Origin of the sequence: Paenimyroides ummariense, assembly GCF_900115115.1 — a bacterium.
Lineage (GTDB): Bacteria > Bacteroidota > Bacteroidia > Flavobacteriales > Flavobacteriaceae > Flavobacterium > Flavobacterium ummariense.
Map to the genome: position 1 here is coordinate 1 of NZ_FOVI01000015.1, position 57,671 is coordinate 57,671.

Here is a 57,671-nt window from a genome sequence, read left to right on the forward strand (position 1 = left end):
ACGGCATTGTTAGCGTGCATGGACAACCCTACGCCAACAACAACCTTTAATTTACACGATAAAGATGCACAAGCATTGGCAGGAGAAGATCCGGCAGATTTTATTGTAAGATATTTCCCAAGTGAACAAAATGCAATAAATAATACCAACCCGTTACCATATACATACATAAATGCTACAGAATGGGAGCAGGTTATCTGGGTTCGTGTAGAAAACAAAGATACAGGCTGTTTTAGTATTGATAGTTTCTCACTAAAAATAGAACAGGCAGTATATGCGTTTACACCGGCAAATACCGAATTCTGTGAAACAGATTATGTAAACGACGGTATTTCATTAATAGATCTAACAACTTTAGATGTTGATATTATTGATACACAGGTAATTCCTGCAGCAGATTTACGCGTTAGATACGAGCGTTGGGATGGAACACCAATACAAGACCCTGCAAATAGTGTACAAGTATTTAATGGTGAAGTAATCCGTGCGATAGTTTACAATGCAGATCGTACTCTTTTATGTAGTGATTCTGTAAACATCACGATTCGTTTAAAGAACGCACCTGAAGTAAAACCATTAATAGACGGGTTTGTATGTTACGAATACCGCGACCAATGGAACATAAGCAGTGGTCATTATCTTGATACAGGAGTAACAGGAACAGGATACACCTTTGTATGGACGATAGACGGACAACCTATACCACCGGGCGTAGCAGATATATTAGATGGCGGTAGCAGATTGTACGCAAAACGCGGCGGAACTTATACAGTTGTAGTAACAGGACCAAACGGATGTAGCACAACACGCACTGCACGCGTAGATGAGGCGCCAAGTATCACAATTGATGAGGTGAAGGTAACCGATAGTTTTGGCGATACCAATGCCATTGAAGTAATGGCTTACGCAGGTCCGGGAGTAGTGTTAGAATACAAGTTAGACGAAGGTTCATGGCAAGATTCTAACATTTTCTTAGATGTAACAGCGGGTGAGCATACCGTTTACGTACGTATAGAAGGTGAGCCTTGTATTGCAAGTAAAGTAATCACGGTAATGGACTACCCTAAATTCTTTACACCTAACAACGATGGTTACAACGATACATGGAACATTTGGTCGTTAAAGAACCAACCTGATGCCAAGATCTATATCTTTGACCGCTTTGGAAAACTGATCAAACAGTTAAGCCCGGCAGGCGAAGGATGGGACGGAACCTTTAACGGACAACCATTACCATCAACCGACTACTGGTTCAAGGCAGATTACATAGATCCAAAAACAGGATTAACCAAAGAAGTAAGAGGTCACTTCTCGTTAAAACGATAAACACCTGTTAAATAGAAACCAAACAAAAGAGGAAGCATTTGCTTCCTCTTTTGTTTGTAAATATTCAAATTTTGAGTGCATATTAATTTTAAAAGCTGTTTTATATAATCTGTAAAAGATGTATCTTGCGAAGTCGAAATAAAAACAAAATGGAACAAAAAATATACACTCCAAATAACAAAGTGCGTATCGTTACAGCTGCTGCTTTGTTTGATGGACACGATGCTGCAATCAACATTATGCGCCGAATTATACAGTCAACCGGATGTGAAGTAATTCATTTAGGACATGATAAATCGGTTGAGGATGTGGTAAATACCGCAATTCAAGAAGATGCAAATGCTATTGCAATGACATCGTATCAAGGTGGTCACAATGAATATTTTAAATATATGTACGATTTGCTTCAGGAAAAAGGAGCAGGTCATATAAAAATAGTTGGCGGCGGCGGCGGCGTAATTCTTCCTACAGAAATCAAGGAATTAATGGATTACGGTATTACGCGTATTTATTCTCCAGACGATGGTCGTGAATTGGGCTTACAAGGCATGATTAATGATATGGTGCAGAAAGCCGATTTTCCAACAGGAGCTTTAGAAATTCCTGACGGAAAAGATATCTATCAGTCGTTGAAAGATAAAGATATTACTACTATTTCCCGATTAATTTCATTGGCAGAAAACCGAGAAGAAGACTTTTTAAAGGTTTTTGATTTTAATAAAGTAGAAAATCAATCGGCACCCGTTTTAGGAATTACCGGAACAGGTGGTGCAGGTAAATCTTCTATGGTTGATGAAATTGTTCGTAGATTTTTAATCGATTTTCCAGAGAAAACCATTGCATTAGTTTCGGTAGATCCATCTAAAAAGAAAACCGGTGGTGCTTTGTTGGGCGATCGTATCCGTATGAACTCTATCAACAATCCACGTGTTTATATGCGTTCGTTGGCTACACGTCAGTCAAACTTGGCGTTGTCAAAATACGTAGAAGAAGCGCTTCAGGTTTTAAAAGCAGCACAGTATGATTTGATTATTTTAGAAACATCGGGAATCGGTCAGTCTGATACTGAGATTTTAGATCATTCAGACGCTTCGTTGTACATCATGACTCCTGAGTTCGGTGCTGCGACTCAATTGGAAAAAATTGATATGTTAGATTTTGCCGATATCGTTGCAATCAATAAATTCGATAAACGTGGCGCCTTAGATGCGTTGCGCGATGTAAAGAAGCAATACCAACGTAACCATAATTTATGGGATGTGAACCCAGACAAAATGCCGGTTTTTGGAACAATTGCTTCGCAGTTTAACGATCCGGGAACAAACCAGTTGTATCAGTCTATTATTGATAAAGTGGTTGAAAAAACAGGAGCTGATTTGAAATCGACTTTTGAAATTACAAAAGAGATGTCAGAGAAAATCTACGTTATTCCGCCATCTCGTATTCGTTATTTATCTGAAATCGCAGAAAATAATCGTGGTTACGACAGCAAAGCAGTTTCACAAAAAGATGTTGCTCAAAAACTATACGGAATCTTTAAAACTATTGAAACTATTTCGGGTAAATTACCTGCGTTAACACAGCATGGAATTGAAGTTACGGGAACTCAAAACGAAGAATTATCTAAGCTTTTATTAGCTGAATTCGATAAGTTAAAACGTGATTTAGATCCTTACAACTGGGAAGTGATTACGTCTTGGGATGAAAAAGTAAACAAGTACAAAAATCCGGTTTATTCGTTTAAAGTTCGTGACAAAGAAATTAAAATTCAAACACATACCGAATCGCTATCGCACTTGCAGATCCCTAAAATTGCTTTGCCAAAGTACGAAGCTTGGGGCGATGTGTTGCGTTGGGTTTTGCAAGAAAATGTTCCGGGAGAATTCCCTTTTACATCCGGCTTGTATCCGTTTAAACGCGAAGGCGAAGATCCAACGCGTATGTTTGCAGGTGAAGGTGGACCAGAGCGTACCAACCGTCGTTTTCATTATGTATCTAAAGGAATGCCGGCAAAACGTTTATCAACAGCGTTTGATTCGGTAACTTTATACGGAAACGATCCAGGGCATCGTCCGGATATTTATGGAAAAATTGGTAATGCCGGAGTTTCGATTTGTTGTTTAGATGATGCTAAAAAATTGTATTCAGGGTTTGATTTATCGCACCCGGCAACATCGGTTTCTATGACCATTAACGGCCCGGCACCTATGTTGTTAGGATTTTTTATGAACGCAGCGATCGATCAAAACTGTGAAAAATACATTAAAGAAAATGATTTAGAAGCAGACGTTGAAGCAAAAATAAAAGCAATTTACGAAGACAACGGTTTAGAACGCCCACGTTATAATGGTGATTTACCAGAAGGAAACGATGGGTTGGGACTGATGCTTTTAGGAGTGTCGGGCGACCAAGTTTTACCTCCAGATGTATATGCAGAAATTAAAAAGAATACCTTGGCACAGGTTCGTGGTACCGTTCAGGCAGATATTTTAAAAGAAGATCAAGCTCAAAATACCTGTATTTTCTCTACCGAATTTGCGTTGCGTTTAATGGGCGACGTGCAGGAATATTTCATTGAAAAGAACGTTCGTAACTTTTACTCGGTTTCTATTTCGGGCTATCACATTGCCGAAGCAGGTGCAAATCCGGTTACACAGTTGGCATTTACGCTGGCAAATGGTTTCACTTATGTGGAATACTATTTATCTCGTGGAATGGATATCAATGCGTTTGGACCAAACTTGTCGTTCTTTTTCTCGAATGGTATCGATCCGGAATATTCGGTAATTGGTCGTGTGGCTCGTAGAATCTGGGCAAAAGCTTTAAAGCAGAAATACGGAGCTAACGAACGTGCACAAATGTTGAAATACCACATTCAAACATCGGGTAGATCGTTACACGCGCAAGAAATTGACTTTAACGATATTCGTACCACATTACAGGCGTTGTATGCAATTTACGACAACTGTAACTCGTTACACACGAATGCTTACGATGAAGCGATTACAACTCCTACAGAAGAATCGGTACGTAGAGCAATGGCAATTCAGTTGATTATTAATAAGGAATTAGGATTAGCGAAAAACGAAAACCCAATACAAGGTTCATTTATTATTGAAGAGTTGACTGATTTGGTTGAAGAAGCTGTTTTGGCAGAATTTGATCGAATTACAGAACGTGGCGGTGTGTTAGGTGCAATGGAAACCATGTACCAACGTTCTAAGATTCAGGAAGAATCATTGTATTACGAAACGTTGAAACATAATGGCGATTTCCCAATTATTGGTGTAAATACGTTTTTAAGTTCAACGGGATCTAAAACGGTGGTTCCGGCAGAAGTTATTCGTGCAACCGAAGAAGAGAAATTGTTTCAGATTAAAACGAAAGAAAGTTTAAATAAAATTAACGAAGCAAAGGCATTAAAAGCTTTAGAAGAAGCACAAACCGCAGCAGTTAATAACCAAAATATCTTTGAGGTGTTAATGGAAGCTGCCAAAGTGTGTTCGTTAGGACAAATAACATCGGCTTTGTTTGAAGTAGGCGGACAGTACCGCAGAAATATGTAAAAGTTGATTATGACAATAGAAAGCCTCTCAAAATTTTGAGAGGCTTTTGTTTTTATCAATCAATTTGTATGGTTACATTGCTAATGTTGTGTTGGGTAAAAACGGTTTGTAGGTGCTTTTTAATTTCTTGTAAATTATTGGTGGTTGTTTGTACTGTTATGGTGGCTATGTGTTGTTGCCCGTCTATTGTCCAAATGTTTAAAGCGGTAATTTTTTGTATGGTGTTTAATTGTAAAAGATCGCTTTTTATTTTTTCAATATTAATTCCTTCAGGAACAGCTTGCAGTAAAACAGTAAAAGTTCCGTACATATTTTTTAAGGCATTGTATGCAATAAACAAAGCAATGGCAATGGTTAGTGCACTATCAATCCAAAACCAATTGGTAAAATACATTACGGCTGCACCTATTAAAACGGCAATCCAGCCCAAAACATCTTCTAATAAATGCAGCATAATTGCTTTGCTGTTGGCATCGTGCGACTGATGAGCATGCGAATGTGAATGTGAATGTGAATGCGAATGTGAATGATGTTCGTGTGCGTCTCCTTTCTTTATTCGTAAAAAAGCAAAACCGTTTACTGCAATGCCTAACACAGCAAAACCTAGCATACCTATACTGTTAACTTCTTTGGGGGTGTTTATAGTAACAATGCCATTATATGTCATAAATACAGTGCCAACCAATAAAATTACCGACATGATAATTGCCGATAACAATGCAAACCGACGATAACCATAGGTAAACGTTAACGATGCCGGTTTCTTTGAAAATTTAGCCATATACACGGCGATTCCAATAGCAACGGCATCCATAAAATCATGAAAAGCGTCGGCAATGATAGCGGTAGAATTGGTTAAAATACCGCCTATTAATTCAATAACCGCAAAAAACAAGTTTAAAAAGAAAGCTAACGAAAGTTGTGTGTTGCTGCTGTGTTTGGTGCTCATAACTACTAAGTTTTTATGAAGTATGTATTTAAAAAACGCAGTGATGGTATTCACTGCGTTTTGTAATTATAACCTTTTTTGCGCCACACCGGGTGCGTTTTTATCGTATTTATTGCGGTTTCCACCAAAAAACAAGGCGATAACAGCTGTTAGTAAAAATGCGCCAACGGCTAATAAACCAATGGTAGTGTAAGTTTTGGTAAGATATTGTGCTTCAAACAACTCAATATCCCATGTTTGTAGTACAAAGTACGTTAATGTAACCAATATTAAAAGGGTTACTATAAATGCTACAACATATTTCATAAGGCTACAGTTTAAAGTTACTTAGAATTTGCTTTTTAAGATCGTTGAATTCTTCTTGAGTGATGATTTGCTCATCGACCAAAATTTTTAGTTTCTGCAATTTTTCAAAAGCATCGCTATTTTCTTCGGTGATTTTTTGAGTGAATTGATCTTTCTCTGTCGTGAATAATTTTCCTATTTCCATACCCACACCTAATTGTGCACCCATTCCGGCTAAACCGCCTTCGTTTCGGGCGGCATCTCTTAATGCACGTAGTTTTTCCATTTCGGTGTACGATAAACCTGCTTGTGCGGCAGCTGTGGTATCGGTTGTAATATCGGCAATTCTGCCAATACGTTCAACAGTAGCTTCATCGAACACGGTGCCTGTAATGTTGAAATCGGTAATTTGGAGTCCAAGACTTTCAAAATCGGACGAAATTTTGGTAACAACTTCATCTTCAATAGCCGTAAGCTGCGAATCTATTTCATTATACGCATATTTGTTTTGTGCGAATAGAGTGCGCAACTGGTTAATTATTCGCTCTAGAATAACTTGTTTCATGGCAGATATTGTGAAAACATCTTGCGAACCAATGATATCGGTAAATAAAAACAGCGGCTGACTGATCTTGTATGAGAAGTTTCCGTTTAAGCCCAGTTCCACAGGCAGGTTATACGAAGCATCAACGTATTTTATAGGCGATGCCGTTCCCCAATATTGATTAACGATTTCTGCCGTGCGAAAAAAGTAGATTTTCAGTTTGTGTTCGCTTTCAAAATTTTGTCTTATTTTAAGTAGCGATGTGATAAACGGATGATTGTCTGTAGCCAGATTGTAAATGTCGGGTTGTGTAAGTACATCGGTAATTCTTCCTTCGTAAACTAAAACACACGCTTGTCCGGGAGCAACGATTAATTTGCTGGCATCTTTAATTTCGTTGTGTGTAGATGGAAATTTGTACAGCAAGGTATTCACATCGGGATTGTTCCACTCTATAACGCTTGCTAATTGTTTATTAAAAAATTTCTTAAACATAGTTTTCTTTTTTATTGGTTAATCTAAATCGAATGATAATTCATCTAGTTCTAATTTCTTTACTAATTTTCCTTGGTTGCTGTAAAGGAAATATTCTTCACGGCTGCCAAATACCAATCCGTTATTTTTGCTTATAGCACCGCTGAAATCGTATAAATGCGAAACTTCCGATGGGGCAGACCACAACAGTTTTCCGTTATAATCTTGCCATTGAATTTTAAAATTCTCCGATGATATATTGGTGGTTTTTACACCCAATGCTACAATACCATCGCGGAAATCAAGCACGGTCATATCATACACTATGTTATCTGTATTCAGCACTTCCATATCAATCAAATGCGAAGCAGCAACCCAGTAACTACTGAACGATGCGCTTTTAAAGTTTTCGTCTTCATCAAATACCGATTCTATATGCGGATTAAAGCAAAACGGATAGCCCATGCTGTACATAGCATTGTATCGAACCAAATACGAAGGCTGGTTGTTTGTTTGAAAAAAGAAGGTAGTTGGCTTTTCATTCGGATACGATCGTGGCTCAACAGTCTGTCTAAAATTATCGGCATAATACACTTTAGAAATAGGATAGTACATAACTTCTTTTCCGCTGTTTGACTTTATTTCGAAGGCAGAATATTTGTGTGTCGCATCATCGATACCCGCAATACCGCTTTGCATTTCTTTTACGTTTGCAATAACTTCGTTGTTTAAGAAGTGCATGCTTTTGGTAACGACATCGTACTTGTACAGCAGGTTGTTGGCTGCAATAATGTAAATATTTCCATCGTCGAACTTAAAGCATTCGGTTCCATGAAAACTTATATTGTTAGGTGTGTTAAGTTCTAAAGGTTCTATTTGGTCGTATGCTCCTTTAACGGCATCATAAACCGCCCAAAAAACTTTGTCTTTATATTTGTTGTTGTTATAGTCTGACGATCTTATGCTGCCCATCATGAATATTTTCAGGTTTTTACTTTGATCTGTAAAAGCTGCCGAACTGCTAATATTAAAAGTGTAATCTTTTCTTTTGGTACTTTCTGATGTGCTGAAACTTGATGATGAGCTATTGTTGGTTGTAAAAAACAGGATAGGAATAATAAGTGCAAAACCAAGAAAAATGATTCCAAGAAAAATCCATAAAGCTCGTTTTGAATTGAAATTTATCGGTGCAGCAGTTGGTCTGTTTGTATAGGTGTGTTTGTGGTTTACCGATGTTTGGTTGGTATCCACATAAAATGATGTTTGGCAGTTTAAACACTCAAACATATTATCGTCTAAATACTTTACTTTTTTTGATCCGCAATTGGGACACTGAATTGTTTTTAAATTACCCATGTTTATTCTTTTGGTTCTAAAGTTATTTCTTCTAAATTAATCGTTTTTGTTATTTTTCCGTCGGTACCAATTAGGTAAAAAGTTTTGTTTGCTGTTACAAACAACTCGTTTTTAGTAGATAGTGTGTTGTTGGTATGATCAATTAAACCAAAATTGGTTTTTAAATTCCATTTAACAGATCCTTTATTATCTAAAAGCTCAATGATGTACTTTTCACCTTCACTGATATTTTCCTTGTATGCAACAGCCACATTATCGTTATTGTTCCCTAAAACAATAAGCTTGTGCATGCGGTTTTTTATAGGAAGGATCGAATGATTTTTAACGAAAGCCCTTTCAGCGTCTTGGTTTGAAATGGTTGCGTTTACCTGTTCTTCTTTCTCATTAAATGTAATATTAAAAACAGGATTGGTAAAAACAGGATACCCCGATTGCTGCATTGCCTGATATTGAATCAGATAATTTGGGTTTGAATTTGATACTGCATATTTTGTCTGTAAAACTGCATTAGGCATTGTAGTTCCTTTATCAGGATATTGCATTTGGATTTTTGTCGATGGAAAATAACTGATCTTTGCCCCGGTGTTCGATACAATATCCAAACAGTTGTAACTTTGGTTTATTTCTATACTGGCAATACCGGTTTTTAACTTGTCTATCGTTTGTTCCAAATCATTGTTCATGTACACAAACGAGTTTTCTGAAATATCGTATCTGTAAACTTTTGTTTTCTTAAACACAAAATAAATACTGCCGTCGTTTAGCGGTTTTAAGGTAATATCGCCCAAAGATATTGTTTCAGAAATATCGGTAAATACGTTTAACTGCTCTGTTTTTCCTGAGGCAACATTATAAACCGACCAATATAATTTTTTATTTTCTTTATCATTGTAACTGCGTGTGTTCGATCCGATGTTTCCAACAATAAAAAGTTTAATCACATTATTCTTATCCGTAAAAACCTGCGAAACCGTTTCGTTCTGCCATGTTATTTTATTTGTAAAAGCAGTAGCAATCGAATCTTTTTTAGAAAACATTCCTGATACCATCAGCCAAACAAATCCAAAAAACAAAATTGCAATAAAAATACCCACCGCTTTTTTGTTTACAGGTGCAGCCGGTATCTTTGGCGTGTTATAGTTGTAATTATGGTTAATGGTAATATCGTCTGTATCTAAAAGATACCCCGAACCACAGTTTAAACATTCAAAATGCTCTTCGTCAATTCTTTTTTGTTTGGTGCTTCCACATTGTGGGCACTTAATAGCTTTTATTTTCTTTGCCATTTAAAGCGTCAATTTTTTAATTAAACTTACAAAAAAAGATTAAAAATGTAAACATTCATACGATAATTCCTTTGCCATGTGAAAGATATTTTTACTTTTACAATAAAAAAGCGAATGAATAAACATATACAGCGTGTACAGGAAGCCGTGCACTTTTTTGATAATAAGGATACTTTTCTAGGTTTTAGAAAGCTGTTGGACTGTGCGATGGATACGCAGAACATGCAGATTTACAGAGAAGCAATTAATCTGACCGACTGGAAAGAAAAAAATCCCGAGCAGACTGATGCTTTAATTACAAAGGCAAAAGAACTGTTACAAAAAATAGCTTTAGTTGATGTACCGGAAAACAAGGCAGAAGAATTTGTTTTGAAGGCGGATCAGATAACAAAAAGTTACGGATCGCAAAAATTTTCGTTAGGACCTATTTCGCTTACGTTGACTAAAGGTCAGGTTTTTGGATTGGTGGGTGAAAACGGTAATGGTAAAACTACATTGTTGCGCATTCTGGCTAAAGAAATTGCTCAGACACAAGGATCGCTTCACTATCAGTTTACAAACGAAATACAAAACGATTACGATTTACGTACCAAATTAATCTACATTCCGCAACGTACCGATAAATGGTATGGCAGTTTGTTGGATAATTTACGTTTTGTATTGGCGAATTACGGCGAAAAACCGGATGAGATTGAAACCCGAGTTTTATTGATGGTTGCGCGTTTGGGATTATGGAATTACCGACATTTAAAATGGAGCGAACTATCATCGGGCTACAAAATGCGTTTTGAACTGGCACGTACCTTATTGCGCAAACCCGAAATTTTGTTGTTAGATGAACCTTTGGCAAACCTGGATGTGTTGGCACAGCAGATTATTCTGGAAGATTTAAAGGCGATAGCGAATTCGGTTAATAACCCAATTGCGCTAATTTTAAGTTCGCAACAGTTGTATGAAGTTGAGAAGATATCAGACAAGGTAATTTTTCTGAAAAACGGCAAATACAACGAAAGTACAAACGAAGCCGTTAACGACGAAAAACCGTTAATTATAGAAATTGATACCAATGCAAACCGTGAAGAATTATTAAAGGTTTTTGAGCCATTTTCATTGGAAAAGCTAACCTTTAACGGCGGAATTTACACGGTGTATTTCAACACAACTACCCGTTTCTCCGAAGTAATTGTAGCATTAGGATCAGCTGATATACAACTAATTTATATCCGTGATATTTCTGCATCAACCCGTAGATTTTTTGTAAACTAGAAAAACATTGTTATGAATTTTATCAATAAAATAAACAATTACCTTATACAGCGGTACCCAACAATATGGAACACCCGCATTGTGTGGATGCTTGCCATAAGCCTGTTGGCGCACATCGTTTTTTACTTTATAGGTTTTATATCGCACAGTAGTCCGCTTTCGTTACAAAACAGCCGGGTTATAGACGATTATTTTTCAAGCGGCGTAATAATGGTACACATCATTGTTTCTATGCTTATGCTGGTAGGCTGGCTGGTTTACATGTTTAAAAACAACGGCTTTAAAAACTTTTATCCTACAAGCAACCTTAAACTTTTTGGTCAGTTTATGTGTTATTTGGTCATTGTTTTTGCATCAATAAGTTTTTATTTTCCATATATGTTCGGGTTTAGAACTTACATAAACGTAACGTATCCAAACAACGAATTAGTAAAAAATGTAAATATTATTAATAAAGCGTTTCCGTTTTTAACCTTTTCATACCAAGATTATGAACTAGATAGAAAAGCGTCGCCTAAAATATTTAACGAATTATACTGCGAAAAAGACCCCAATTTAATAGATTATAATAAAAAATATTTCAGCACACTTGGCAACGATTATCAGTTTTACAGCATTTACCAAGTTGCCATTACAGAGCGCGATGAAAACTATCAATTTAAGTACCCAGCCGCCGAATATAAAAATAATGTTTCATTAGCGTATCAAACCGTAGAGAACGATACTTGTTATTACTTTTTTAAGAAAGAGGTAGTTGATGTTTCGGCACAAATAAAAACTGCAGATTTATCATTCTACAATTTTTCAAGAAAATTTTATGAGTTAGATTTTAGTGAAATTGATTATTATGACAGATATTCTAACGGCTATTATACCGAACCGGTTCCGTATGATGTAGATCCTAAAGAGGGTAAAAACTACCAAATAAATAAAGATTTAACAGCGCTTTTAGACAGAAACAATCCGGTAGAAATTAAAAAAGGTTTAAACGATTTTTTAGAAGTATCTAAGAAATATCAAATAAAAACCAATTTAACTACCGATAAATGGTTTGATTTGATTTATTTCCCTGGAAATTTCCCTATAAAGAACTTTATTGCAGAGCACGAAAGCGAATATTACTATCCAACAGATTCTGTAGCCTTAGCAGTTCCCGAAGTTGATACATTAACAACCGATATTGCATCGCAAAATGTTCATGAAGCAACCCAAGCTGCCGTAGTAGCAGTGGCTGAAGCTGCCGGTGTAAATTCAACAAACAAAATGGTTGATTTTTACAATAAAAATAGATCTAGAAACTATTATGAAATAAGAAATTTAAACGAATTTCTTCGAAACGTAGAATTAGTTAAAAGCGATGATTTTGTATCGCGAAACATTCATGTATATATTTGGATTGCCTTTTTCTTCTCTACATTAATTTTCAGTTTCAGAGTAACAAATTTACGTTCTGTAATTTTTACAGGAATTACAACAGGCGTATTGAGTTTGGTTATTGGGTTAATGGTTTTAATGTACAGCATGGGCATGGGTGGAGATGAAGAATATTTTGCAGCTTATTTGGTGTTTATTATAGCAACCATAATTATTCTGATTCCGTTTTTATTTCTCACATCAGCATCCAAACTGTTTACGTCGATCTTTATGAACATCACCATTAATGGTTTTGTTTTGTATGTGCTGTTGATTTTAGGCATTATAAGTATGCACCAAAACGATGCTTGCCGTGCACAGCCAGGTTATTACAACAGTTACCCAAGTAAAACATGCACTACGCTTTTGGAATATTTAGATATGAACACGAGTTATTTGCTGCTGGCAGTAGGTTTACTGTTTATGTTTATATACACCGCAGTCATTAAAAAATGGCGTGCTGTACCGGAATAATTATTACAAAAAAAGAACGTATGTAAATACGTTCTTTTTTGTTTTAATGATGTTTGAAGTTACTCTAAAGGATTCACATTATCAGCAATAGGGAATTCCTGATCGGTATTTCCAATAAGTTTGTTTAACTCAAATTTAGCCGTATCGCTCATGTTGTTACCGCCGGCAAGTTTGGCTTTATCCAATAAATCAAGTGCCAGTTTTTCTTCTTCGCGTTGTTCGGCAACCAGCCATTGCATAAAATTCCAGGTAGCCCAATCTTCTTCGTCCATACTCATTTTTACCAGTTTGTAAACCGCAGTAGTATTTTCAATTTCCTGTTTTAAAACACTTTCAAAGCATTCTAAAACATTATTGGGTTTAGGTTGTGGTTTGGCAATAGCATCAATAACAACCGTTCCGCCTCGTTCCTGAATATATTCAATAATTTTAGCCATGTGCACGCGTTCTTCCTGCGAATGCTTCATCATAAAATTCTTAACACCGTCTAACTGGTTTTCGTCTGCCCAACAGGCAAGCATTAAATACATTTGTGCCGAATAAGCTTCTAAAGTAACCTGATCATTCAAGGCTTTTTGCAAGGTTTCTGATATTCTTATTGTATTCATAACATTAAATTTTTTTGTATTAGCAACCTAAAGTTACGCATCTTAAAACGGAATTTTGTAAAAATTATCAAAAAAAGAGGGTTATCAAAATCAATATAAAATCATTTTAAATTAAGAAATTTATTAAATTCGTTAAAAGCAAATTCAAATGGAAAAGTTAACTGCCAAGGCAAGTATTCAAATTCAAAAACCTGTGAACGAGGTTTTTAGTGCGATTGTTTCTGCCGATAAAATGAATCGATACTTTATAGAATCATCAACCGGAAATTTAGGAACAGACAAAACCGTTCAATGGAAGTTTCCCGAGTTTGACGATGTTTTTCCCGTAACCGGAAAAGAAATTAAAGAAAACGAATATGTTTCGTTCGACTGGAGTGGCGAACCAAATATGCTGGTAGAAATTTTTCTGCAGCCACAAAAAGATAACTCAACCGTTGTAAAAGTTGTGGAGCATGAAATGGAAAAAACCCATGCCGGAATTAAGCAAATGATGCAGCAAACCGAAGGCTGGGCAAACTTTTTAGCTTGTTTGAAAGCCAGTTTAGAATACAACATTAACTTACGAAATGGCGCTTTTGATTATATGCGCATTAAAAAATAGAAAAATGGGAAAAATAACGGTACAGGTTGCGGTAAATGCGCCTATTGAAAAAGTTTGGGATAAATTAAACAACCCAAGACATATTGAACAATGGAATCAGGCATCGCCGGATTGGCATTGTTTAAATGCATCGAATAATTTGGAAGTTGGTGGGAAATTAAAAAGTACAATGGCTGCTAAAGACGGTAGTTTTTCTTTTGATTTTGAGGGGATTTATGATGAAGTTATTCCGCAGAAATTCATAAAATATCACATGGAAGACGGCAGAGTGGTTGAAATTTCTTTTGAAGACAAAGGTAATCAGATACTTGTAACCGAAACATTTGATGCTGAAAATCAAAACCCGGAAGAAATGCAGAAAGAAGGTTGGCAGGCAATTTTAAACAGCTTTAAAAACCATGTGGAAACTACCTAATTGGTTAAATTATCATGAATACTTTTTTAAACATAGCAGAATATATTTCCGGTTTTTCTGATGATCGAAAGATAATCTTGGAAGATCTATATAAGATCATTAAAAAACATGTTCCAAAAGAAACGGTTGAAAAAATAAGTTATGGCATGCCAACGTTTTATTATAACGGAAATTTAATTCATTTTGCACTGTTTAAAAATCATTTGGGATTGTATCCAGGTCCCGATGCTATTGAGGTTTTTCAAGATCAGCTAACATCCTTCAAAACATCAAAAGGAGCCATTCAACTCCCTTTAGATCAAAAATTACCCAAGCAATTAATTGCTGATATTATTGCTTTCAATGTATCGAAATTGAAAGATAAAAAAGCTGCAAATTGGAGTGCCTATAATGATAAATGGACAGATGCCGAAGAATTTATGCAGCAGTTAATCGTGAAAACTAATCTAGACAAAGCAATTAAGTGGGATAAGGAAGTTTACACGTTTAACAATAAAAATGTGATAGGATGGGGTGGTTTTAAAGATTTTTTCTCGTTATGGTTTTACAATGGAGTGTTTTTATCAGATCCTGAAAAAGTGCTGGTAAATGCATCAGACGGAAAAACAAAAGCCATGCGTCAGTGGCGATTTACAAATGTTGCCGATATGGACGAGAAGAAGATTTTGGCGTACATAAACGAATCGATCCAAACCATAAAAGATGGTAAAGAAATAAGAACCGATGTTTTTGAAGAGAAGAAACCTGAAGGAATTTTTAAAGATTTTTTAGAAAGTAATATCGATGTTAAAATTGCTTTTGAAAAACTGACTAAAGGAAAACAGAAAGAATACGTGGTTTATATTGATGAAGCCAAACAGGAAAAAACAAAAGCTACACGCTTAGAAAAAATCAAAGAACTTATTTTACAGAATAAAGGTTTAAATGATAAATATAAAACCAAATAATTTTTGTATATTTATTTGATTTTTAAAAGTTTGTATTATGAAAAAGAATTTTTTACTATTATTAGCTTTAAGTAGTTTAACTTTTGTTTCGTGTAAAAAAGAAGTCACCGTTACACCTACAGCTACACAAACTGCCGATTCACTCAACCAAAATGCACAAAAAAACAATGTTAATTTCACTGATTTACCTGTAAAAGCATTAGAAACAATTAATAGTCATTACAGCCAAGACAACATTGCTTCGTATGAAGTAAAAACCATTCCGGTTATCGGAAAAAGTTTTGAAGTGAAGTTTAACGACGGTGCCGAAATTGATTTTGACAGCGATGGCATTTGGCACGAATGGAAAGATGCCAAAGGCTTACCAAAAGAAGTGCTGCCCGAAAGTATCAAAACGTATCTTTCTAAAAATTACGCATCAACTTTTGCCACTTCAATTGATAAAGAAAAAGATAAAATTAAGATTGATTTAGCATCAGATATTGATTTAGAATTTGATACTAACGGAAATTTTGTTCGTATTGATGACTAATTTTTATCTATAGAAATAAAAAAAGGTGTTTCATTAATTTGAAACACCTTTTTTCCTGTAAACTAACTATTACTTTTTAACTTTTATAGTACAACCAATTGCAACTGTTTCGGTTTGTTTTATAGGCTCATTTTTTAATAAAGCATCAACAGCAGCTTCTACGTATTTTTCGGTAACATCATTAGGGTTCTCGTGATTGTTATCAATAGCACCAATATATTTTACAATGTTTTTACCATTTTCTTTGTTAAGAACAAATACATGCGGTGTTTTAGTTGCACCGTATTGTGGATAAATTTTTTGTCCTTCATCAAACAAATAAGGAAAAGTAAATCCTTTTTCTTTTGCGCGGGTTTTCATCAAATCAAAACTATCTTCTGGTTGTGCAGTAGGATCGTTCGGATTAATCGCAATAACAGGATATCCTAACGATTTATATTTTGTATCTAATGCAACAATACGCTCTTCATAAGCTTTCGCATACGGACAATGGTTACAAGTAAAAATTACAATGTATCCTTTAGCATCAGTAAATTGAGATAAAGAGTACATTTTATCATCGGTTCCTTTTAACGAAAAATCAGTTGCTTCGTCGCCAATAGTATAGCCGGTTCTTTCAACAGCAGGCTCTTCGGTCTTGGTAATTGTGTCGTTTGTAACGGTTTCGGTGGTAGTTGTAGCTTCTTTCTTACAGCTTACAAAAGCAGCTGCAAATAAAGCTAATGCTAAAATTTTCTTCATTTTTTGTTTATTTAAATTTGTTAATGGTTTTTACTAAATCGTTGTAAGAAATTTGTCCTTCGGTAAAAAAAACTTGTTTGCCATTTTTGTAAATTGCTGTTGCAGGTATGGCGCCACTCCATGTTTTATTGATTTTCGGAATCCATTCGTTCATACGTTTGTTGTCTGTTAAAACATAAACATCGGGCGAAATATTGTTGGTTTTAATGTAGTTTTTTACTTTGGTTTCAAAATCGGCAGCTTTATCCAAACTCACTAAAATCATTTTAAATTTTTCTGATTTAAATTCGCTGTTAATTTTCATAAAATCAGGTAACTCTTCCACACAAGGCTGACACCACGTTGCCCAAAAGTTTACAATATAAAGCGTATCATTTTGTTTGGTGAATTGATTAAAAACCGAATTATAATCGGTACTTAACTCAAGAACCTGAGGTTTTTCAACAGCGGTTTCCGCTTTTTTATCACAAGAAGTAATAGTGAGTAAAAGCGTGCAAATTCCTATAAATTTCTTCATACAAAATTTTTTAAAGCTTAAATTTACAAAAAAGATGTATTTTAACAGCATCTTATTAGCAATAACCTTATGAAACACTTTTATTTACTGCTACTACTTGTTTTTACAACAACTATTCATGCACAAGATTTTTCTAAAGAATGGCAAAGAGTTTACGAATTAGAAAAAGAGGGGAGTTATAAAACACTGAAAAAAAACATTGATGATTTATATTCTAAAGCCAATAAAGCTAAGAATGAAACAGAAAAGGCAAAGGCTGTTCTTTTTAAAATGAAATTAGAAAACGTTTTGGAAGAAGTAAATTACCAAAAGAAAATTGATCGTTTGCAGCAAGAACTATCGAAAAGCAACGGAATTTACAAAGAGGTTTACCGCTGGTATTATATTAAAACCCTTATGGCAGCTTATGATTCTAAGCAATATTCTTGGAGCAGAAACTCTTTGGTAGAAAATACAACGGCTGAACTTCCTGTAAATATCGATTTATGGTCTAAAGATCATTTTAAAAACGTTGTGAACGAACAAGTAAATTTGCTTTTTAAGCAAGATCAGTTGTTAAAACAAACAAAGCTTTCAGGTATTAAAGATTTAGTTTTTTTTGATGAAATTGATTATAACTTAAACCAATCTGTTTACGAGTTTTTTGCAATTAATTTTATTAATGAATATTCTTATAGCTCGTCAATAATTCAACCTTTAAATGATGAATTATTTCGATTTGACTCCTCTTTTCATCAACAAAAAATAATCTTTCCTCCTAAAAATGACGATTTAAGAAACGAATTAGGAAAAAAAGCTGTTGAGTTGTTTCAAAAACTAGAAGCGTACTACATTTTAACAAATCAAAATAAGTCACTAGATAAAATAAGATATCTGCGTTTTGAAAAGTATGCAAAAGATAAATCGGCAGAAGGAGAAACTTTTCAAAACCTTGGAAAAAATCTATCAACCACTTTTTATAAAAATCGTTGGTATTCAGATTATGCTAATAAATTAAGTAAAGAAGCCAATAAAACCAATAAAAAAGATTACTACAACCGCTCGCTAAATGCAATTGCCGAAGTTAAAAAAAGCGCAGATGAAAACGATCAGCTAAATCATGTACAAAAATTAGAAAATAGTATAAAAGAAAAAGATTTTGCCGTATCGCTTAAAAAAGAAGTCTATGAAGGCGAACCTGTGAAATACTTAATTGATTATAAAAATATAGATACTTTGTATTTTGCGTATTACAATTTTTCTAATCATACGGTTTTAAACGATAGTATCTATCAATTAGTAGTTAAAAATCAGCAGCCAATTAAAACTACTTCGCGTGTTTTACCTAAAGATTTAATGTACTTTCAAACTTCAACAGAAGTTTTAGGAGAGCAGTTACCGTTGGGAAATTATCTGTTGGTAGCTTATTCTGATATAGATGATTTAAAAAAGTTTAGTCACCAGCATATTATTTCTTTTAAAACCACCAATGTATCGATAATTACAAAAAATAGTGGGGGAGATTCTTATACTATTTATGTTCTAAATCCAAAGACAGGAAATCCGTATAAAAATATATTAGTTAAATATCAAAATAAAAGCTATACAACCGATGACGCAGGAAAAGTAATTGTTTCGGACACCAGAGGGTACAATAAAGATAATATTGTAAAGGTTTTTATGCAAAATGAAACCTACCAAACAAACTTGTATTTAGATAGTTACAATGCTGAATACGTGAATAAAGAAAATACTAAACGAGAAGCGGAAATTAATTTGTTTACAGACAGATATATTTATCGACCTGGACAAGAAGTACATTTTAAAGGCATTTTGTACGTAGTACAAAAAGATGGAAACAACGTTTTGGAAAATAAATCTTTTAATGTGGTTTTAAAAGATGATAATTCTGATGAGGTTAATAAACTAACTGTTAAAACCAACGAATTAGGTGCTTTTAGCGGTACTTTTTTATTGCCTAAAAACATAGCAACAGGCGACTTTTATATTGAAGTTGATGAGCTAGATGAATATACTGATAAGACAGAAGAAGAATTTTGGGAGAATTTATATTTTCCAATGGCAAGTTTCAGGTATAAAGTAGAAGAATACAAACGCCCAACTTTTGATTTTGAAGTAGAAGAAATAAAACAAAACGTTTATTTTGATGAAAAAGTAACCATAAAAGGTAAAGCAAGTAGTTTGGCAGGTGGTGCAATTGCAAATGCTAAAGTAAAGCTAAACATTAATTCATCTTTTTACGATAGCGAAAAAAGAGGCTCAATAACTTTGGTAGATTCAAAAGAAGAACTATTTACCAACGATCAAGGTTTTTTTGAATATACCTTTACAGTTAAGTCTGATTCTATTAGTGAAAAAGCAAAAACAAACCCTATACAAACGCATGTTTATTATGAGATTGAAGTAATAGATCAAGCAGGTGAAGTTCATGAAACCGACGGGCAATTTACTGTTGCCAACACAAAATATAGATTAAATGCTTACAATTACAATGTATCGGTTACAAACAAACCTTTAAGTGTTACTGTTAATTCTACCAGTCATAACAACGATTTTTTACCTGTAACCGGTAAAGTGAAAATTTATCAAACCTTACCTGTTAATCATTTTTATAAAAGCAGACATTGGAATGTTCCCGAATTAGCATCTATAAATGAAAAAACATTTAGAGAGTTATTTCCTTACGAAACCTATTCGTTAAACGATGAAAAAGTAGCTGATAAAGTATTGGTTTACGAAGGAGCATACACCACACAAAAAGACAAAGATTTTGAATTAGATATTAAGAATTGGAAAACCGGGCGTTATAATTTTGAATTTGAAATTTCGGACGAAAAATCTGGTTTGCCAATTAAAGCTGAAACAACGTTTAATATAAAAAATGCCGATGAAAAACTGGCAACAAACGAAAATTTTACAGTAGTAAATCATTTAAAGTCAAATTCAAGTCAGTTGGTTTTAGAAACCAATAGCATATACGATCATGTTACGTTGTATGTAGAATATTTCGACCGAGATGCAAATATTAAAGCACTTAATTTCAACATAAAAAAAGGCACACAGCAAATTAAAATTCCTTTGGTTAATAGTACAGAAAACGAATCGGTTTCTTACAGTTGGTTTTTTGTATACAATCATCAGCTTTATTCAAACAGAGGAAATTATAACATAGAAAAAAGTAAAACAAATGAAGATTTTCTATGGAATGTTGAATGGCAGTCATGGAACGATAAATTAAATCCTGCCGAACAATATAAATGGAAACTACTGCTTAAAAATGCCAAAAATAATAAACCTTATCAAGGTGAGTTTTTAGCAAGTATGTACGATGCTTCTTTAGATTTATTGTTGAAAAATTCTTCGGAATATGGCACAGAATGGGCTACAAATGCACATAAAATAAACAATTATGTGTATGCATATTTTTCATTGCCTAGAAAAGCAGATATCGTTCAAAAGAACCATTTAAACACTTCTAACTACTATTATAACAACTCTTTTTATTGGAATACATGGAACTATTACGGTTGTACTTTTACTACACATAATTATTATAATCCTGCTTTTCAAAATCAACAAAGTAAAAATGTAGGGTTTCAGGTTGAAGTACGTGATGCTAAAACCAATAAATTTATTTCCAATGCTGTTGTAGTGAATCTTAAAAATTCAAACAAGACAATAACTAACGAAGACGGTTTTGCAAAAGTCTTGGGCAACAAAACGGCTTTAGTGGGTATTACAGCAGTAGGTTATAAAAACTTAAAAGTAGAATTAAAACAAGGTTTAACTGTTATTCATTTAGAACTTGTAGATGAACTTGTTTCAAAAATTTCGTACGATAGATTTAACGACGATATTAAAACATTCAACAAAATTTACAAGTACTATGTTGAACGTGTTGAAGGATTTTCTGATGTTTTAAACGAAGAACAACTGTTCACGCAAAAAGTTTTAAATAATGATGAAACACTGACCTATGATGTTATAGATGATAGCAATATTATTAAAGATGGCGTTTTAAAAACCATAAAAGGTATTGTAAAAACCCAAGATGGAGATCCAATTCCTGAGGCAACTGTTATGGTTCTTGATACTGATAAAAGTACCGAAACCGATGTAGAAGGAACTTATCAAATTAAAGCTTCAGCAGGCGATCGTATTCAAGTTAATTATGAAGGATTTACTACCGAAACATTGTATGTAAATCAAGCATCAATTCTAAACTTTGTTTTGTTAGAAGATCATTCTATAATTATGAATGATGTAGTCGTTGACACATATAGAACAGGTGGTGCAGAAAAAAGTAGTAAAGGGACAGGAAGTGGAGAAAGATTTATTGTAGCATCTAAAACAGTAGAAGGCAGACCAAATGCAAGTTTTATACAAACATTACAAGGTCAGGTTCCGGGGTTAAATATATCTACAGAAGCCCAAACTACTGTAAATTCTACAACAATTTATGGGAAAAATACACTTGAAGACACGCATAATAATATCACTTTACGCAAAAACTTACAAGAAACTGCGTTTTTCTTTCCGCATTTAAAAATTCAGAAAGATGGATTGGTAGAAATTGACTTTACCGCACCCGAAGCATTAACAAAATGGAAATTCCGTGGATTGGCACATAATAAAACCACCGATTTTGTTTATGTAGAAAGTTTAAGCAAAACTCAGAAAGATGTAATGATTCAGCCAAACATGCCACGTTTTGTTCGTGAAACCGATGTGGTTGTTTTAAAAGCGCGCGTAAGCAATACCACCAATGCACCGTTGCAGGCAACTGCTGTTTTGCGTTTGTTTAATACCGTTACCGGCAAGGATTTAACCGATAAAATTATTAAAACCGATAAGTTGGTTCTAACAACAATTAATGGTTTAAGTGCCAATACGGTTAGTTGGTCAGTTGAAATTCCTAAAGACATCGAAGGTTTGCAATACCGCATTTCTGTAAAAGCAGGCAATTTTACCGATGGTGAAGAAAGCGTAATTCCTGTTTTTAGCAATAGAACATTGATTACCGAAACCGCTGCTATTTGGCAATTGGGAAAACAAAATAAAGAATATAAACTTGATAATTTACTAAACAACAATTCACAAACGTTGAAAAATCATCAGTTTGTGGTGGAAATTTCGCACAACGCCACATGGTTAACTATGCAGTCGTTGCCTTATTTATATGATTTTCAGCATACGTGCAATGAACAAATTTTTGCCAAGTATTTTGCCGATGTTTTAGCGTTGCATGTGTTGGAAAAAAATCCTAAGATTAAAGATTTGATTTCTGAATGGAAGAATAATCCAAAATCGAAGTTAGAAGATAATGAAGAATTGAAACAATTGATGCTTCAGGAAACTCCGTGGATGAAAGATTTAGTTTCAGATCAAGAGAAAAAAGCACAGTTAGCAGCTTACTTTGATATGGATCGATTGGAAAAAGAAGCCGACGAAATTATAAAAACATTAGGCGAACGTCAAAATCCTTCGGGTGGTTTCGGGTGGTTTTCAGGCGGATATGAAAATACTTACATAACACAGCACATTTTGGTTACGGCGGCACAATTAGATAAATTGGGTATTTCGCATTTTAATGATACCGATGTTAAAAACATGGTAAACAAAGCGCACCGTTTCATTGATGTTGCTATTCAAAAAAATCTAAATACAACATATAAAAAAATATCAAATTATGCAGCAATCGATTATGCTTTTGTGAAGAGTTATTATTCGAAAGATTTTGCAATTCCTGCCGATGTTTCTAAACAATTAGATCAAAATTTTAGTGATTTAAAGAAAAATTGGGTAGAATTATCGCTTCAAAACAAAGCCAAACTCGCAATAGTTTTAAACAGAAAAGGCGATACAACTTGGGCAAAACAAATTCTAAATCAGTTAAATGAAAGCGCGGTGATCGATGAAACTTATGGAATGTATTGGAAAGAAAACAGCAACGAGTATTATTACTATCACAATGCAGCCGAAGTTCAGGCATTGATTATTGAGGCTTTTAAAGAGATTGATAACAACCAAACTACGCTTCAAAAATTAAATGCGTGGTTGTTAAGTCAGAAATTAAATAAAGATTGGGGCACCACAAAAGCAACCACATCGGCAATTTATGCGCTGTTGTTATCAAATTCAACCGAAATGGTAAAGGCAGATAAAGTGGTTGTGTCGGTAGCAAATCAAACCATAAAAAACAATGAAACTGCAGAAAATCAAACAGATGATTTGTTAGGGTATCAAACGTATCAATGGAAAGCAAATGAAATCACAAACGATTTTGGTAATGTATCGATAAAAAACAAAAGCGAAAAACCTGTTTTTGGTGGAATCTATTGGCAATATTTCGAAGATTTTAATGCGGTGAAAGATGCAACTAACGAAATCTTGAAAATTTCAAGAAAATTCTATATTGAAAATTCCGACAAAAAGCTGGAGGAAATTTCAAATAAAACCAAACTTAAATTAGGACAAAAAGTAATTATTCGTTTAGAAATTACAGCCGAAAAAGATATGGAATTCATTCATATTAAAGATATGCGTGCGGCAACTTTTGAACCTGTTGATGTGCTTTCGGGCTACAAATACAAAAACAATTTGCGTTATTACCAATCAACACGAGATGCTGCCACCAACTTTTTTATTGATTATTTGAATAAAGGTAGTTATGTGATTGATTATGAAGTGCGATTGAATAACGAAGGCAGTTTTACTAGCGGTATTTCAACCATTCAAAGTATGTACGCACCAGAGCACACCGCACACACCGCCGGTAAAACCATAAAAGTTGAGTAAGTTTACCAATTTAAGGCGAAGATTAGCTATCTTTGACAATTATTCTAAAATAGATTAGAACATTATTTAATGACAATAACAGGTACAATTAACCAGGTTTTTCCTAGGTTTTACTATAAAGAAGGCAAAAAAATTAACTATTATGAATTATTGGTTTCGTACAATTTTTATAATGGTGTGAACGAAATTTTATTGTTGGCAAAAGATTTTGATAAACGCGATTTAAACAATAAAGAACAGTTGTTTGTGTTTGAATTTGATATTGCAAGTAAGTTTGTAAACGATAAATTAATGACCGATTTTTACTTACAGTCGTACAAAAAAGTAAACAATCAAAACGAAAATCCGTTGATTGTAATTCGTACCTATTTTGAAAAATCTGGGTTTGAAGTTTTAAACAAACAAGAAGTTAAAAAACGCGTAAAAGTGTTTGGGAAGTTTACATCAATCCACAGAAACCAACCGCCTTTGTTTTGCTATTTCTGGGAAGATAACCACTTTTTGGTAGATATAAACAAGGTTTCTAAAATACAGTTAAACTGCCGCAGCCTGCCTTACAAAGACAAATACATAAGTAATGTTGAGGTTTGGCGAACTATGGAAAACGATAATTTTATAGGAAGTATTTTATAAAGAAAAGTGAAGTTAAGAAGCTTCACTTTTTTTGTTATCTTTATACTATCTGCAGAGTAAATTATGAAAAATATTTTATATTTAATAGGAGCATTTTTGCTTGCAGTAATAGTGGTATTACTTACAAATTCTTTTAAGAATGAATACGTTTCAATTATCATAGGTATTCTAATTATTAGTATATATACTTACTTTTTTAGAAAGTGGGAAATAAAAAGAAAATAGTATAAACTCTATAAAAAGATAAAGCCCTGAAATTTCAGGGCTCTTGTTTATTCTGTATCTAACAGCACATTTAAAATCGTAATGGCAGCGTCGGCAATTCTGGTTCCGGGACCAAAAACGGCTACTGCTCCTGAATCGAACAAATACTGATAATCTTGTGCAGGAATAACTCCGCCGACAATTACCATAATATCCTCACGACCGTATTTCTTTAGTTCTTCAATAACCTGCGGTACCAAAGTTTTATGACCAGCAGCTAATGACGAAACACCTAAAATATGTACATCGTTTTCAACGGCTTGCTTGGCTGCTTCGGCAGGTGTTTGAAACAACGGACCCATATCTACATCAAAACCAACATCGGCATAACCCGTAGCAACTACTTTTGCACCACGATCGTGCCCGTCTTGTCCCATTTTAGCAATCATGATACGTGGACGACGTCCTTCTTGTTTTGCAAAATCGTCGGCAAGTTGTTTTGCCTTGGCAAAATTTTCATCGGTTTTAATTTCTTTGTTGTACACGCCGCTAATGGTTTTAATTTGTGCTTTGTATCTGCCGTAAACTTCTTCCAATGCATCAGAAATTTCTCCTAATGTAACTCGGTTTTCAGCTGCTGTAACAGCCAATGCCAATAAATTGCCTTCGCCCGTTTTTGCTGCATTTGTTAAAGCTGTTAAACTTTGTTTTACTTTATTGTTATCACGAGTGGCTTTAATTTTATTTAAGCGTTCGATTTGCTGCTGACGAACAACTTGGTTATCAACTTCTAGAATCTGTAAAGGATCTTCTTTTTCCAATCGATATTTGTTCACTCCCACAATAATATCCTGACCAGAATCGATACGAGCTTGTTTACGAGCCGCTGCTTCTTCGATACGCATTTTAGGAATTCCAGCTTCAATAGCTTTGGTCATTCCACCATACGATTCTACTTCTTCAATCAATTTCCAAGCTTTTTCAGCAATCTCCGCCGTTAAACTTTCAACATAATAACTTCCTGCCCATGGATCAACCGTTTTACAAATTTTCGTTTCTTCTTGCAAGAAAATCTGCGTATTACGGGCAATTCGAGCAGAAAAATCTGTTGGTAAGGCAATAGCTTCGTCCAACGCGTTGGTGTGTAACGATTGTGTTCCGCCAAAAGCAGCAGCAGCAGCTTCAATAGCCGTACGAGCCACATTGTTAAAAGGATCTTGCTCGGTTAAACTCCAACCCGAAGTTTGACAATGTGTACGCAATGCCAATGATTTTTCTGAATTGGTGTTAAACTGTTTTATCAATTTAGCCCAAATCATTCTACCGGCGCGCATTTTGGCAATCTCCATAAAATGATTCATACCAATTGCCCAGAAAAACGAAAGGCGTGGTGCAAATTCATCAACTTTCATTCCGGCAGCCAATCCCGTGCGAATGTATTCTAAACCATCGGCTAAGGTATAAGCCAATTCAATATCAGCGGTAGCACCGGCTTCTTGCATGTGATAACCCGATATAGAAATTGAGTTGAATTTAGGCATGTTTTTGCTGGTATAATCAAAAATATCAGCAATAATTTTCATGGATGGGGTAGGTGGATAAATGTACGTATTACGCACCATGAACTCTTTTAAAATATCATTTTGAATGGTTCCTGAAAGTAATTTTTCATCTACGCCTTGCTCTTTTGCAGCAACAATATAAAATGCCAAAATAGGTAACACAGCACCGTTCATGGTCATAGAAACCGACATTTCATCTAATGGAATCTGATCGAACAAAATTTTCATATCTTCCACCGAATCAATCGCTACGCCGGCTTTACCAACATCGCCCACCACACGTTCGTGATCAGAATCGTAGCCGCGGTGCGTTGCCAAATCAAAAGCAACTGAAAGTCCTTTTTGCCCCGCAGCTAAATTTCTTCTATAAAAATCATTACTTTCTTCAGCAGTAGAAAAACCTGCATACTGACGAATAGTCCACGGGCGACGAACGTACATTGTTGCATAAGGTCCGCGTAAATTAGGTGCGAAACCGGCACCAAAACCAATATGTTCCAGTTCTTCAACATCGGCTAACGTATAGGTTTGTTTTACCTGAATACCTTCGGCTGTTTCAAAAGAATTTAGATTATCTGTTACGGTTTTCTTTTGATGTGGTAATTGTATATTTTGTATGTTTTTTCTCATGAATTTTTTAAATAATCTTCAAATTCATTAATAATTTTAATTTCTGAATATTTACTATTCTGGATATTTCTTGGTACTTCTTGATGTGTGAAAGCAAGAAAGTATTTTTATTATATGTTTATCCTCGTCAACATGATAGAAAATAAGAAATGGAAATTTATTTAAAGGTATTGCCCTAAATTCTTTATATCTATTTTGAAAATAAGGATTCGTCTCCAATTTTTTATAATTAGTCTCTACAGCATTATAAAACCTTTGAGCTAAAGACTTATTTATTTCATTATAATAAGCTATCGCATTTTCAATTTCTTGTTGAGCTCTTTTTGAAACAATTACCTTAAAAACCATATTTTTTTTTCAAAAGATCTAATGATTCTTGTGATGTAATATATTCTGTTTCAGGTTCGTTAAGGCGGTTTTCTAAAATGATTTTTTGCTCTTCAGAAAGATCACTGTCAATTGTTTTTAATACAATTACTTCAACTTCATCGGCATTAAAATCATCGGGTAAATTAATAATTACCTGTCGGTTTTTTACTTTCACTATTTCTCTGATTGCTTCCATGGTCTTCTTTTTCTGAAAGTTACAAAAATTATTCTTTAGCTAAACGTTCTTGTTCCAAAGCTTCTGCCAAACGTTTTTCAATGATCGGAGTAATTAATGTTTTACGCGGATTTTGCTTTACAAAAGGATACAACTCTAAATCGTGCGACATTTTATCTTGCGGATTCGGGTATTTGTTTGTTCCCAACAAAACTTCTTTGCCCGAATTGAACAATTCTTGTTCTTTTGTTGCTGCCTCGTTAATTTTTCGCTGAATAGTTCCTTCGATCAACTGTGAAATTAATCCGCCATTTTTTTCAATATCCTTAAAAAGCTCCAAACCTTTTTCTGCTAATTGCTGCGTTAAATTTTCAATGTAATACGCACCGTCTGCCGGATTGTTTACTTTATCAAAATAACTTTCTTCCTTTAAAATCAACAATTGATTTCTTGAAATACGGTCGCCAAATTCGTTTGTTTTATGGTAAAGTGCATCGTACGCAATATTTTCAACCGCATCGGCTCCACCCAAAACAGCACTCATACACTCGGTAGTTGTGCGCAGCATGTTTACGTTATAATCGTAAATGGTTTTGTTGCGATGGGTTGGTTTTGCAATAATGTGAAATGTAATGTTTGACGAATAAGCTTCTGCCAACGCATTCAAAGACAAACGTATAGCGCGTAGTTTGGCAATTTCAAAGAAATAATTTCCACCAACAGCAACTTCAACTGTAATGTTTTTATCGAAGTTTTCAATTAGGTTTAAATATTCGTTGGTGTGCGCCAAAGTGTAAGCAATTTGCTGCACCATATTAGCACCTGCGTTTTGGTACGTAGTTGTTTTTACGGTTAACCAGTTGATGTTGCTGGACTTTTTGTTGATTTTATTCAACGTTTCAAAATCTGAAGTTCCGTCTTTAAAGAAATTTCCATCGAAAGTTAATTGATGAATAGGATCGATCAAAACAAAAACTTCAAACTGTAATTTGGCAGCTTCGGTATTTACCTGTTCCACAACATCGGCATCTAAAAATAATAACTGCAAATAAACCGCTTTTGGCTGTTGCTGTAATTGATTGATAATGTTAACAACGTTTTTTTCTTTTGAAGGAATGATGAAACGAATGCTTTCTGCACCGCGTTTTAAAACTTCGTTTGCTTTTGCGATTGATTTTTCTGTATCGAAAACATAAATTTCCTGAACAATAGAAAAATTAGAGTTTTGTGTAGAAACGCCTGTGGTTACAGTATCTTCGTCGTTATGATAGAAAGGTTTAACTTTAATGCCTTCTAAACTTTCCCAAACCAATGTATCGTTATAATCGGCACCTTTTAATTCGTACTGAATTTGATTTTTCCATTGTTTTGATGTTACTTTTTCAAAATCGTTAAATAACATATTGTTGTATTGATTTGTTAGTTAGTTTCTTCTGTTGTGTATTCTTTGTCGCTGTCAATAATATAAATGTCTTCATTTTCGCGCTTCATGTAATATTTCTCTCGGGCGTATCGTTCAACTTCTTCCTTGCGGTATAGTTTTCTAATGTTTTTATCGTCGCTGTTAATTTCGGTTTGATAGTAATCTCGGTTTTCTTCCAGCTTGTTTATTTCCTTGTCAATAGTTCGGTGATCGTAAAAAGCGTAGGTATCAAAAAACAAAAGCCAAACAACAAAAAACAGGGTTGCTAAAATAAACCTGTTGGTAACCCATTTTAAAAACGGATATTTAATTAATAGGGCGGCGATTTTTTGTTTCATTCTTAATCGTTAATTTTTTTATTGATAACCGTTCGAACAATATCAATAGCTACGGTGTTGTATTTATCGTTAGGAATAATAATGTCTGCGTATGCTTTTGATGGTTCGATAAACTGCTCGTGCATTGGTTTCAATGTGGTTTGATATCGGTGTAAAACCTCGTCCATATCACGACCTCTTTCTACAATATCACGTTTTAACCTTCTGATTAATCGTTCGTCTGAATCGGCATGAACAAAAATTTTAATATCGAACAAATTGCGCAATTCCGGATTTGTCAATATCAAAATACCTTCAACAATCATTACTTTTCGCGGATGCGTTAAAATATAATCATCGGTTCTGTTGTGATGCACAAACGAATAAACCGGCTGGTTAATACTGTTGCCCGCTTTTAATTCTTTTAAATCAGAACAAAGCAGATCAAAATCAATCGCTCTTGGATGATCAAAATTAATCAGCGCACGTTCATCCATATTTAAATGATCGTTCGCTTTGTAGTAAGAATCCTGTGAGATGATACCCACTTCTGTTCCCGGTAATTCATTCATAATCTGGTGAACAACAGTTGTTTTACCGCTTCCCGTTCCGCCAGCTATACCAATTATAAGCATTCTATTATTGTTTTTACAAATGTACTTAATTATTGTAAAAACTTAAACCGACAACTGAAATTACTTTTAATTGTGTTTTTGTGAAAAATATCTACAATAAGTTGAGTATGTTTCTACAATAAGCAGAAATATATTTGTTTTTTGAACCAATAAATCAGGCTTTTTTAAATTGGTACGAGGTTTGTTTTATTATTATCAAATTAATTATGAAAAAGAAAAGTGTTAGTTATTAAGAGATGCTTTTTAGTATCTCTTACGCTAACAGATTTGAATTGATCTTTATTAGATATTAATAATAGATAGTAGTTTTTTGAATGTTTTTAGTTAAGTGTATGAGTTTTTCTTTTTAGAAAAATTCGTGTGATTATTAAAAAGAGCAATCTTTTTAAAGAAAATACCAGTCTTCTTTAGGGCTGGTATTTTTGTTTTGTTCTTTTTGAAATGATGATATATTTCTTTTTAGAGCGTAAAATAAAAAAAGTCTTCTTTGATATAAAGAAGACTTTGTCGGGGTGGCAGGATTCGAACCTGCGGCCTCCTGCTCCCAAAGCAGGCGCGATAACCGGGCTACGCTACACCCCGAGGTGGTTATCTGTTGCAATTAAAAATTTAGTCGGGGTGGCAGGATTCGAACCTGCGGCCTCCTGCTCCCAAAGCAGGCGCGATAACCGGGCTACGCTACACCCCGATAAAGCCTTAATTGCGAGTGCAAATGTAGAGAAAATTTTTATTTAATAAATGTTTTTATCTAAAAATTTCAAAAAAATATCTGCTATAACAACAATCAATTATACCATAGATATTTAAAAGGTAACTTTCTTTTATATCCATACATAAATATCTATTTTTGTACACGTAAAATTTGAATCTAACTAAAATATGTCAACAACTATAGAAACACTAAAATGCCTTATCATAGGCTCGGGACCTGCAGGTTATACAGCTGCAATTTATGCGGCGCGTGCTAATATGAATCCTGTTTTATATCAAGGAATGCAACCGGGCGGACAATTAACAACAACAAACGAGGTTGAGAATTTTCCGGGATATCCAGACGGTGTAACCGGACCTGAAATGATGATGCAATTGCAAGCACAGGCAAAACGTTTTGGTACCGATGTTCGCGATGGTTTTGCTACTAAAGTGGATTTATCGGGCGAAATTAAAAAAGTATGGATCAACGATACTATTGAAATTCATGCAAAAACGGTAATTATATCAACTGGTGCAACAGCAAAATATTTAGGAATTCCTTCTGAACAACATTACCTGCAAATGGGTGGTGGTGTATCGGCTTGTGCTGTTTGCGATGGTTTCTTCTACCGCAATCAAGAGGTAATCATTGTAGGTGCGGGCGATTCTGCTTGTGAAGAAGCTCATTATTTATCGCATTTATGTAAAAAAGTGACCATGTTGGTTCGATCTGAAAAATTCCGTGCATCAAAAATTATGGAAGATCGCGTTAAAAATACTCCGAACATTGAAATTTTGATGAGTACTGAAATTGATGAGGTTTTAGGTGACGGACAAATTGTAAATGGAGTTCGTGTGGTGAATAATGTTACCGGTGAGAAAAAAGAAATTGCTGTTACAGGTGTTTTCGTAGCAATTGGTCACAAACCAAATACCGATATTTTCGCAGGTCAGTTAACTATGGATGAAACCGGATATTTAATTACCGAAGGCAAAACATCTAAAACAAACGTTCCAGGTGTTTTTGCTTGTGGCGATGTGCAGGATAAAGATTACCGTCAGGCAATCACCGCAGCGGGATCGGGCTGTATCGCGGCTTTAGATGCCGAACGTTATATAGCAAGTTTATAATTTTATACAAATAGGCGGCTTCGGTCGCCTTTTTATTTTATGTTGCAGGTAAATCAACTTTCTTTTTCATACAACAATAGTCAGATTTTAAGCGATGTAAGTTTTCAGCTTAAAGCAGGAAATTCGTATGCATTGATAGGAGCAAGCGGTAGCGGAAAATCTACTTTGTTAAAACTGGTTTATGGTTTGTTGGATGCTGATTCTGGTTCGATTTTTTGGAACGAGAAGCAAATTTTAGGACCGGCTTATCATTTGGTTCCCGGAATGGATTATATGAAATATCTGGCACAAGATTTTGATTTGATGCCTTTTGTTTCGGTAGCCGAAAATGTGGGAAGGTTTTTATCGAATTTCTATCTGAAAGAGAAAAAGAATCGAGTTGATGAATTGTTGGAATTGGTCGATATGACGGAATTTGCCAACGTAAAAGCTAAGTTTTTAAGTGGAGGACAAATGCAGCGAACTGCTCTAGCACGAGTGTTAGCATTAGAACCCGAATTTTTGTTGTTAGATGAACCTTTTTCTCACATTGATCCTTTTCAAAAAAGAGAATTGGCAACACAGCTTTTTCAGTACTGCAAGCAAAAAGGAATTACCATTCTTTTTACATCGCACACGCCAGAAGAAGCCTTAATGTACGCCGATGAAATATTGGTTCTGCAAAATGGAATTTTAATAGAAAAAGATATACCACAAAATATTTACGAAAACCCCAAAAACGAATACATAGCTCGATTAACCGGCGATGTAAACATTATTCCTGCTAATTATTTTGATTTAAACATCAATGAAGTTTTGTATGTAAGACCACATGAGTTACAAATTTCTAATGATGGATCGGAAGTAAAAATTAAACATTCTTATTTTACCGGAAAGAATTATTTGATTTATGCTGTTTTAAATGATTTGGAAATTTGTTTTGTACATAAAACAGCTTTACAACCAAACGAACGTGTGTATGTTTCAGTTTTAAAATAAACTAAAGTCACTTTGATTAATAATTTCCTATCTTTAAATTATAAAACAAAGCAATGAAAAAGAGTGTGGTTTTTATGGGATTGGTTATGGCACTCATCATGGTGGTTATGGTGCCGCTGTTAGCCTATTTGTTTACCCATAAAAGTTGGTTGATTAGTTTAAGTGGAAAAAATGAATTGGGCGATGCCATTGGCGGAACCACTGCACCAATTATTGGAACCTGCGGTGTGGTTTTTACTTTCATGGCATTTTATATTCAGTATGAATTTAATAAAAGGCAAAGCGAAATTTTACAGTTGCAGGTTAAAATAAACATTCGACAGTCTTTGGAGCCATATTTTATTTACTTGATCGATAGTTTGAAGAAGTTCAAGCTGGAGAATAATTCTCAAAAGAAAATCAAATACAACGGCGAATATATCGAACCTGTAAATGCGGGCGATGCCATTAAATTAAAATATCAGGTATCAAACGTTTTTGTAAGTATTGTCGATTTTAAAGAAGATCATCATACCATAAAAAACCTGCAGTTAAGCGATTTATTTGCCTACGAAAAAGAAATTGCCTTTAGTGAAAATGTGATCGACGAATATGTTTTCCATGTAAATACAATCTTCAAGTTTTTGGGCTACAACATGGAAATTGATAATGGCGAAGACAAAAACGAAATCATAGAAGAGTTTTTGTTCAAGTATCTATCGAGTTTATCAATCAATGAAATTCATTTTAACCTATATTATCTGTTGATTTTTCATACCGATTTGGCTGTAAGCTGTAGAAATATCGTATTAAAATCAATAGAAAATTTACCTACAGATCGTAAAAAACAATTTTTGCTGAATATCTTTCAGTACAAAATAATCGGATAGATTTCAACTTTACTTAACGCTTAATTTTGTCGTTACGCATTAATAATGCTATTTTTGTGGGAAAAGAAAATCAATGACCCGTATTATTTTTGCCCTTGTATTATTATTGATACCCTGTACGTTTTTTGCCCAAACAAAGCCGTCTAAAGAATATACCACTCATTTAAATGCCGCTAAAAACCATAATGTTGGTTTGGTAAAAGACAAAGCACATTTAAATAAATTGGTAAAACAAGGCAAATTGGTGGCAATTAAACAACGCGGTTACGGCTACCGTATCGATAAATTAACCCACAGCCATGCGTATCTGGTTCCTAAAGGCAGAACCGTTTTAAATGCCATGGCACGAGATTTTGTGAAACTTGCCGGACAAAATTTCTTTGTGGTAACCTCGTTAACAAGAACCGAAGCAGACCAAAAGCGTTTGCGCCGTGTAAATTCCAACGCGTCTTCTAACGACAGTTCGCACAGTTATGGTGGTGCAATCGATATCTCTTACATTCGCTTTAATCATAAAAAACAAGTGAACGCAAAATTAGAGAAACATCTGGAAACAGTGCTGAAGCAATATCAGGCAAGCGGTAAAATTTATTTTGTAAAAGAACGTCAGTCGCGTTGTTTTCACATCATAATTAGGTAAATTTATTAACTTAAAAACAAGTTTATGGATTTGCATTCGGGCATGCCTTTTTGGGTGGTTTTAAACCCATTGTACAATTATTACAATCCGCTTAAAAAAAATATCGAAACGCACACTGTTATCATTGGTTCGGGCATTACCGGCGCTTTGGTGGCACATACGTTGTGCAGTTTGGGTATTGAATGTATTGTGGTTGATAAACGAACAATCGGTACCGGAAGCACCGCAGCTTCAACTGCGCAATTGCAGTATGAAATCGATGTTCCTTTGATGGATCTGATCGAAAAAGTCGGAGAAAAACAGGCGGTAGATGCTTACAAATGTTGTTTACAGTCGATTACCGATGTCGAAAACGTATTTAAATCAATCGGAAAAAATCCTGATTTCGAGCGTGTTCCTACTTATTTATTGGCTTCAGACAGATCCGGTAAAAAGTTGTTGCAAAAAGAATTCAATGCTCGAAAAGATGCCGGACTTCCTGTTGAATATTTAGAGCAAGATGTTGTAAAATCCGATTTAGGAATTGATGCAAAAGCAGCCTTGTATAACGATACTTCTGCCCAGCTTGATTGTTACAAGGGCGCAACCTATATTTTAGATCATTATCTGCAAAAAAAACAATTGCAGTTATTTTCACATACGTTGATTGAAGATTACGTTGAAACCGAATCGGGTTACGAATTGGTTACGGAACACGGCAGTAAAATCACCTGTAAAAATGTGGTAATTGCCGCAGGTTACGAAGCCGGCGAGTTTCTTCCTAAAAAAGTAATGGATCTGCTTTCTACTTTCGCCATAGTTTCGCATCCTGTCGATAAAAAATACATTTGGAAAAACAATGCTTTGATTTGGGAAACCAAAACTCCTTACTTGTATATGCGTACCACAAGTGATAATCGAATAATAGTTGGCGGAGAAGATGAAGATTTCAATAATCCCGATAAACGAGATAAATCGTTGCGTAAAAAAGCAGCGATTCTTGAAAAGAAATTCAAAAAAATGTTTCCCGAAATTCCTTTTGTAACCGATATGTCTTGGGCGGGAACGTTTAGCGCAACCGCAGACGGACTGCCGTATATTGGCATGTATCCCAACAAACCCAACATGTATTTTGCTTTGGGTTACGGCGGCAACGGCATCACTTTTAGCATGATTGCAGCGCAGGTTATCGGTAATTTAATTACAGGTAAGGCAGATCCTCGTGCCGAATTGTTTGGTTTTGATCGATCTAAACGTTAAGCAGATTACAAGATGGCAGCTCCAAAACCTAAAAAATATGTTCGCAAACGTGCACCTAAAAAGAAAAAGGTTGCCGTGTGGAAATGGCATATTTTGGCGTACACGATGCTTATTATTGCTTTTTTGATTTTTCATTACCGTGACGGAATCGGTTATTTTGTGACCGATTTATATGAACGAATTTTTAAGAAAGAAGACAGCAAAGAAGTAACTGTTCACGATTTCCGAGCAATGGAGATTTTAGACAAACACAACGATCATTTGTTTGGATTTGATGTGTCGCATTATCAGTACGATATCGATTGGAAAGAAATTGATTCGTTATACGGAAAGTTTGCTGTTGATTATGTTTTTTTACGATCTACCATGGGAACCGATGGGGTAGATGCCAAGTTTACGTACAATTGGAAAAAAGCCAAAAGCCGATTGTTGGTTCGCGGTGCGTATCATTATTACCGCCCAGACGAAAATAGTACGCAACAAGCACTCAACTTTATTAAAAATACTCCTTTAGAGCCTGGAGATTTTTTTCCGGTGTTGGATATTGAGGAACTTCCAAAAGAACAATCCAAAGAAAAAATGCGCGAAGGATTGAAAAACTGGCTACTTATCGTAGAAAAACATTACGGCGTAAAACCCATTATTTATTCGGGTGCCAATTTTTACGAACATCATTTAAAGGAACATTTTCCCGAATATAAAATCTGGATTGCCAAATACAGTTTGTTCAGCGAAAAAATGAACGACGACTGGCATTTTTGGCAGTTTACCGATAAAGGCACCGTAAACGGTATTGAAACAAAAGTAGATTTGAATATTTTTAAAGGCGACCGCTACGATTTAAAGCAGTTTGTTATTCAGTAGCTAATCGGATTGTGTTTTGTAACACCCAATTTCTATTTTGTACCACCCGATTTATATTTTGTAGCACCAGATTTACATTTTGTAACACTCGATTTGTATTTTGTAAGACCAGATTTGCGTTTTGTAGCATTCGATTTGTATTGCTACATTGTTTAACCGCACAGATTGAAAATCCGTGTTATCGGGTTTCTCTGAACGTTTTGGGGCTTTGCGATGGTGGGGCAATCGAAGCACAAATCTTCAATTCTGCACAAAAGTTGAACCGAAGAACAACCGTTGAACTTTGTAGTTTCGCCCCACTATCGCAAAACCCTTGTTGGTGGCAGTTTTTTTATTTACATTATGTTTTCAAATAAAGTTGCCTCTTCAAATGAAATTTCTTTTGTTATAAAAATATCTTCTATTCTCATAATTCCTTTTATTTTATCAATAACTTGTTCTGTTTTTTCGCTCAGTTTATTGTTTGGTAAAATTTCCTCATAATAATCAATCGTATTGTGCCATTCGTTCAGGAAGTGCAGGTCTTTCAAATTTTTAAGTTTGCTAAAAAGTTGGTGATAATTTTCACGAATTATGTGTGAAATCAATTTTTTAGTTCCGTCCATTTTTGCCGTTTCTATATCATTGTAAAGTTGTTTTATAGGTCCTGTCATTCCTGGACAAAGATTTGTAAAGTCCCAATCTGAATTTTTTATTGCAGATATTTCGCTGTCGCTCCAAAATGTATCGTTGAGTTCATTGATATAAAAATTGTCGTTAGATTTCTCAATAATTGAGTAAAAAGGAAAAGGGAAAAGGTTCGATAAATTAAGTACTTGTTTATCAGTTGCATTTGAAGGTAGCCAAGTTTCAGTTTTGAAGTCTAATTGAAATTCTTGTAGATAAAATACAGATATTTTCTCAAGTAATTCTATATCTTTTGTATAATCGTTATTTGAAAAAATAAAGTCCTTTATATTGGGATTGATATTTCTTAAAAAATCAATAGTCAGCTCATTAACTTCACTTTCAGCTTCTGAAACAGAGGAAAACTTGTCAATCAGTTGTCCAAAGCCACCATATTTGTATCCATCTCCTTCCCAAAATAAGTATGATTTTCGTATTATTATTTCCATAGTATAGTTGTTTAAGCGGTCGGTATAAAATTGCCACCAACAAGTAAATATACGCAATTACCTTTTTTTACAATAAAAACTTCATATAACCTTAAAAAAAACAGCATGTTAATGCGATGAATGTATTGTTATTTCGAATAACTTCGGTTTTTGTATAAATTTACGAATATTTCATATTCTACCCCTTCACATCCAAGGCATCACGCAACGCATTACCAATCATCATAAAAGCAACTACTACCAAACACATTGCCAAGCCGGGAATTAACGCCAAATGCGGTTTTCCTAAAATAATGTAGTTGTAGTGTTCTTTAATCATGCCGCCCCAGCTTGGTACAGGTACTTGTGCACCCAAACCTAAAAAGCTTAAACCACTTTCTACTAAAATTGCCGAAGCAAAATTGGCTGCCGAAATAACAATAACCGGAGCCATGATATTTGGTATAATATGTTTAAAAATAATGCGTAGATCCGAAAATCCTAAAGCACGTGCTGCGGTTACATACTGCATTTGTTTTACGCTTAACACCTGTCCGCGAACTACTCGAGCAACTTCAACCCACATGGTTAAACCAACGGCAATGAATACCTGCCAAAATCCTTTTCCTAATGCCAAGGTTATGGCAATCACAAGCAAAAGGGTAGGGATAGACCATATTACGTTTATCAGCCACAGAATAAAAGCATCGGTTTTTCCGCCAAAATAGCCGGCAAGTGCGCCCAGTGTAATACCAATGATTAATGAAATAAACACAGCTACAAAACCAATTGCCAGCGAAACGCGTGCGCCAACCAGTAATCGACTTAAATAATCGCGCCCCTGATTATCGGTTCCTAACAGATATTTTTTTGTTTTAATGTGGTTTTCTTCTATCGATTTTTCATCCGCTTCGGGAAATACATTAGTAAGCAGGTATTTGGTTTGTGAAGTAGATGGATCAACCGAAAATTCATTGTAATAAAGGGTGTCGCCTTTAAAAGTGTAAGATAAAATAGGAATAAACTGTTCTTTAATTTCTTTGCCCGTAAAATAATCAAAAACCGATGTTTTGTTTTTATTGCCCAACGGAATGTTTATTGTTTTAACGGTAAAACCTGGTTTTTGCGTACTTATAGAAACATCGCCGTTGTTTGCATTTACGGTATTGTCGGGCGCTAAAATATAGGCACCTAATGCAGACAAACTTAAAACCACGATAAAGACTAATGAAAAAACGCCCCAAGAATTTCTTTTAAATTTTTGGAGCGCCTTTTTATTTGCCGAAACAAATTTTTTAAACACTTTTTTATTTTTTAAATGACAATCATTAGTTATGTCTTATTAGTTCTCGATACTTCGGCGGGCTCAGCAACCACAAGCTCGAACAGATGCCCTAAATATTACTTTACTAAATTAGTTGTTGAACCAATTTTGAATTTACTTGCTTTTATATCTTGCAAAACATTTACGGCTTCTTCTACATAAACATCGTTGTTCAGGCTTTTAAACCAGCGTTTGCGTTTGTTTTGCAGCACGGTATCGTTTTTAATCAACGCTTCATCGTGCGGTAATGATGTAAATGCCAAACTGTTTTTATAATCTTTCAACACATTGAAACGTTTTGATTGTTCTTCTAACTGTTTCGATTTTGCCAAATACTCGTTATATTCCAACGGAAAGGTATTATCGTCTTGTTGTGATTTTACCCACTTCGCACTTTCGTCAATCAGTTTAAATTGAGCATTCGCAGCTACACGCTTTTTACTTTTGTCTTTTACCGGAGCAAAATTATAGTCGAAAACGTTGTACTTTGCTTTTGCGATTTTATCCCACTCCATTGCATTTTCGTTGTCGCGCTCGCCTGTATCAACATATAGGAAACGATCTGGTAGAACCAAATCACTTTCTACACCTTTTAATTGGGTTGACCCCCCGTTAACTCGGTAAAATTTCTGACTTGTGAATTTCATAGCTCCTAAATCGCCGATTTTTTTATTTCCGAAACGGTTTAAATCCAATAAATTTTGAACGGTTCCTTTTCCAAATGAATGTTTCGATCCTAAAATCAACCCACGGTTATAATCTTGAATGGCAGCTGCAAAAATTTCAGAAGCCGAAGCCGAATAATTGTTCACTAAAACCACCAACGGTCCTGTCCATTGCGTTTTGTTGTCGCGATCGTATAACACATCGCTTTCGCCCGATTTTGCTTTTACCTGTACAACTGGTCCTTGCGGAATAAACAAACCAACCATATCAACAACTGTTTGCAGTGATCCACCGCCGTTGTTACGTAAATCTACAATGATTCCTTCTACCTTTTGTTCTTTAAGATATTCCACTTCTTTGGCAACATCTTTAAAGGCATCGCGACCGTCACGGTTTTCAAAGCTAATGTAGAATTTAGGTAAATGAATAATTCCGAATTTCCCCTCAGGCGTATCGATAACCGATGATTTTGCAAAGGTTTCTTCAATTTCGAATTTATCACGAACAATAGCAATCACTTTTACATTTCCGTCAGCTTTTTTAACGGTCAATTTAACGGTAGTGCCTTTTTTACCTTTAATCATTTTAACCACCTTTTCTAATCGCATACCTGCAATATCAACCGGTTGTTCATCGCCTTGGGCTACTTTTAAAATAATATCGCCGTTTTCTAGTTCGCCTTGTTTCATGGCAGGTCCGCCCGGTATCACTTCTGTAATTTCTGTATTCTGATCTTTTTTACGAAGCTGTGCGCCAATTCCTTCCATAGAACCCGCCATGCTTTCGTCGAATTTCTGTTTATCGTCCGGAGCCAAATAGTTCGTATGTGGATCAAACTGCTCTAAAAGCGTGTTAATGTAAACCGATAACCATTCTTCACGAGAAATCTCTTCGAAAAATTCAAAAAACTCGTTCAATGATTTTAAAGTTATTTCGCGCGATTCTTTTTCCAATTCGGCAAAATCTTTTTTAGGTTCTTTACCAATAGAATCTTTTTCTTGAAGTTTTAGTTTATCTTCGATACCCGAAAGTACGTTCAACTTCAATTGTTTGCGCCAGCGTTCTTTAAGCTCTTCTTTGTTTTTAGCCCATGGTTGTTTTTCGTAATCGGTATCAATTGATTCCTTAACGGTAAAATCTATAGGCTTTGCCAAAATTTCCTTGTAATACGCTTTTGCCTCTTGAATTCTGGTTTGCAACATCGGATAACTTTCGTTAAAAAAGTTAATGCGTTGTTCTTTGAATTCCTCATCTATCAAGGTTTTGTATTTGTTCAACCCGTCAACGTCAGATTGCAATAAATAACGTTTGTTTCCGTCAATTACCTTTAAATAGTTGGTATATACTTTTTCCGAAAAAGCATCGTTAATATCGGCAGGTTTATAATGCGCATTGGTAAGCACAAAATTTAAAACCCCCATTAAAAACGCTTCTTTTTCAGGATCGGGATCAGCCGATTTTTTAAAAGGAATAAAACTCCATAATACTGCAGCAAGTGCCACAACAAGTATCAATACTTTATAATTTCTCTTCATAAATTGCCAAATAGCAGTCATCAAATAATTTTCAACTAAAGTAACTAAATTCTTATTACAAAAACTATTAAAGATTAAATAAAATTTTGTTAACTGTTTTAAGCAGCTACTCGTTTTAAAGGCTTTTTTAATTAAAATGATTACTTTTACGGGAACAAAAGTTTTTTTTATGAAAAAGCCATTGATTTTAGTAACGAACGACGACGGAATTACCGCTCCGGGGATTCGTACTTTAATTAGTATTATGAAAGAAATTGGTCAGGTGGTTGTAGTAGCACCAGATAGTCCGCAATCGGGCACGGGGCACGCCATTACCGTTAACAATACGTTGTTTTTAGAGCAGGTTTATATTGATAAAGACGAAATTAAAGAATTCGCTTGTTCAGGAACGCCTGTAGATTGTGTGAAAATTGCCATTGACCAGATCATTAAAGCAAAACCTGATATTTGTGTTTCGGGGATTAATCACGGATCTAATTCGGCTTCGAACGTAATCTATTCAGGAACTATGTCTGCGGCAGTAGAAGCTGGTATGAGTGGAATTCCCGCACTTGGTTTTTCTTTGGCAGATTTCAGTTGGAACGCCGATTTTGAACCAATCAAGAAATTCGTAAAGCAAATTACCGAAGAAACCCTTAAAAACGGTTTGCCCGAAGGTGTGGTGTTGAATGTGAATTTCCCTAAACTGGCAGAAAAAAACATTAAAGGAATTAAAATATGCCGACAGGCAAAAGCTACGTGGGTTGAAAAGTTCGATGAACGCACCAATCCGCACGGGAAAAAATATTATTGGCTAACCGGAACTTTTGTAAATCACGACAAAGGCGAAGATACCGATGAATGGGCACTTGCCAATGGATATATTTCTGTTGTGCCTGTGCAGTACGATTTAACTGCTTACCACGCAGTACAACAACTTAATACATGGGATTTGTAATGGATCGATTTTTAAAATTTTTATTAGGAACTTTTTGCGCATTGGCAATTTCGTTTGTATGCGGGTGCGTTTTGTTTTATCTGTTTACAAAGATGAATCCTTTAGATGGCGGTTTGATCTTTAAAATGACCGATGTATCAACCAAAGCCTTTTCATTGGGATCAATCCCTAATATCGGTTTGTTTTATCTGTTTTTAAACCGCGAAAATTATTTTAGCGCACGTGGCGTTATTTTCTCGTTTATACTAATTGCCTTCTACATTATTTTTAGTTAATGAAATATTACATTATAGCCGGCGAAGCTTCGGGCGATTTGCACGGAGCCAATTTAATGAAAGCGCTTTTCAAAGAAGAACCCAATGCTGAAGTACGTTTTTGGGGCGGCGAATTAATGCAGCAGGTTGGCGGTACGTTGGTAAAACACTATAAAGATCTGGCTTTTATGGGCTTTGCAGAAGTTGTAGCAAACCTTAGAACCATTTTTAAGAATATCGATTTTTGTAAGAAGGATATTAAAGCCTTTAACCCTGATATAATTATTTTTATTGATTATCCCGGTTTTAACATGCGCATTGCTAAATGGGCAAAGAACGAAGGTTTTGATACACATTATTATATTTCGCCACAAATTTGGGCTTGGAAAGAAGGTAGAATTAAAGCGATAAAACGCGATGTAAACCAAATGTACACTATTCTTCCTTTCGAAAAAGATTTTTACGAAAACAAACATAATTATCCTGTGCATTATGTTGGGCATCCGTTGCTGGATGCTATTGAAACCTTTAAGAAAAATCAGTCAATAGATTTTAAAGAGGTTTATGGTTTGGATGATCGACCAATAATTGCCTTGTTGCCTGGAAGCCGTAAACAGGAAATTTCAAAACTGCTTACCGAAATGTTGCGTATTGTTGATTCATATCCGCAGTTTCAATTTATTATTGCAGGCGCACCAAGTTTAAATGCCGATTTTTATCAGCCATTCATCAAACAAGAAAATGTGCAGTTAATCTTGAACGATACCTATAATTTGTTGAACAATGCATACGCTGCCATAGTAACATCGGGCACGGCAACACTGGAAACAGCCTTGTTTAATGTGCCGCAGGTGGTGGTTTATAAGGGAAATGAAATATCGTATCAAATAGCAAAACGAGTTATCAAATTAAAGTATATTTCGTTGGTAAATTTAATTATGGATGAACCAATTGTTACTGAATTGATCCAAAAAGAATGTAATACAGCGAACATTAAAAAAGAATTCGATAAAGTTATCAACAATTCCGATCGGTCTAAAATGCTTGCAAAGTACCATGAACTAAGTGAATTGTTAGGCGGTGGTGGTGCAAGTGAGCGAGTTATCAACATAATTAAGAAAACTTTAAGAACTTTTTAGGAAGTTTAAGAAAATTAAAAAACCTATATTTGTGTTATACCAAAGCAAAAGATTATAAATTCTATTTCAAAATATTAATTAATGAAAAATTTAGCTTTAACGTTAGTAACTTTGTTTACTGTATGTTTAAGCACAGAAGTTGTGGCGCAAAGCAAAAAAACTACTGTGACAACTACATCAAAGATTCAGAAAGCAAAGGAAGAGGCTACAATTGCCAGCATTAATAAACAAATGAACGCAATTGATGATCAGTTAGACAATAAAACGTCTAAAAAAGCTGAAAAAACCAACTACTGCTATTTAACCGAACAATTGCTTAACGTAGCAAACGATTATCAGGGAATACGTTACCAATGGGGTGGAATGTCTCGATCAGGCATGGATTGTTCAGGTTTTGTAAAAAATGCATTCAACCAGTTTAATATCGATTTACCAAGAACTTCAAAAGAAATGGCATCACGTGGTGAACGCGTTTCTTCTGCAGAAGCTAAACCGGGCGACTTGATTTTCTTTAAAAACGGTGGTTCTAGAGTAATAAATCACGTGGGAATTGTAATTGAAGTAAATGGAGACGATATTAAGTTTATCCACTCTGCAACATCTAAAGGTGTTTCAATCAATTCAACAAAAGAAGCGTATTATAGTAGAGGGTTTGTACAAATAAACCGCGTTTACGACAGACAAGTATTATAGTTAGTTATTTAATATTCAAATTTTCATATCTTTATTCTTATGAGTAAAGTAATGAAATATCCAATTTATCCCATTACATTTTCTTATGTTAGTGGGATTTTTTGTGGCTTTTATTTAAAGCTTCCAGATATTGCTGTGGTATCGGTTACAGTTTTATCTTTCGTGACGTTGTTTTCTCTTTACATTTTACAGCGAAATAAAGGTTTTAATAATAAGTTGAATCTGTTTACTATTCTGGCTGTTTTCGTTACTTTTTCTTCGTTGGGATTTCTTTCGTACATTTTTAATAATAAACCTATAATTATTGATGATTTAAACGCGAAGGAATTTACGATTAAAGTGACCGATGTTTTAAAATCAAACGCTTATTCGCACCGAATGTATGCCAATCTGTTGTCCCAGAAAGATCAACCTAAAGTTTTGGTTACTTTTTCTAATAAATTGGATATTCCTAAAGTTGGAACGGTTTACAAATTGGTGGGAACAATTAAGAAAGTAGCTGAACCACGAAACTTGTACGATTTTAATTACAGCGAATATTTACGACTGAGAAATATCCATTATCAGATCACATCTTACCACGAACCTTTTAAAATTAAAGAAGAAAAATCTTTTCAATCGATCATTATTAGTGGCAGAGATTATCTTACCGCACAATTCTCCAAATTAGGATATTCCGAAAAAACACAGGGTTTTATTCAGGCACTTTTGTTCGGTATTAAAACCAATTTAAACGATGAAATTCAGCAACAGTTTAAAGATTTCGGAATTTTACATGTACTCGCAGTATCGGGAATGCACGTAGTATTATTGTTCTCAACCATTTCATATGTTTTAAGAAAATTACGACTTTCAAAAAATGTAATAACCGTAATTTTGATTGTTTTTCTATTGATTTTCAGTTTAATGGCGGGTTTTTCAGGATCGGTAGTTCGTGCAGCTTTAATGTGTTTAATGACGATTGTTGGAACTTTAACGGGAAGAAGAATTCATACAATTAATCTTTTGGTGGGTAGTATGCTGTTAATTCTGCTTTTTGAACCAAATTATTTGTTCGATGTCGGTTTTCAGTTAAGTTATCTCGCGGTGTTTTCAATCGTGTTTTGTTATCGGGTTATTCAACATTATTTTACGTTTAAAAACTGGATTTTAAACTATTTTGGGCAGTTGATTGGTGTGTCATTAGTTGCGCAATTAGGCGTTTTACCATTGAGTATTTATTATTTTAAGCAGATTCCGCTGTTATTCTTGATAGGAAATATAATTGCTATTCCAATAACATCTTTTCTACTTTGCGCATGGTTTATACAAATGGTTTTAAGTTTGATTTCAGTTGAGGTATTGGCATTGATAACTCCGATTTTAAGTTGGATAAGTACTTTCTGTTTTGATAGTTTAAGCAGATTATCTGATTATTTTTCCATTAAAACGATCGACTTTCATTTCGGGATTTTACAGACCATATTGGCTTTGTTGATGGTTTTTACTATATTCTGGTTTTTCCAGAAAAAAAAATTGTATAAGGTTTATGTTTTTCTTTCGATAGTTATCTTGTTTCAATTGATAACCTTACAAAATGTAATCGAAAATAAAAGGAAAGAAGAAATTGTGGTAATGAGCGATGCTGACAATGTGGTTATTTTAAATAAAGTAGGATCGAAGATCAATCAAATTGGTAATGCAAATAAATATACATTGCAAAGCTTGAAAAATTATGAACTGCACACCAATTCTAAAGTCAAAACTATAGATTCGATACAAAATTCTTTTGTGTTGAAAGGTAAGACTTGGCTGGTAATTGATAGTTTAGAGGTATATCCGAAACAAAAGTTTGATTATGTGGTTTTATATCAGAACCCAAAAATAAATTTAGATCGATTGATGCACGATGTTCAACCCAAAATGATTTTACTGCACAACGCAAACTATCAATACTTAAACGAAGAATATTCGGCGTATTTTAAGAAAAGAAAAATCCCTTACCACGATATGCGTACTAAGGGAAGTTATGTTATTGATTATAATTCTGGTAATAATTGATCAGGTGTTTTGTAACCAACAATTCCTTTTGTTATTTTTCCATTCGAATCTATAACAGCCATTGTTGGATAGCCTGGAACTTGCAAGTAAGTTGTGAATTGATGTATTCCGTTTCTTGAGTTTTTTCGAGCTTCTTGATAATCTGGATTTTTATACAGAGTACCGCCAAATTGAAACTCGTCGTTACCTTCGGCATTAAATTTTACGGCATTGTATTTTTCGTTGATTTCTTTTACAATCTTTGCGTCAGAAAAGGTGTTTTTATCTAACGCTTTACAAGGTCCGCACCAAACGGTGTAAATATCAATAAAAATAGGTTTTTTGTTTTTTTTCTGTGCTGTAAGGGCATCTTTCATGCTCATCCACTTAATTTCTTGAGCCTGGCTAACAAAACAAGCCATAGTAAATAATACTAATAATATGCTTTTTTTCATTGTTTAAAAATTAAAACGTAAATATAAAAAAAATCCGATAGCAAAAACTATCGGATTTATTATTTTCAAAAAGCATGCCTATCTTACGCCATGCATTAATTTTAAAATAAATTTATTTAGAAGTACAAGTAAAGCACCACAAACAATTACAAAACCTGATATGTAAGTGAATACTTGCCCGGCACCCATTGTTTCAACACTTGAAGCTACAAAACCTCCTATAAAATTTGCTACAGATGAAGCAAGCATCCAAACTGCCATAAGTATAGAGGCTAATTTTGGTGGAGATAGTTTTGTAACTACAGAAAGTCCTACTGGTGACAAACATAATTCGCCAATTGTATGTAATAAATAGGTCATTATTAACCACATCATTGCAGCTTTATTAGCAACATCGGTAATATCTCCATTAGCATTACGCTCTGCAACTGCACCTAGCATAAACCAAAAACCAATACCTAAAATGATCATACCAACACCCATTTTAACTGGTGTAGTTAGTTTTTTTCCTAATTTAGAATTCCAAAATATTGCAAACACCGGAGCTAATAATACAATAAACAGAGGGTTTACAGATTGAAACCAAGAAGAAGGAACTTCGAAACCACCTATTCTTCTATCAATGAACGAATCCGTGTATAACGAAAGAGAAGATCCAGCTTGTTCAAATCCAGCCCAGAAAAATACTGCAAATAAGAATAAAATAAAGATGACAGACATTCTTTGTTTTTCTTCTGGCTGTGTTAATATTTGACCTGTTTGTGGATTTACAGAAACTGATGCTTCAACAGAATCATTTTCGTTTGTAGAACCTACAGGTTTTTTACCTAAATCGCCAAGGTATTTTTGTGCAAACATGTTAAATACAACTTGCCCTAAAAACATACCAATACCAGCAGCTAAGAAACCGTATTTATAGCCATAACTCATGATTTCGCCACCTTCTTTTACAGCAAAAAAATCATCTGTTAAATAACCAATTAAAAGTGGCGCAATTAATGCACCTAGGTTTATTCCCATATAGAAAATAGAAAAAGCAGAATCTCGTCGGTCATCACCTTCGGCATACAATCCGCCAACAAGGGTAGAAATATTTGGTTTAAAGAAACCATTTCCAATAATTAACAAAAACAAGCCAATATAAAGTCCGGTCATGTTGTTCATGCCAAACAACACAAATTGGCCAATCATCATTGTGATACCACCAATTGTAATTGCAGTTCGTTTACCTAAATATTTATCGGCAAGCCACCCACCTATAAGCGGTGTAAAATATACCAAACCTGTAAAATAACCATAAAGTAAAGTAGCTTCGGCTTTATCCATACCCAAACCACCTTGTAAATAGGTTTTTGTTAAGTAGTAGATAAGAATTGCACGCATTCCGTAGTATGAAAAGCGCTCCCACATTTCGGTGAAGAACAAAAGATATAATCCTTTAGGATGCCCTTTTTGTTGAACTTGAACTGTATCCATAGTTTTAGTTAAATTTTTTTAGTAATTAGCAAATATAGTTTTTTTATAAAATAAGCGGTGTTTTTTCATTGAAAAAACACCGCTTATTTTAAGTAATTATTAAGAAATAAATATTTCTACTTAATTCCGTGCATTAATTTTTTAATTAATGGATTTAACAGCATTACAAGTAAACCAGCTGCTGCCGGAATTGCTGTAAATAGTATAAAGAAATAACTTAGGGAATGTTCATTTTGTATAACTTTTATCTGACCTCCAAATAAAGCGGCTAGCTTTTGTGCTATTGCAATTGCTAAATACCACACCCCAAACATAAATGCTAACATACGCCCAGGTACTAACTTAGAAACATAAGATAAACCAACAGGTGATATAAATAATTCGCCTAACGTATGGAATAGATAAGTAGCAGCTAAGAAAAATAATGAAAGTTTTACTGTTTTGTCTTCGCCATACGTTCCTAAACCTAGAATTAAAAAGCCTATAGCTACTAAAATTAACCCAAAACCATATTTAAATGCAGCAGAAGGGTTAAAGCGAGATCCCCAAAGTCTTGATACCATTGACGCCAATGCAATAATAAAGAATGAGTTTAATGTAGAAAACCAAGAAACGGTAATTTCTACCTGGCTATCTTTAACTTGCGTAATTTGTGCTTCAATAATCTCAGATGGTCTATTATGTTTTGCATAATCGGCTTTTAGTTTTGTTTCAGCTTCTGGTGTAACTTCAACATATTTTTCACCTTCGTATAAAATTTTGATAGGTGTGTTTAACTGAAATTCTTTTTGTGATGCTAAATCAACCTTTTCAAGAACTTTAACAGATTCATTGTTCACAATATTAGCTTCAGTAATTGGAGTAACTTTGTAGGTTTTATTCCCTTTGTCATCTAGTACTTCTTCGCCCGTTTTTGGATCTGTTTTAATTGTTTTAGTGGCGTTGAAAGAAACTTCGTATGAGTGAGATTTCCAATTATAATTTAACATCCATAAAGCAGATGCCCAAATACCTATGAAGGTAACTATTAAGACAACGTTAGATAAGAATGCTTGTTTAATTGTTTTTTGTGCTAGTTTTATCAATACATATGATATAAATAGCATTGGAATTATGGTTAGTAATGTATTAAAGATATTGAAATATAAAGCATGATTACCGTAAAGAATTCTCTGTGTGTTTTCTTTAGCAAAAATTACTAATGATGTTGCACCTTGTTCAAAACTCATAAAAAAGAAAATCAAGAAAAATGCTAATAAAACAACGGCAAACATTCTATCACGTACCACCTTATCATATCTTAAAATACGAGAAACCAATAAGTAGATAAATAAAGCTAATGCAGAAAGAATCATGATATATTGCCCACGCAATACAGATGTATCCATAAAGCTGAATATATCGCTAATACCATTTTTAGATAAAGGGTCGTTAAAAGCGTATAAAAGACCAATTACACCTATTATGGTAATTAAAATATAATCAATTGTTTTAAAAGGGTTACGTTTATCAGTGTCTTCGTTGTTTTTTAATTCTTTACCTTCTGCAGATTTGTCTAAAATTCCCAAATTACCCATCATAGGTTTTGCAAAAGCAAACTGAAGTGTTCCTAATAACATGAAAATACCAGCTAAACCAAAGCCCCAATGCCAACCAATTTTTTCTGCTAAGAAACCACAAAGCATCATTCCAAAAAAGGCACCTGCATTTACCCCCATGTAGAAAATGCTATAAGCACCATCTTTCTTTTCAGGTAAATCTTTATACATTTCTCCTAATATTGACGGCATATTTGGTTTAAAAAAACCGGTTCCAATTACTAAACACCCCAAACCAATGAAGAACATTATAGGCGTATCAAATGCCATGGCAGCGTGCCCAATGGTCATAATTATCGCACCAATAATAACCGCCATGCGAGATCCGATGTATTTATCTGCAATGATACCACCAAAAATAGGTGTTAAGTAAAGCATCATAGCATAGGTTCCATATAGTGCACTGGCTTGTTCAACCGTCCATTCCCAACCAGGATTTAGTCCTATGACAGAAGCTGTTAAAAATTGCATTAATAATACACGCATTCCGTAGAACGAAAAGCGTTCCCACATTTCGGTAAAGAAAAGTACAAATAATCCCGATCGTTGTCCTAAAACATTCGATTTGTAAAACTCTGTAGGAGTAGTTTCCATATTGTTAAATTAGTTTTTAGTTGTTCTTTGTTTTTTTTCTAAAGGTTTGATTATTAATTTGTCGTAAATAGTTAAGGATACAATAGAAAATATACCGATTCCCACAATTACAAACCAAATTTTGTTTGGGTTGTACGTTTCCCATAGCATGTTGGTCATATCCCAATGACTCATGCCTAATTTTTGTTCTGCTAATGTAAAATATTCGTTTTTAGAAAAAGGAAAATGTACCTGACTGATATTTATACTTTTTGATGCTGCAAAATCGGTGAATGATTGTTTAACAACAGCCCAGTCAATTGTTTCGGCTTTTAGGTTGAATTGCTTTTCAAAAGCTGAAATAGACATGTTCAAAGCTTTTGATCCTTCTTCGATAAACTGTTCTTTGGTCACTACTTCGGGCATTTCAATATTTCTTCCTGCCATTTCTTTCTTTAATAACGATAATTTATCTGACCAAGATTGATACAAACCACCCGATATAAAACTAGTTACAAAATAACTTGCAGCTACGGGTAAAAAGTAGGTTCCCTGATATAATCCTTCTTTTCCTTTTGGTGTAATTAAAGCGATAAATGAAGATACTGTTGGGCTTGACATCATTTCTCCTATAGCAAAAATCATGGTTCCAATAATCGTAAACCAAACATTACCCGAGTAAAATGTTAAACCGATACCTATTGTTGCAATGACAGCTCCACGAATTACCGCATTGATATGACGCATTTTAATTACGAAGAATGAAATAGTAATTTGGAAAAGGATAATCATCAACGAATCGATGTTTGTAAACCATTCCGGTTTTACTTGTCCGTCTTGTGTTAACAAACCTCCTAATGCAGGCAGGTTTTCATTCAACCAATTACTTATTGCTGCAGAATTTACCCAGTCTTCTATAAAGTTCGGAAGGGTGTTGAACAACTGATTAAACATCGTCCAGAAACCAATCATTAGCAATAATAAAATACCTAAACGGATGTCTTTTAAAGCTTCAAAGATACCCAAAACAGATTCTTTAATTGCTTCACCTATTGAATTTTTAGGCTTTTCTATTTTTGGTTCTTTATAAAACAGCAATAAAACCACAAGATTAATAGCGATAACAACAGCTGCCTGAATAAAAATAATTTTCCAACCATAAGTAGTCCGTAAACCCGATGACATTGCAGGACCGATAAATCCACCAATATTAACCATCATATAAAAAATACCAAAACCCATTGTTCCAGTGGTTTCATTCGTATTTCTTGCAATAATTGCCGATGCGACCGGTTTAAAAAACGCAGCACCGACTGCAACCAATAGGAAAACCATATAAACACTCCAATACGTATTTACTTCACCCAACAGGTAATAACCAGAAATCATGATAATAAAGGCTATTGTTAACGAAACTTTATAACCAATACGGTCTGCAATAACTCCGAAAACTAAAGGAAGGAAATAAAGTATTCCCACAATATTTCCCATAATGTTTCCTTTCTGAACGTGATCGAAACCTAAACCGCCGGTATCGGTAGATCCAACTAAATAAAGTCCTAAAAGTGTATAGATTCCGTACCAAGCCCAGCGTTCCATTAATTCCATGAAGCTGGCTATCCAGAAATTTTTATTGAAAGATCCTACCGTTTTAAAAAATGACGGTTTTGTAGTGTCTGACATCTTTATGAAAGTTTAAAACTTACAAATAAAGTAAAATATTTAAGATTATGCACAAAAAAAAGCGACTAAAATAGTCGCTTTTGAATTTATCATTGATGTTTTTATTTTACCTCGTGCATTAATTTGCGAATAAGTGGCGATATAAGTACTAGAATTACCCCTGCAATTAATGAATAAATTGCCAATTGTTGGTAACCGTCTGTATATGCCATTAATTTATCTGTCAACGAAGCATCCGGGCTAGGATCACTCATACCTGCACCTAAAATTCCAGCTAAATATTGTCCGTATGCACTTGCCAAGAACCATAATCCCATCATCATTCCGGCTAAATGTTTAGGAGAAAGTTTTGTAACCATTGATAAACCAATTGGCGATAAACATAATTCTGCAATGGTAACCACAAAATAAGCTAAAGCAAAAATTTCTAAAGAAGTCATTCCTTGTGCGTTTGCAAAAAAGCGTAATGCGTAAAAAATGTAGTATGCACCGGCAAGTATCAAGAAAGCCAAACCAAATTTAATTACTGTATTAGGTTCAGTTTTCTTTTTAGCCATCCATAACCAAACAATTCCTAACAATGGAGCAAAAGCAATTACATATAACGAGTTAGCACTGTTGTTAACAATGTTAGGATCTAACGATAAACCAAATAAAGTAGGTGTAACATTACTGTTGGCAAATAATGCTAAGGATCCACCAGCCTGTTCAAAAATGGCAAAGAATAAAATTGAAAAAGCAATCATGATAAACGCTGCTATAAATTTTTGCTTGCCTGCAGATGACTCTATTTTAGTTAATTGAATAATATAATACAACACAGCTAGCGGACCAACAATGAACATAAACAAATCGGTATATTTTGTGTTGTTAATCATTATATAGATTAATGGGATACAAACTAATGCGCCAATGTAAACCATAATTTCTCTTGACTTTCTTTTAGGAGCTTGTAAATGATTAATAGGCGAATTACCAATTGGTCCTAATTCTTTTCTAATTGCTAAAAAGAAAAGTACACCAATAACCATAACAGCAGCAGCAGAAAGAAAAGCATAGTTCCAACCATAGTTTTTACCTAAGTAAACGCAAACAATACCGCCTAAAAGCGCCCCAATATTAATTCCTGAATAAAATAAGCTAAAACCGGCATCGCGTCTTGGGTCTCCTTCTGCATATAGTTCACCAACCATTGATGATATATTCGGTTTAAAAAATCCGGTTCCAATAATCGTTAATGTTATTCCGTAATAAAAAAACTGGTGTGGATCTATACCAATTAAAAGATTTCCGGCAATCATTACTAAACCTCCAAAAACCAAAGATTTTTTAAAGCCAAGAATTTTATCGGCAAAAATTCCACCAATGAATGTAAATGCATAAACAAATGCCTGAATTGCACCATATTTTAGGTTAGAATCTTTTTCAGACAAGCCTAATCCCATTAATTGATCTGCCATAAAAAGTGCTAAGACACCGCGCATTCCGTAGAAACAAAAACGTTCCCACATTTCAACCATAAACAAATGCCATAATTGTTTAGGATATTTTCCTTTAAAATTATGAATTTCTTCTAACTGTTTTTGATCAGTTGCTGTCATATTTTGAAATTGTTGTTTCTTAAAAAGTTGTTAAGAAGTCAAATGTAATAAAATATTACAATTTCTCTAAAATGTAATCGGTCATTTTTGTATATAATTGTTCACGGGTTTTGCCGCCGTAGATTCCGTGGTTTTTATCGGGATAAATTAACCAATCGAAATTTTTATTCAAATAAACCAGCTTGTTGATTAAAAGCATCGCGTTTTGCACATGCACATTATCATCAGCAGTACCGTGAATCAATAAAAAGTTTCCTTTTAACTTATCGGCATGTGTAATTGGTGAATTGTTATCGTAACCCGAAGCATTTTCTTGCGGAGTAGTCATAAAACGTTCTGTGTAAACCGAATCGTAAAAACGCCACGATGTTACAGGAGCCACCGCAATGGCAGTTTTGAAAACATCGTTTCCTTGGAAAAGCGCATTACTGCTCATAAATCCGCCGTAACTCCAACCCCAGATTCCTATTCTGTTTGCATCAACAAACGATTCTTTTGCTAATTCTTTTGCTACAAAAATTTGATCTTCAACTTCAAATTTTCCTAATTCTTTTTGAGTAACTTTTTTAAAATCGGCACCTTTAAAACCAGTTCCACGACCATCAACACAAACTATAATGTATCCTTTTTGAGATAACATCATGTGCCAGTAATCGTTTGAATCGTTCCAAGAATCGGAAACTTCCTGCGATCCCGGACCTGAATATTGATACAACAACACAGGATATTTCTTTTTAGCATCGAAATTTTTAGGCTTGATCATGTACCCGTTTAAATCATTTCCAACTTCGTTTTTAAAAGTGGTAAATTCTTTTTTAGGCAGATCAAACTTTTTAAGATTATTCTCTAATGCGGTATTATTTAAAATTTCTTTGACGTTTTTTCCGGTTGATGCATCAACAAGCGAATAAGAAGGTGCTTTGGTGCTTGATGAATGATTGTTTATGAAATACTTAAAATCCGGACTGAAAGTTGCGCTATTTGTTCCGCTTTGTGCTGATAATTGTTTTTTGCTTGATCCGTTTAACTGAATACTGTAAACATCGCGTTTTGTAGATCCGTTTTCAACCGATTGATAATAAATGGTTTCGTTGCTTTTGTTGTAACCGTAGTAGTTTGTAACCTCCCAATTTCCGGTAGTTACCTGTTTTTTTAACGATCCGTCGTTGTTGTAATGATAAATATGGTTGTAACCGTCTTTTTCGCTAGTCCAAATAAAACTGTTGTCGTTCAAAAAGGTCAAATTATCGGTAACATCAACATACGCTTTATCTTTTTCGGTAAGAATGGTCGATGTCTTGCCCGAATTTGCATCAACAAACAACAAATTCAACTGGTTTTGATGACGGTTTTGTGTTTGCACACTTAAAACATTGGCGTTGTTTGTGAATTTTATGCGCGGAATGTAATAAGCTGTTTCAGCATTTAAAGCTACGTCTTGAGTAGATACTTTTGAAACATCGTACAAATGCAAGCTCACTTTTGAATTGTTTTCGCCCGCTTTAGGATATTTAAAAACCTGTTGCTGCGGATATAAATCTTCGCCGTAAATATCCATTGAAAAAACAGGAACATCGCTTTCATCAAATTTAATATACGCCAGTTTTGTTCCATCGGCATTCCAGTCAAACGCTCGTACAAACGCAAATTCTTCCTCGTAAACCCAATCGGTAATGCCGTTTATAATGGCATTTTTCTTTCCGTCTTTGGTAATCTGCGTTGTTTTTTTGGTAGCCACATCAAAAACATACAAATTGTTTTCAAATGCGTAAGCTATTTTCGATCCGTTTTTGTTCAACAAAGGTTCCTGAATGGCATTCTCGCTAATTTTTATAAGCGATTTTGAAGCGATATCGAACAGATAATAAACCGATGTAAACGAATGACGGTAAATTGGATTACTGTTGGTGGCAATTAATATTTTATCGTCGGTTTTATTGATAGAATAATCAGAAATTTCTTTGATTTCGGGAAAATCGGCAGTAGAAAATAACGTTTGAACTTTTTCTAAGGTAGTAAAATCAAACGCATCAATAGTAAATGTTTTGGTGTTTCGGTTATAATCTAAAACGCTGTATTGGTTTTTGGTATGTAGCGTATTTAAAGCGTTTAGCTGGTTGGTTCTAAAAGTTCCGTTCCAAATTTGAGCAACTTCTATTTGTTGTTGCGCCTGTATAGTAGTGATTGGTGCTGCAATAAGTGTAAGCGGCAGTAAAATTTTCTTCATAAATAAAGCTGAAAATTAAAAAGGGGAAATTACTTCTTTTTTTTATTTTTTGAGTTGATTAGATTTGGAAATTGTTTTTTTTAATTATTTCAGGAACTATAAATCAATTAATTACTAGAAATATTTCGTTTTTGAATTTCGATCTTATCTTTCCAAATCTTTCTATTGTTTAAAACATATCTTTCAATGCTGCTACTTGTTGTTATGAAAAGTCCGTTTGGAACGATACCTAAAGTGTAACAAAATCCAATTTCTTTGATATCGTTTAGTAAGATGGTTTGACTATGATTTTGAATGTTGAAGTTATGAGATTTGAATTGAACACGATCTGTAAGTAAGTATAATTTACCTCCCACAGCTTCCTTGTTTACAAAATGATTTGCGCCTCCTGAATAAATTATTTTTTGTCCTTCAATATTTTCAATTTGTGTTTGGTTTTGAACCGCTTTAGACGTAATAAACAGATATATCGCAATTCCAAAAAGTAGACCTGAAGTTATTCCAGAAGCTATTCCATATTTACTATCATACATTAGAGTAAAAAAAACTCCCATTGAAACTCCAAAAAATATTCCTGCTAAAATTGAATTTTTAATTTCTGCCATTTTAATTTATCTGCTAAAATCAGTACTACAACTGCCAAATATACAAATCTATCCTTTCTAATTAAAATCATCCGTGCATCTGTGGTAAAAAATAATAGGTACATCTGTGGTAAATCAAACATAAAACCCAAAACCAAAAAAATGTATCTTTGCAAAAAAAATTCGCATGAATATTGTTAATGGTTTTTCTAAACTTACAAAACAACAAAAAATAAACTGGCTGGTTGAAACTTACTTTAAGAACGACCAAACGGTGGTTCAATTGTTAAAATTGTACTGGAACAGCAACGAAGAACTGCAAAAACTGCACGATGAGTTTATAGAAAACACCATTACCAATTTTTACCTGCCAATGGGTATTGCACCCAATTTTGTAATTAACGGTAAAACCTACACGGTACCAATGGTTATTGAAGAAAGCTCTGTAGTTGCGGCGGCATCGAACGCGGCAAAATTCTGGAGTAAACGCGGTGGTTTTAAGGCAACCGTTTTATCAACCGAAAAAATTGGCAACGTACATTTTATGTTTGGCGGATCTAAACACAATCTGGTGCAGTTTATTGAAAAATTGCAACCTGTTTTCAGATCGCGTACTGCAAACATTACCCGAAACATGGAAAAACGCGGCGGCGGAATTCTTTCTATTGTGTTGAAAGATAAAACTGCCGAACTCAAAAATTACTATCAACTGCACGCTACGTTTGATACAAAAGACAGCATGGGTGCTAATTTTATCAACTCGTGTTTAGAAGAATTTGCGAATGTTTTGCGTGAAGAAGTATCCAATTTTGATTTGTTTACTACCGAAGAAAAAGAATCGTTGCAGATTGTAATGTCGATCTTATCGAACTACGTTCCAAATTGTTTGGTTCGTGCCGAGGTTTCAAGTAAGATTTCTGATTTAAAATCAAAAGAAATAGAAAATCCGCAGGAATTTGCCGAGAAATTTGTGCAGGCGGTTCGCATTGCCGAAATTGAAACGTATCGTGCCGTAACGCATAACAAAGGAATTATGAATGGGGTAGATGCGGTGGTTTTAGCCACTGGAAACGATTTTAGAGCGATTGAAGCCGGTGTGCACGCTTTTGCTGCAAAAGATGGAAAATATACATCGCTTTCGCATGCTGAAATTGTGGGTGATGAATTCCGTTTTTGGATGGATCTTCCGTTGGCATTAGGAACTGTTGGCGGATTAACGAATTTACACCCAATGGTTAAATTCGCTATGAAGTTATTAGAAAAACCAAAAGCCGATGATTTAATGCAGATTATTGCAGTTGCCGGATTGGCACAGAATTTTGCAGCAATAAAATCATTGACAACAACAGGTAT

Annotated in this window: 46 protein-coding genes and 2 tRNA genes (1 of these 48 running past the window's edge); 22 read left to right on the forward strand and 26 right to left on the reverse strand. The window is 34.5% G+C overall.

What is annotated here, in order from left to right; translation table 11 throughout:
* On the forward strand, positions 1-1,326 hold a 1,326-nt coding region (locus BM253_RS11070), incomplete at its 5' end, for a T9SS type B sorting domain-containing protein (protein WP_143095630.1).
* 149 nt (positions 1,327-1,475) lie between these two features.
* A complete protein-coding gene (locus tag BM253_RS11075) occupies positions 1,476-4,892 on the forward strand; it encodes a methylmalonyl-CoA mutase family protein (RefSeq protein ID WP_091523937.1) in 3,417 nt (1,138 codons plus the stop codon).
* A gap of 55 nt (positions 4,893-4,947) precedes the next feature.
* Here the strand turns inward: BM253_RS11075 and BM253_RS11080 are convergent, their stop codons facing one another.
* The 5 genes from BM253_RS11080 to BM253_RS11100 form a co-directional block, all read right to left on the reverse strand.
* Positions 4,948-5,841, reverse strand: coding sequence for a cation diffusion facilitator family transporter (locus BM253_RS11080; protein WP_091523940.1), 894 nt, complete (start codon positions 5,839-5,841; stop codon positions 4,948-4,950).
* A gap of 66 nt (positions 5,842-5,907) precedes the next feature.
* Complete coding sequence (locus tag BM253_RS11085; protein WP_091523944.1) at positions 5,908-6,147, reverse strand: hypothetical protein; 240 nt, start codon at positions 6,145-6,147, stop codon at positions 5,908-5,910.
* Positions 6,148-6,151: 4 nt separating this feature from the next.
* Positions 6,152-7,165 (reverse strand): SPFH domain-containing protein, encoded by a 1,014-nt coding sequence (locus BM253_RS11090; RefSeq protein WP_091523947.1) that lies wholly within the window; start codon positions 7,163-7,165, stop codon positions 6,152-6,154.
* Positions 7,166-7,183: 18 nt separating this feature from the next.
* On the reverse strand, positions 7,184-8,500 hold the full coding sequence (locus tag BM253_RS11095; protein WP_091523950.1) for a hypothetical protein: 1,317 nt from the start codon (positions 8,498-8,500) through the stop codon (positions 7,184-7,186).
* Positions 8,501-8,502: 2 nt separating this feature from the next.
* Complete coding sequence (locus tag BM253_RS11100; RefSeq protein ID WP_091523954.1) at positions 8,503-9,786, reverse strand: hypothetical protein; 1,284 nt, start codon at positions 9,784-9,786, stop codon at positions 8,503-8,505.
* Positions 9,787-9,900: 114 nt separating this feature from the next.
* Between BM253_RS11100 and BM253_RS11105 the strand changes: the two genes are divergently transcribed.
* Together BM253_RS11105 and BM253_RS11110 are read left to right on the forward strand one after the other, a co-directional pair.
* The gene (locus tag BM253_RS11105; RefSeq protein ID WP_091524127.1) at positions 9,901-11,052 is read left to right on the forward strand and encodes an ABC transporter ATP-binding protein; all 1,152 of its coding nucleotides are present in this window, start codon (positions 9,901-9,903) and stop codon (positions 11,050-11,052) included.
* 12 nt (positions 11,053-11,064) lie between these two features.
* Positions 11,065-12,939, forward strand: coding sequence for a hypothetical protein (locus tag BM253_RS11110; protein ID WP_091523957.1), 1,875 nt, complete (start codon positions 11,065-11,067; stop codon positions 12,937-12,939).
* Positions 12,940-12,998: 59 nt separating this feature from the next.
* Here BM253_RS11110 and BM253_RS11115 read toward each other — a convergent pair whose 3' ends face one another.
* Positions 12,999-13,547, reverse strand: coding sequence for a ferritin (locus BM253_RS11115; RefSeq protein ID WP_091523961.1), 549 nt, complete (start codon positions 13,545-13,547; stop codon positions 12,999-13,001).
* A 148-nt stretch (positions 13,548-13,695) separates the two neighbouring features.
* Between BM253_RS11115 and BM253_RS11120 the strand changes: the two genes are divergently transcribed.
* The 4 genes from BM253_RS11120 to BM253_RS11140 are packed head-to-tail and all read left to right on the forward strand — an operon-like array spanning position 13,696 to position 16,042.
* Positions 13,696-14,148, forward strand: coding sequence for an SRPBCC domain-containing protein (locus tag BM253_RS11120; RefSeq protein WP_091523965.1), 453 nt, complete (start codon positions 13,696-13,698; stop codon positions 14,146-14,148).
* A gap of 4 nt (positions 14,149-14,152) precedes the next feature.
* Positions 14,153-14,563: an SRPBCC family protein gene (locus BM253_RS11125; protein ID WP_091523968.1), complete on the forward strand. Its 411-nt coding sequence runs from the start codon at positions 14,153-14,155 to the stop codon at positions 14,561-14,563.
* A gap of 14 nt (positions 14,564-14,577) precedes the next feature.
* A complete protein-coding gene (locus BM253_RS17430; protein ID WP_218154375.1) occupies positions 14,578-15,510 on the forward strand; it encodes a DUF1801 domain-containing protein in 933 nt (310 codons plus the stop codon).
* A 37-nt stretch (positions 15,511-15,547) separates the two neighbouring features.
* The gene (locus BM253_RS11140; RefSeq protein ID WP_091523971.1) at positions 15,548-16,042 is read left to right on the forward strand and encodes a PepSY-like domain-containing protein; all 495 of its coding nucleotides are present in this window, start codon (positions 15,548-15,550) and stop codon (positions 16,040-16,042) included.
* A gap of 69 nt (positions 16,043-16,111) precedes the next feature.
* On the opposite strand, the gene BM253_RS11145 is transcribed toward BM253_RS11140, so the two are convergent.
* The gene (locus BM253_RS11145) at positions 16,112-16,783 is read right to left on the reverse strand and encodes a thioredoxin family protein (RefSeq protein WP_091523975.1); all 672 of its coding nucleotides are present in this window, start codon (positions 16,781-16,783) and stop codon (positions 16,112-16,114) included.
* A gap of 7 nt (positions 16,784-16,790) precedes the next feature.
* Positions 16,791-17,300, reverse strand: a complete 510-nt coding sequence (locus BM253_RS11150) for a TlpA family protein disulfide reductase (protein ID WP_091523978.1) — start codon at positions 17,298-17,300, stop codon at positions 16,791-16,793.
* A 69-nt stretch (positions 17,301-17,369) separates the two neighbouring features.
* Here BM253_RS11150 and BM253_RS11155 point away from each other — a divergent pair, with 69 nt between their 5' ends.
* On the forward strand, positions 17,370-24,098 hold the full coding sequence (locus BM253_RS11155) for an alpha-2-macroglobulin family protein (RefSeq protein ID WP_091523982.1): 6,729 nt from the start codon (positions 17,370-17,372) through the stop codon (positions 24,096-24,098).
* A 69-nt stretch (positions 24,099-24,167) separates the two neighbouring features.
* Positions 24,168-24,731, forward strand: a complete 564-nt coding sequence (locus BM253_RS11160; protein ID WP_091523985.1) for a hypothetical protein — start codon at positions 24,168-24,170, stop codon at positions 24,729-24,731.
* A gap of 272 nt (positions 24,732-25,003) precedes the next feature.
* Here the strand turns inward: BM253_RS11160 and scpA are convergent, their stop codons facing one another.
* From scpA to BM253_RS11200, 8 genes are all read right to left on the reverse strand, one after another.
* Positions 25,004-27,127: a methylmalonyl-CoA mutase gene (scpA, locus tag BM253_RS11165; protein ID WP_091523988.1), complete on the reverse strand. Its 2,124-nt coding sequence runs from the start codon at positions 27,125-27,127 to the stop codon at positions 25,004-25,006.
* Positions 27,128-27,181: 54 nt separating this feature from the next.
* On the reverse strand, positions 27,182-27,475 hold the full coding sequence (locus BM253_RS11170; protein ID WP_091523992.1) for a type II toxin-antitoxin system RelE/ParE family toxin: 294 nt from the start codon (positions 27,473-27,475) through the stop codon (positions 27,182-27,184).
* Positions 27,465-27,692, reverse strand: coding sequence for a hypothetical protein (locus BM253_RS11175; protein ID WP_091523994.1), 228 nt, complete (start codon positions 27,690-27,692; stop codon positions 27,465-27,467). Before BM253_RS11175 ends, BM253_RS11170 begins: the two co-directional genes overlap by 11 nt.
* A 28-nt stretch (positions 27,693-27,720) precedes the next feature.
* Complete coding sequence (locus BM253_RS11180; RefSeq protein ID WP_091523998.1) at positions 27,721-29,073, reverse strand: methylmalonyl-CoA mutase subunit beta; 1,353 nt, start codon at positions 29,071-29,073, stop codon at positions 27,721-27,723.
* Between the two features lie 17 nt (positions 29,074-29,090).
* The gene (locus BM253_RS11185; protein WP_091524001.1) at positions 29,091-29,432 is read right to left on the reverse strand and encodes an FtsB family cell division protein; all 342 of its coding nucleotides are present in this window, start codon (positions 29,430-29,432) and stop codon (positions 29,091-29,093) included.
* A 2-nt stretch (positions 29,433-29,434) separates the two neighbouring features.
* Complete coding sequence (gene udk, locus BM253_RS11190; protein ID WP_091524004.1) at positions 29,435-30,046, reverse strand: uridine kinase; 612 nt, start codon at positions 30,044-30,046, stop codon at positions 29,435-29,437.
* A gap of 507 nt (positions 30,047-30,553) precedes the next feature.
* Positions 30,554-30,628, reverse strand: a tRNA-Pro gene (locus BM253_RS11195).
* A 31-nt stretch (positions 30,629-30,659) separates the two neighbouring features.
* Positions 30,660-30,734 (reverse strand) — tRNA-Pro (locus tag BM253_RS11200).
* A 191-nt stretch (positions 30,735-30,925) separates the two neighbouring features.
* Here BM253_RS11200 and trxB point away from each other — a divergent pair.
* The 6 genes from trxB (at position 30,926) to BM253_RS11230 (ending at position 36,460) form a co-directional block, all read left to right on the forward strand.
* On the forward strand, positions 30,926-31,870 hold the full coding sequence (trxB, locus tag BM253_RS11205; protein WP_091524008.1) for a thioredoxin-disulfide reductase: 945 nt from the start codon (positions 30,926-30,928) through the stop codon (positions 31,868-31,870).
* 39 nt (positions 31,871-31,909) lie between these two features.
* The gene (locus BM253_RS11210) at positions 31,910-32,848 is read left to right on the forward strand and encodes an ABC transporter ATP-binding protein (protein ID WP_091524012.1); all 939 of its coding nucleotides are present in this window, start codon (positions 31,910-31,912) and stop codon (positions 32,846-32,848) included.
* 53 nt (positions 32,849-32,901) lie between these two features.
* A complete protein-coding gene (locus tag BM253_RS11215; RefSeq protein ID WP_091524015.1) occupies positions 32,902-33,717 on the forward strand; it encodes a hypothetical protein in 816 nt (271 codons plus the stop codon).
* Between the two features lie 73 nt (positions 33,718-33,790).
* On the forward strand, positions 33,791-34,357 hold the full coding sequence (locus tag BM253_RS11220; protein WP_091524019.1) for a DUF5715 family protein: 567 nt from the start codon (positions 33,791-33,793) through the stop codon (positions 34,355-34,357).
* Positions 34,358-34,381: 24 nt separating this feature from the next.
* Positions 34,382-35,596: an NAD(P)/FAD-dependent oxidoreductase gene (locus BM253_RS11225; RefSeq protein ID WP_091524022.1), complete on the forward strand. Its 1,215-nt coding sequence runs from the start codon at positions 34,382-34,384 to the stop codon at positions 35,594-35,596.
* Between the two features lie 12 nt (positions 35,597-35,608).
* Positions 35,609-36,460 carry a glycoside hydrolase family 25 protein gene (locus tag BM253_RS11230; protein ID WP_091524026.1) on the forward strand — a complete coding sequence of 284 codons (852 nt, stop codon included), beginning with the start codon at positions 35,609-35,611 and terminating at the stop codon, positions 36,458-36,460.
* 335 nt (positions 36,461-36,795) lie between these two features.
* Here the strand turns inward: BM253_RS11230 and BM253_RS11240 are convergent, their stop codons facing one another.
* From BM253_RS11240 to BM253_RS11250, 3 genes are all read right to left on the reverse strand, one after another.
* On the reverse strand, positions 36,796-37,575 hold the full coding sequence (locus BM253_RS11240) for a hypothetical protein (protein WP_091524032.1): 780 nt from the start codon (positions 37,573-37,575) through the stop codon (positions 36,796-36,798).
* Between the two features lie 178 nt (positions 37,576-37,753).
* A complete protein-coding gene (locus tag BM253_RS11245) occupies positions 37,754-38,857 on the reverse strand; it encodes an ABC transporter permease (protein WP_091524035.1) in 1,104 nt (367 codons plus the stop codon).
* A gap of 98 nt (positions 38,858-38,955) precedes the next feature.
* Positions 38,956-41,079, reverse strand: coding sequence for a carboxy terminal-processing peptidase (locus tag BM253_RS11250; RefSeq protein ID WP_245758492.1), 2,124 nt, complete (start codon positions 41,077-41,079; stop codon positions 38,956-38,958).
* 169 nt (positions 41,080-41,248) lie between these two features.
* Between BM253_RS11250 and surE the strand changes: the two genes are divergently transcribed.
* The 5 genes from surE to BM253_RS11275 all read left to right on the forward strand — a co-directional run bounded on the left by surE (position 41,249) and on the right by BM253_RS11275 (position 46,142).
* Positions 41,249-42,016, forward strand: coding sequence for a 5'/3'-nucleotidase SurE (surE, locus tag BM253_RS11255; protein ID WP_091524134.1), 768 nt, complete (start codon positions 41,249-41,251; stop codon positions 42,014-42,016).
* A complete protein-coding gene (locus BM253_RS11260) occupies positions 42,004-42,291 on the forward strand; it encodes a hypothetical protein (protein WP_143095631.1) in 288 nt (95 codons plus the stop codon). Before surE ends, BM253_RS11260 begins: the two co-directional genes overlap by 13 nt.
* The gene (lpxB, locus tag BM253_RS11265; RefSeq protein ID WP_091524044.1) at positions 42,291-43,409 is read left to right on the forward strand and encodes a lipid-A-disaccharide synthase; all 1,119 of its coding nucleotides are present in this window, start codon (positions 42,291-42,293) and stop codon (positions 43,407-43,409) included. Before BM253_RS11260 ends, lpxB begins: the two co-directional genes overlap by 1 nt.
* Positions 43,410-43,490: 81 nt before the next feature.
* Positions 43,491-44,102 (forward strand): C40 family peptidase, encoded by a 612-nt coding sequence (locus BM253_RS11270; RefSeq protein WP_091524048.1) that lies wholly within the window; start codon positions 43,491-43,493, stop codon positions 44,100-44,102.
* Positions 44,103-44,153: 51 nt separating this feature from the next.
* Positions 44,154-46,142, forward strand: coding sequence for a ComEC/Rec2 family competence protein (locus BM253_RS11275; RefSeq protein ID WP_177205771.1), 1,989 nt, complete (start codon positions 44,154-44,156; stop codon positions 46,140-46,142).
* Here BM253_RS11275 and BM253_RS11280 read toward each other — a convergent pair.
* From BM253_RS11280 to BM253_RS11310, 7 genes are all read right to left on the reverse strand, one after another.
* Positions 46,121-46,576, reverse strand: coding sequence for a thioredoxin family protein (locus BM253_RS11280; RefSeq protein ID WP_091524054.1), 456 nt, complete (start codon positions 46,574-46,576; stop codon positions 46,121-46,123). The two genes, BM253_RS11275 and BM253_RS11280, sit on opposite strands and share 22 nt — an antisense overlap.
* A 78-nt stretch (positions 46,577-46,654) precedes the next feature.
* The gene (locus BM253_RS11285) at positions 46,655-48,052 is read right to left on the reverse strand and encodes a peptide MFS transporter (RefSeq protein WP_091524057.1); all 1,398 of its coding nucleotides are present in this window, start codon (positions 48,050-48,052) and stop codon (positions 46,655-46,657) included.
* A 116-nt stretch (positions 48,053-48,168) separates the two neighbouring features.
* Positions 48,169-50,244 (reverse strand): peptide MFS transporter, encoded by a 2,076-nt coding sequence (locus BM253_RS11290; protein ID WP_091524061.1) that lies wholly within the window; start codon positions 50,242-50,244, stop codon positions 48,169-48,171.
* 9 nt (positions 50,245-50,253) lie between these two features.
* Complete coding sequence (locus tag BM253_RS11295) at positions 50,254-51,906, reverse strand: MFS transporter (protein ID WP_091524064.1); 1,653 nt, start codon at positions 51,904-51,906, stop codon at positions 50,254-50,256.
* 101 nt (positions 51,907-52,007) lie between these two features.
* Positions 52,008-53,507, reverse strand: coding sequence for a peptide MFS transporter (locus tag BM253_RS11300; RefSeq protein WP_091524068.1), 1,500 nt, complete (start codon positions 53,505-53,507; stop codon positions 52,008-52,010).
* A 55-nt stretch (positions 53,508-53,562) separates the two neighbouring features.
* Positions 53,563-55,734, reverse strand: a complete 2,172-nt coding sequence (locus BM253_RS11305; protein ID WP_091524071.1) for a S9 family peptidase — start codon at positions 55,732-55,734, stop codon at positions 53,563-53,565.
* Positions 55,735-55,841: 107 nt separating this feature from the next.
* Positions 55,842-56,339, reverse strand: a complete 498-nt coding sequence (locus tag BM253_RS11310; RefSeq protein WP_091524075.1) for a hypothetical protein — start codon at positions 56,337-56,339, stop codon at positions 55,842-55,844.
* A gap of 166 nt (positions 56,340-56,505) precedes the next feature.
* On the opposite strand from BM253_RS11310, the gene BM253_RS11315 reads away from it, so the two are divergent.
* Positions 56,506-57,671, forward strand: partial view of a hydroxymethylglutaryl-CoA reductase, degradative gene (locus BM253_RS11315; RefSeq protein WP_091524078.1) — the 5' portion only. 151 nt of this gene lie beyond the right edge of the window; the window shows 1,166 of its 1,317 coding nt (coding positions 1-1,166); its start codon is at positions 56,506-56,508; its stop codon lies off the right edge, out of view.

Excerpts from the sequence above, each read along its gene's own strand:
- BM253_RS11260 (WP_143095631.1), top strand. The coding sequence starts at position 42,004 with ATGGGATTTGTAATGGATCGATTTTTAAAATTTTTATTAGGAACTTTT.
- BM253_RS11090 (WP_091523947.1), bottom strand. The coding sequence starts at position 7,165 with ATGTTTAAGAAATTTTTTAATAAACAATTAGCAAGCGTTATAGAGTGG.
- BM253_RS11155 (WP_091523982.1), top strand. The coding sequence starts at position 17,370 with ATGAAACACTTTTATTTACTGCTACTACTTGTTTTTACAACAACTATT.
- BM253_RS11285 (WP_091524057.1), bottom strand. The coding sequence starts at position 48,052 with ATGGATACAGTTCAAGTTCAACAAAAAGGGCATCCTAAAGGATTATAT.
- BM253_RS11145 (WP_091523975.1), bottom strand. The coding sequence starts at position 16,783 with ATGAAGAAAATTTTAGCATTAGCTTTATTTGCAGCTGCTTTTGTAAGC.
- BM253_RS11310 (WP_091524075.1), bottom strand. The coding sequence starts at position 56,339 with ATGGCAGAAATTAAAAATTCAATTTTAGCAGGAATATTTTTTGGAGTT.
- BM253_RS11275 (WP_177205771.1), top strand. The coding sequence starts at position 44,154 with ATGAAATATCCAATTTATCCCATTACATTTTCTTATGTTAGTGGGATT.
- BM253_RS11225 (WP_091524022.1), top strand. The coding sequence starts at position 34,382 with ATGGATTTGCATTCGGGCATGCCTTTTTGGGTGGTTTTAAACCCATTG.
- BM253_RS11175 (WP_091523994.1), bottom strand. The coding sequence starts at position 27,692 with ATGGAAGCAATCAGAGAAATAGTGAAAGTAAAAAACCGACAGGTAATT.
- BM253_RS11230 (WP_091524026.1), top strand. The coding sequence starts at position 35,609 with ATGGCAGCTCCAAAACCTAAAAAATATGTTCGCAAACGTGCACCTAAA.
- BM253_RS17430 (WP_218154375.1), top strand. The coding sequence starts at position 14,578 with ATGAATACTTTTTTAAACATAGCAGAATATATTTCCGGTTTTTCTGAT.
- BM253_RS11220 (WP_091524019.1), top strand. The coding sequence starts at position 33,791 with ATGACCCGTATTATTTTTGCCCTTGTATTATTATTGATACCCTGTACG.
- BM253_RS11210 (WP_091524012.1), top strand. The coding sequence starts at position 31,910 with ATGTTGCAGGTAAATCAACTTTCTTTTTCATACAACAATAGTCAGATT.
- BM253_RS11305 (WP_091524071.1), bottom strand. The coding sequence starts at position 55,734 with ATGAAGAAAATTTTACTGCCGCTTACACTTATTGCAGCACCAATCACT.
- BM253_RS11295 (WP_091524064.1), bottom strand. The coding sequence starts at position 51,906 with ATGTCAGACACTACAAAACCGTCATTTTTTAAAACGGTAGGATCTTTC.
- BM253_RS11150 (WP_091523978.1), bottom strand. The coding sequence starts at position 17,300 with ATGAAGAAATTTATAGGAATTTGCACGCTTTTACTCACTATTACTTCT.
- BM253_RS11280 (WP_091524054.1), bottom strand. The coding sequence starts at position 46,576 with ATGAAAAAAAGCATATTATTAGTATTATTTACTATGGCTTGTTTTGTT.
- BM253_RS11300 (WP_091524068.1), bottom strand. The coding sequence starts at position 53,507 with ATGACAGCAACTGATCAAAAACAGTTAGAAGAAATTCATAATTTTAAA.
- BM253_RS11170 (WP_091523992.1), bottom strand. The coding sequence starts at position 27,475 with ATGGTTTTTAAGGTAATTGTTTCAAAAAGAGCTCAACAAGAAATTGAA.
- BM253_RS11105 (WP_091524127.1), top strand. The coding sequence starts at position 9,901 with ATGAATAAACATATACAGCGTGTACAGGAAGCCGTGCACTTTTTTGAT.
- BM253_RS11100 (WP_091523954.1), bottom strand. The coding sequence starts at position 9,786 with ATGGCAAAGAAAATAAAAGCTATTAAGTGCCCACAATGTGGAAGCACC.
- BM253_RS11250 (WP_245758492.1), bottom strand. The coding sequence starts at position 41,079 with ATGAAGAGAAATTATAAAGTATTGATACTTGTTGTGGCACTTGCTGCA.
- BM253_RS11270 (WP_091524048.1), top strand. The coding sequence starts at position 43,491 with ATGAAAAATTTAGCTTTAACGTTAGTAACTTTGTTTACTGTATGTTTA.
- lpxB (WP_091524044.1), top strand. The coding sequence starts at position 42,291 with ATGAAATATTACATTATAGCCGGCGAAGCTTCGGGCGATTTGCACGGA.
- BM253_RS11160 (WP_091523985.1), top strand. The coding sequence starts at position 24,168 with ATGACAATAACAGGTACAATTAACCAGGTTTTTCCTAGGTTTTACTAT.
- BM253_RS11075 (WP_091523937.1), top strand. The coding sequence starts at position 1,476 with ATGGAACAAAAAATATACACTCCAAATAACAAAGTGCGTATCGTTACA.
- BM253_RS11180 (WP_091523998.1), bottom strand. The coding sequence starts at position 29,073 with ATGTTATTTAACGATTTTGAAAAAGTAACATCAAAACAATGGAAAAAT.
- BM253_RS11185 (WP_091524001.1), bottom strand. The coding sequence starts at position 29,432 with ATGAAACAAAAAATCGCCGCCCTATTAATTAAATATCCGTTTTTAAAA.
- trxB (WP_091524008.1), top strand. The coding sequence starts at position 30,926 with ATGTCAACAACTATAGAAACACTAAAATGCCTTATCATAGGCTCGGGA.
- BM253_RS11095 (WP_091523950.1), bottom strand. The coding sequence starts at position 8,500 with ATGGGTAATTTAAAAACAATTCAGTGTCCCAATTGCGGATCAAAAAAA.
- BM253_RS11215 (WP_091524015.1), top strand. The coding sequence starts at position 32,902 with ATGAAAAAGAGTGTGGTTTTTATGGGATTGGTTATGGCACTCATCATG.
- BM253_RS11290 (WP_091524061.1), bottom strand. The coding sequence starts at position 50,244 with ATGGAAACTACTCCTACAGAGTTTTACAAATCGAATGTTTTAGGACAA.
- BM253_RS11110 (WP_091523957.1), top strand. The coding sequence starts at position 11,065 with ATGAATTTTATCAATAAAATAAACAATTACCTTATACAGCGGTACCCA.
- BM253_RS11080 (WP_091523940.1), bottom strand. The coding sequence starts at position 5,841 with ATGAGCACCAAACACAGCAGCAACACACAACTTTCGTTAGCTTTCTTT.
- BM253_RS11115 (WP_091523961.1), bottom strand. The coding sequence starts at position 13,547 with ATGAATACAATAAGAATATCAGAAACCTTGCAAAAAGCCTTGAATGAT.
- udk (WP_091524004.1), bottom strand. The coding sequence starts at position 30,046 with ATGCTTATAATTGGTATAGCTGGCGGAACGGGAAGCGGTAAAACAACT.
- BM253_RS11125 (WP_091523968.1), top strand. The coding sequence starts at position 14,153 with ATGGGAAAAATAACGGTACAGGTTGCGGTAAATGCGCCTATTGAAAAA.
- scpA (WP_091523988.1), bottom strand. The coding sequence starts at position 27,127 with ATGAGAAAAAACATACAAAATATACAATTACCACATCAAAAGAAAACC.
- surE (WP_091524134.1), top strand. The coding sequence starts at position 41,249 with ATGAAAAAGCCATTGATTTTAGTAACGAACGACGACGGAATTACCGCT.
- BM253_RS11240 (WP_091524032.1), bottom strand. The coding sequence starts at position 37,575 with ATGGAAATAATAATACGAAAATCATACTTATTTTGGGAAGGAGATGGA.
- BM253_RS11085 (WP_091523944.1), bottom strand. The coding sequence starts at position 6,147 with ATGAAATATGTTGTAGCATTTATAGTAACCCTTTTAATATTGGTTACA.
- BM253_RS11140 (WP_091523971.1), top strand. The coding sequence starts at position 15,548 with ATGAAAAAGAATTTTTTACTATTATTAGCTTTAAGTAGTTTAACTTTT.
- BM253_RS11120 (WP_091523965.1), top strand. The coding sequence starts at position 13,696 with ATGGAAAAGTTAACTGCCAAGGCAAGTATTCAAATTCAAAAACCTGTG.